Origin of the sequence: Rathayibacter sp. VKM Ac-2929 (assembly GCF_022815495.1) — a bacterium.
In the GTDB taxonomy this organism is placed as follows: domain Bacteria; phylum Actinomycetota; class Actinomycetes; order Actinomycetales; family Microbacteriaceae; genus Rathayibacter; species Rathayibacter festucae.
On sequence record NZ_JALGRV010000002.1, the window covers coordinates 202369 to 259706 of the forward strand.

A 57338-nucleotide genomic window follows, 5' to 3' on the forward strand; every position below is an offset into this window, starting at 1 on the left:
AGCGGCTCAGTGATGAGCACAGCCGGAGCGCGTGAGCGAGAAACGCGTGTCAGCGTTTCGAGGCAGCGCGACGCGACACGCTCTGCGGAACGGACCGCGTCGCGAAGCCGACTGCGCTGAGCAGCGCGGGGAGCGGCTCAGGAGATCGACAGCAGCACGTGGCCCGAGGAGACCGTGGTGCCCGCCTCCGCATTCAGGGAGCGGACGACGCCGTCCTTGTGGGCGGTGAGGGGCTGCTCCATCTTCATGGCCTCGAGGACGACGACGAGGTCGCCGGTGACGACGGTGTCGCCCTCGGCGACGGCGACCTTGACGATGGTGGCCTGCATCGGGGCGGTGACGGAGTCGCCGGTGACGGTGCTGACGGAGGCGGAGCCGCGGCGCTTGGGGGCGGCGGCAGCGGGACCGCGGGACGGGCCGGAGCCGACGAGGTCGCTGGGCAGGGTGACCTCGACGCGGCGGCCGTCGACCTCGACCACGACACTCTGGCGGGCGGCCGGTCCGTCGATCGCGCCGGGCTCGCCGCTCCACGCCTCGATGGTGTTGTCGAATTCGGTCTCGATCCAGCGGGTGTAGATCGAGAACGGCTCGTCGCCGGCGGGGGCGAAGGCCGGGTCCTCGACGATCGCGCGGTGGAACGGCAGCACGGTGGGCAGGCCGGTGACCTCGAACTCGGCGAGGGCGCGGCGCGAGCGCTCGAGCGCCTCGGCGCGGGTCGCGCCGGTGACGATCAGCTTGGCCAGCAGCGAGTCGAACGAGCCGGAGATCACGTCGCCGGCGACGACGCCGGAGTCGACGCGGACGCCAGGTCCGCCGGGCGCCTTGAAGACGTGCACCGGGCCGGGGGCGGGCAGGAAGCCGCGGCCGGCGTCCTCGCCGTTGATGCGGAACTCGAAGGAGTGGCCGCGGGGCTGCGGGTCGTCGTAGTCGAGCAGGCCGCCCTCGGCGAGGCGGAACTGCTCGCGGACGAGGTCGATGCCGGTGACCTCCTCGGAGACGGGGTGCTCGACCTGCAGGCGGGTGTTCACCTCGAGGAAGGAGACGGTGCCGTCCTTGCCGATCAGGAACTCGCAGGTGCCGGCGCCGACGTAGCCGACCTCGCGCAGGATCGCCTTCGAGGCGCGGTAGAGCTCGGTGTTCTGCTCGTCGGTGAGGAACGGCGCGGGCGCCTCCTCGACCAGCTTCTGGTGCCGGCGCTGCAGCGAGCAGTCGCGGGTGGAGACGACGACGACGTTCCCGTCGGCGTCGGCGAGGCACTGGGTCTCGACGTGCCGGGGCTGGTCGAGGTACTTCTCGACGAAGCACTCGCCGCGGCCGAAGGCGGCGATCGCCTCGCGGGTGGCGGAGGCGAACATCTCCTCGACCTCGTCGCGCTCGCGGGCGACCTTCAGGCCGCGGCCGCCGCCGCCGAAGGCCGCCTTGATGGCGACCGGGAGGCCGTGCTGGTCGACGAACTCGAGCACCTCGGCGGCGCCCGAGACGGGGTTCAGGGTGCCGGGGGCGAGCGGAGCGCCGACCTTCTCGGCGACGTGGCGGGCCGAGACCTTATCGCCGAGGCGCTCGATGGCCTCCGGCGACGGGCCGATCCAGATCAGTCCGGCGTCGATGACGGCGCGGGCGAAGTCGGCGTTCTCGGCGAGGAAGCCGTAGCCGGGGTGCACGGCGTCGGCGCCGGAGCGGCGGGCGACCGAGAGCAGCTTCTCGATGACGAGGTACGTCTCGGCGCTGGTCGTGCCGCCGAGCGCGTACGCCTCGTCGGCGAGGCGGCTGTGCACGGCGTCGCGGTCCTGGTCGGCGTAGACGGCGACGGAGGCGATGCCGCTGTCGCGGGCGGCCCGGACGACGCGGACGGCGATCTCGCCTCGGTTGGCGATGAGCACCTTCGTGATACCTGGCATGGTCCCCAACCCTAGAGGGCGGCCCGCGGATGCCCGGCGCGGCTCACCACAAAGAAGGGCGAGCGCTTCGTCGGTTCCCGACAAGGGCGGCCGGGAACGGGCGGTGTCAGCGGATGCCGGGCGTCAGCGGTTCCAGAGCGACGGCCAGGACACCCCGAGCTCGCGCACGAGCGAGCGCAGCGTCGGCACGGACATCCCGATCACCGTCGACGGGTCGCCCTCGATCGCCGTGATGAAGCCGGCGCCGCGCCCGTCGATCGTGAACGCGCCGGCCACCTCGAGCGGCTCCCCGGTCGCGACGTAGGCGTCGATCTCGTCGTCCTCGATGTCCGCGGCGAAGGTGACGGCGGCGGAGGTGACCGCTCCGGTCTCGGCGACGATCCGCCCGCCGCGGTGGTCGATCAGCCAGTGGCCGGAGTGCAGGCGGCCGGTGCGCCCGCGCTGCGCCCGCCAGCGCTCGCGGGCGCGCTCGGGCTCGTGCGGCTTGCCGTGGACGACGCCGTCGAGCACGAAGGCGGAGTCGCCGCCGAGGACCAGGCCGTCGATCTCCGGCCCGAGGACGGCCGTCGCCTTGGCGCGGGCGAGCAGCGCCACGGTCGCGTCGGCGTCCAACGCGGCTCCGCGCTCCCGCTCGGCCCGGGCGACGGCGGCCGGCTCGTCGACCTCCGAGGGGACGACCACGGGCTCGATCCCGGCGGCGCGCAGCAGTGCCAGTCGGGCGGGGGAGGTGGAGGCGAGGTGGAGGCGCACGAGGGCTCCCTGCGATCGGGCCCACGCTGTGGGATGCTCGACGGATGGCACAGACCCCGCCCCGCGCGTCCGACCGAGCCGCGGGGACCGGCGAGGCACTCGGGACCGAGATCGAGCTCGACATTAGCAACGTCGCCCACGGCGGTGTCTTCGTCGCCCGGCACGAGGGCCGGGTCGTCTTCGTCCCCGATGTGCTGCCCGGCGAGCGGGTCCGCGTGCGGGTCAGCGAGATCCGCCACGACAGCTTCTGGCGCGGTGAGGCGCTCGAGGTGCTCGAGGCGTCGCCGCACCGCGTCGAGCACGTCTGGGCGCAGGCGGGCATCGACCGCCGCCCCGAGGAGCGCGTCGGCGGCGCCGAGTTCGGCCACGCCGCGCTCGAGTACCAGCGCGAGCTCAAGCGCGCCGTGCTGGTCGACTCCTTCTCCCGCTTCGCCCGGCGCGAGGTCGACGTCGTCGTCGCACCGGTCGCGGGCGACGACGAGACCGGCGGCCTCGGCTGGCGCACCCGCAACCGCCTGCACGTGGACGACTCCGGCCGTGTCGGGCCGTACGCCGCGCGCAGTCACCACGTCGTCGACGTCGAGGGCCTGCCGCTCGCGACCGCCGCCTCCTCGGCCGCGGCCCCGCTCGACCAGCGTCTGGCTCCGGGTTCCGTCGTCGACCTCGTCGACGCCGCCGGCTCGGACGGCGCGGCCGTGCTCGTGCACGACCCGTCCGACAAGCGCGCCAGGAGGGACCGGACGGTCGTCTCCGAGTTCGTCGCCGACCGCACCTTCCGCGTCGACCGCTCCGGCTTCTGGCAGGTGCACCGCGGCGCCGCGGCGACCCTCTTCGACGCGGTGCAGGCCGCCGTCGACGCCGGCGTCGCCGACGTCCGGGCCGCGAACCACGACCTCTACGGCGGAGTCGGGCTGCTCGCCGCCGCGCTGGCCGACCACCTCGGTGCCGGCGTCCGCGTCACGAGCGTCGAGAGCGACGCGCGGGCCACGGAGCACGCCCTGGAGAACCTCGCGGACCAGGTCGGTGCCCGCGCGGTGACCGCCCGGGTCGACCGCTACCTCCGCGACGCGCTCGCCCAGGCCGACGCCCGCGAGCGCGGGCGCTGGCGGGCCGCGACGGTCGTCCTCGATCCGCCCCGGGCCGGTGCCGGCCGCGCGGTGACCGACGCGCTGATCGAGCTGGCGCCCGCGCAGCTGGTCTACGTCGCCTGCGATCCGGTGGCGCTCGCCCGCGACGTCGGCGCGCTCTCCGCGGGCGGCTACGAGCTCGAGCGGCTCGACGGCTTCGACCTCTTCCCGCACACCTCGCACGTGGAGGCCGTCGCCCGCCTCGTGCGCCGAGACGCCTGAGCGCGGCGTCGCCAGCATGAGCCCGAGGGAGACCACCGATGACCGCTGAGTCCGCTGCCGCGCCGAGGGTGCGGGTCGCCATCGTGGACGACCACGAGTCCGTCCGCCTGGGTGTCGCCGCCGCCGTCGAGGCCGCGGGGATGCAGGTGGTGGCCGCGGCCGAGACGGTGCGCGCGCTCGAGGAGGTCATCGACGGCTCGGAGATCGAGGTGCTCGTCCTCGACCTCTCCCTGAACGACGGATCGAGCATCACGGCGAACGTCAAGTGGGGTCAGGTGCGCGGCTCGGCCGTCCTGGTCCACAGCATCGCGGACCGCGTGGTCGCCGTTCGCGAGGCGCTCGCGGCGGGCGCCGCCGGAGTGATCCCGAAGTCCTCTCCGATGTCGACCGTGGTCGCCGCGATCCGCACCGTCGCGCGCGGCGAGGTCCTGAACAACCTCGAGTGGGCGTCGGCGATCGACGCGGACGACGACTTCGCCCGCGCGGTGCTCGGGCGCCGCGAGCGCGACGTGCTGCACCTCTACGCCTCCGGCCTGCCGCTCAAGCTCGTCGCCGACCGCCTGCAGATCTCGGTGTCGACGGCCAAGGAGTACCTCGACCGGATCCGCGACAAGTACGTCGAGATCGGGCGGCCGGCCCCGACGAAGGTCGATCTGCTGCGCCGCGCCGTCGAGGACGGCATCCTGCCGGGCATCGATCCGGACGACGGCGATGCCGGGCGCTGAGGTCGTCCCCGCGCGCGCTCCGGCGAACCGCGAGCGCATCGACCGGATCATCAGCACGGTCGTCTCGTTCTTCGGCTTCGGCTTCGCGCTGCAGACCGTGCCGCCCATCCTCGGTCAGCTCCCGGTCCTGCGGCCCGAGGTCGCCTGGCCCGTGCTGGTCGTCGTCTTCGGCGCGCTCGGCGCCTCGGTGGTCACCGCGGTCGCGCGGCGCGGGACGCAGGTCAGCGGCGCCGTCGTCGCCGCGTCGCTCCTGCTCGCGCTGCTCACCTGGCCGCTGACGATCCGCCCTGACGCCGTCCCCCAGGAGACGCCGTGGATCTGGTACCTGCTGACGATCGGCACGGCCTTCTGCACGATCGTCGCGCCGCTGCGGCTGGCGATCGTGTACGCCTCCGTCACCACGATCCTGTTCGGCGTCCTGCGCGTCCTCCCCTCGGGCGGCGGAGCGTCGCCCACCCGTGCCGCCCTCGACGCCGTCTACGTGGGCATCGTCGGCTTCGTCATGCTGGTGCTGATCACCGTGCTCCGGCAGTCGGCGGATCGGGTCGACCGTGCGCAGCGCACCGCGATGGAGCAGTACGAGGGGGCGATGCGCCAGCACGCCGGCGAGGTCGAGCGGGTCGAGGTCGACGCCCTCGTGCACGACAACGTGCTCGCGACCCTGCTCGCCGCGGCGACGGCCGAGTCGGGCGCCGAGCGCGCCCTCGTCTCCTCGATGGCGCGGAAGACGCTCTCCGTGCTGCTCCCGGACGAGGAGTCCGACCTCGACGCAGGAGAGGTGCCGCTGGAGCTGCTCGAGCGGCAGCTGTCTCACGCGGCTTCGACCTTCGTCGCGGAGTTCGGGGTCGTCCTCGACGGCGACGTCGACCCGCGGATGACGACGATGCCGCGGCCGGTCGCGGAGGCCGTCCTCGGCGCGGTCTGGCAGGCCCTGACCAACAGCGTCCAGCACGCCGGCCCGAGCGACGCCGTCCGGCGATCGGTGCGCGGGCAGCTCTCGGCGTGCTCCGTCGAGGTCGTCGTCGAGGACGACGGCCGCGGTTTCCTCCTCGCCGACGTCCCGCGCGAGCGGCTCGGCATCCGGCTCTCGATCCTCGACCGGGTGCACCAGGTGCAGGGCTCGGCGCGCGTCGACACCGTTCCCGGCAAGGGCACCCGGGTCGTCGTCCTCTGGCCCGCCGCGAAGGGCCGATCGTGATCGCCTACCCGCGCCCGCTGCTCTACGCGCTGGGCGGGGGCTTCTCGCTCTACCACGTCGTCCTCGCCTTCTTCTCCTACCGGCTGACACCCGCCACTCCCGCCGATCTGACGGCCGTCGCCGTCTACATCGCCGCCACCGTGATCGCCCTCCTGCCGAGCTCGACCACGCGGATGAACGCGGTGACCGCCTGGGCGATGGCGGGAGTGGCGGTGGGGCTGCCGCTGCTCGTCTCGCCGTCGCTGGACCCCGGTGCCTCCAACGGCTACTCCACCTGGTACATCGCGGCGGTCGGCACGCTCATGACGATCGTCTGCGCCCGTCGGCGCCCCCTGGCGGCGTGGACCGGGATGGCGTTCCTGATCGTGCACACGACGGTCTGGGCGGGTCCCGTCGCTCTGGCGACCCTCGGCGTCGTCGGCGGCATCGCCTGGGTCGGCATCGCGCAGCTCCTGATCATCGAGCTCGGCCGCGCCGGCTCCGAGGCGCGCGTGCTCGAGGCCGCCGAGCGGGCCGCCGCGTCGTGGCGCGCGGCGGAGGAGGCGCACCTCTCCGAGCGGGAGGTGCGGCTGGAGCAGACCCGCACCATCGCCTCCGAGATGCTGCTGCGCATCGCCACCAGCCCGGTGGGCCTCACCGATGAGGAGCGCCGCGAGTGCGCCCTGCTGGAGGCGTCCGTCCGGGACGAGATCCGGGGGAGGCGGCTGCTGGACGACGACGTCCGCCGCCTGGTGCTCGACGCGCGACGTCGGGGCGTCACGGTATCGGTGCTGGACGACGGCGGGCTGGACCGGACCACGGAGGAGGAGAGCCGGCGGGTGCTGCGCGAACTCGCCCGGGCGCTCGGCGGCATCGGCGAGGGGGTCGACCGCGTCGTCGTCCGCACGGCGTCGGCGGACTCGCCGTCGGCGGTGACGGTCGTGGGCCTGCGGACCGCGGGCGACGGCAGCGCGGGCGCCCTCGGCTCGGACGACGCGGGCGACGAGGTGGACGCCTGGGTCGAGATCCGGCGCGACGAGCAGGGCGTCCTCGAGGACTGAACCGAGTCGTCCGTGCCGCCCGGTGCGCTGCGGACCTCCGGTGCGCCGGGCGGCCGAGAAGACGTTGAACCGCAGGAGACGTTAAAAGAGTGCGGCGGGCTGTCCACTCCTCCGAAGAGGGGGCCCAGCCCGCCGTCAAACCCCGAGTGAGGGTGACAACCCGAATGTCACCCTCACTCGCCCCCAAAACACCCGCCTGCTTACCCTGGTCGGCGAGTGATTGGCGATGCCCCCTCCGTGGAGTGAGCACCTAACACGCATAACTATGCCGAGGACTGCCAGGGGCGGGTAGTCGGCACTTTAGGGGACTAATCGGGGTACAAAACCCGCGTACCGCGTCGTTCCGGCCCGAGCAGGCCTCCCGCAGCGCTCAGCCGGAGAACGAGCGCCAGGCTCCGGGAGCCGGCTGCAGCGGTGCCCGGACGGCGGCGGCGCGGTCGCTCCAGCCGCCGCTGGGGACGACCGGCACCTCGGCGACCGGGTGCGACTGCGCGGCGAGCGCGGTCACGACCGCGGTCACGGCGGCGATCTCGCGCGCATCGAGGCCGGGAGTGGTGATGACGACGGTGGGGGCGGAGTCGGCTGCGCTCATCCCGCGACGGTACCGCATGCCGTTCACGGTCCCGCGTGCGGGCCGGTGACTATGCTGACGCCGGACGCCGCCGGAGCGACGCCCCTTCCGTCCGAACAGGAGTGTCACCGCATGCCGTCGTGGTCCCTGAAGCGCGGCCGCGCCTCCGCCCGTCGCGTCGCCGCGGTCCTCCGGTCCTCGCCCGCGGCCTTCGCGACGACGGCGGCGGTCCTGCTCGCCAGCGCGGCGGCCGGCACCCTTGTCGCCCCGGCGAGCGACGAGACCGGCGCCTGGTGGGCGGCCGGCGCCGGCACGATCCTCGGCGGCCGGCCCTGGGCCGCGGTGACCGGCCTGCTGATCGCGTCGGGCCCGCCCGCGCTGCTCCTCGTCGTCCTCCTGCTCCTGCCGCTGCTGATCGCGGCCGAGCGCCGTCTCGGAGCGCGCCGGCTGGTCCTCGCCTTCCTGCTCACCGGGGCGCTCGGAACGACGGTCGGAGCGGCCCTGCAGAGCGTCGGCGCCTCCGTCGGCGAGTGGTGGGCCGGGGACACGGTCGGCGACCACACCTTCGACCCGCTGATCGGCGGCGTCGGCGCGCTGCTGGCCGCGACGGCCTTCATGGGCGGCCTCTGGCGCCGGCGCCTGCGCGTCACCGTCTTCGCGGTGGTCCTGATGTTCGTGCTCTACGCCGGCGACTCCGCCGACGTGTACCGACTCCTCGCGGGCATCGCCGGCCTGGCGATCGGGGCCGTGATGGCGCACGGGGTGAGCGGACTGCGCCCGCAGCGCCCCGTGCCGAGCTCGCACCGGGAGTCGCGCGCCCTGCTCGCCGCGGTGGTCGCGGTCACCGCCCTCGGTCCGCTCGTCGCCGTGCTCTCCGACTCGGGCTACGGGCCGTTCTCGTTCCTCGGCCGGCTGCTGCAGAGCGCGTTCACCGGCGCCGCCGATCTCGAGGACCCCTGCGGCGCCACGGTCCGGCACTGCGCGCACCACGTGCGGCTGAACCTGATCTCGCCCGGGCCGATCCTGCTCACCTTCGTCCCGATGATCCTGCTGCTCGTCGCGGCGTACGGGATGCGCTCCGGGCGCCGTCTCGGTCTGCTGCTCGCGATCGGCGTCAACGCCGCCATCGCGATCCTCGACATCGTCCTTCTGCAGCGCGCGGCGCGGCACCCCGACTTCCAGTACTACGCCGAGTACCTGCTCTGGGTGGCCACCACCGTGGTCGTCCCGGTCGCGGTCATCGTCCTCCTGGCGGTCGGCAGCAGGCACTTCCGGATCCGGGCTCCGCGGGAGTCGGCGCGCCGCTGGTCACTGGTGGTCGGCATCGGCTTCGTCGTCTCGCTCGGCGGCTACCTCGCGCTCTCGGCCTCGACCCGGACCAGCTTCGAGCCGGTGCTCGGGATCGGCCGGCTCCTCCTCGACGGGCTGCTGCGCTTCGTGCCGTCGAGCTTCCTCGGTGGGCACGGCCTGCTGGCGGTGCCGCGGGAGCCGCTCGCCCGCCTCGGCTTCGAGTGGGTCGGGCCGGTCTTCTGGCTCCTCGTCGTCGTCGCGGTGATCGCGCTCCTGCGGGCCACCGACGTGCAGGGCGTGCGCGGCGACGAAGCGGTCTACCGCCGTCTGCTCGTGCGCCACGGCGCCGGCAGCCTCGGCCACCAGGGCACCTGGCAGGGCAACGAGCACTGGATCGCCCCCGACGGCGAGGGCGGCGTCGCCTACCGCGTCGTGGGCGCGGTCGCGATCACGCTGTCCGACCCGGCCTGCGCGCCCGAGCGGCGCGCGGAGGTGGTCGCCGGCTTCGTCGCCTTCTGCGACGAGCGGAGCTGGACGCCGGTCTTCTACAGCGTCCACGACGAGCTGCTGCCGGTCTTCGACGGCCTCGGCTGGTCGCGGATCTCGGTGGGCGAGGAGACGATCATCGAGCTCGGCGGCTTCGAGCTGACCGGGAAGCGCTGGCAGAAGGTGCGCTACCCGCTCACCCGCGCGATCAAGCTCGGCATCGAGCCGGTCTGGACGAGCTGGCCGGAGCTGTCGCTGGGGATGGCCAGCCAGATCGTCGACCTGTCCGAGAAGTGGGTGTCCGAGAAGGCACTGCCGGAGATGGGGTTCACGCTCGGCGGGATCGACGAGGCGCGCGACCCGGACGTCGCGCTGCTGCTCGCCGTCGGCCCGGACGGGGTGCTGCAGGGGATCACCAGCTGGCTGCCCGTGCACCGCGACGGCCGGATAGTCGGCTGGACGCTCGACTTCATGCGCCGCTCGGACGAGGCGATGCCCGGGATCATGGAGTTCCTGATCGCGTCCGCCGCCCTCCGTGCGCAGGAGCAGGGCGCGGAGTTCGTCTCGCTGTCCGGCGCACCGCTCGCGACGGCGCCCGTGCCGGAGGGGGAGCAGCCGCCGGAGCCGACCGCGCTCTCGGGTCTGCTCGAGTTCCTGGCGCGGACCCTGGAGCCGGCCTACGGCTTCACCTCGCTGTTCCGCTTCAAGGCCAAGTTCCACCCGCGCTACGAGGGACTGTGGATGGCCTACCCCGACGCGCTGCAGCTGCCGCGGATCGGCGCGGCGATCGGGCGCGCCTACCTGCCGGACGTCTCCCCGCGCGAGGCGCTCGCCTTCGCCCGGGCGCTGGGAGCGCGCCCGGAGGAGAAGGCACCGCCCGCGGAGAAGCCGGGTGCGGAGAAGCCAGGTGCCGAGAAGCCCGCTGCCGAGAAATCCCGCGGCGACACCCCGGCGCAGGGGCAGCCGACGTCGCCGGCGCCCGAGAAGGCGCCGACGGCCGGCTGACCGGGGCTCAGAGCGGGATGTTGCCGTGCTTCTTGGCCGGCAGGTTCGCGCGCTTGGTCCGCAGCGCGCGCAGCGCCTTGATCACCGACACCCGGGTCGCCGACGGCTCGATGACCCCGTCCAGCTCGCCGCGCTCGGCCGCGAGGAACGGGCTCGCCACGTTGTAGGTGTACTCGTTCGCCAGCCGGGTGCGGACGGCCGCGACGTCCTCGCCGGCCTCCTCGGCCTTGCGGATCTCGTTGCGGTAGAGGATGTTGACGGCGCCCTGGCCGCCCATCACCGCGATCTCGGCCGTCGGCCAGGCGAGGTTGATGTCGGCGCCGAGCTGCTTGGAGCCCATCACGATGTACGCGCCGCCGTAGGCCTTGCGCAGAATGACGGTCACCAGCGGCACGGTCGCCTCCGCGTAGGCGTAGAGCAGCTTCGCGCCGCGGCGGATGACGCCGGTCCACTCCTGGTCGGTGCCGGGCAGGTAGCCGGGGACGTCGACCAGCGTGAGGATCGGCAGCGAGAACGCGTCGCAGAACCGGACGAAGCGCGAGGCCTTCTCGCCGGCCTCGATGTTCAGGGTGCCGGCCATCGCGCTGGGCTGGTTGGCGATGATGCCGACCGAGCGGCCCTCGACCCGGCCGAAGCCGATCACGATGTTCGGCGCGAAGAGCGGCTGCACCTCGAGGAAGTCGCCCTCGTCGACGATGTGCTCGATCACGGCGCGCATGTCGTACGGCTGGTTCGGGCTGTCGGGGATGACGGTGTCGAGGAAGCGGTCGGAGTCCGTGGTCTCGAGGTCGACCTCGTTGTCGAACACCGGCGCGGGCGAGAGGTTGTTGTCGGGGAGGAAGGAGAGCAGGGTGCGCGCGTAGTCGAGCGCGTCGTTCTCGTCGCTGGCGAGGTAGTGCGAGACGCCCGAGATCTTGTTGTGGGTGAGCGCGCCGCCGAGCTCCTCCATGCCGACGTCCTCGCCGGTGACGGTCTTGATCACGTCAGGGCCGGTGACGAACATCTGGCTGGTCTTGTCGACCATGATCACGAAGTCGGTGAGGGCGGGGGAGTACACCGCGCCGCCGGCCGCCGGGCCGCAGATGATCGAGATCTGCGGGATGACGCCGCTCGCCGCGGTGTTGCGGCGGAAGATCTCGCCGTACTTGCCCAGGGCGACGACGCCCTCCTGGATCCGCGCTCCGCCGGAGTCGAGGATGCCGATGATCGGGACGCCGGTCTTCAGCGCCAGATCCATCACCTTGATGATCTTCTCGCCGGCCACCTCGCCGAGCGAGCCGCCGAAGATCGTGAAGTCCTGCGAGTAGACGGCGACCTGGCGGCCGTGGATGGTGCCGGTGCCGGTCACGACGGCGTCGCCGTAGGGCCGCTTCTTCTCCATGCCGAACGCGTGGGTGCGGTGGCGGACGAACTCGTCGAGCTCGACGAACGAGCCGGGGTCGAGGAGGGTGTCGATCCGCTCGCGGGCGGTCATCTTGCCCTTGGCGTGCTGCTTCTCGATCGCGGCCTCACCGCTGGCGGTGACCGCCTCGTGGTAGCGGGCCTTCAGGTCCGCGATCTTCCCCGCGGTCGTGAAGAGATCGGGCGCGGGACGTTCGATGTTCGCGGTCACTCGCCCACCTTATCGGCGCGGATGGACCCCTCCGTTGTCGCACCCGCACAGGGAGCGGCGGGTCCGATGGGAGGGTCCGCACAAGCCACGGCGCCGGCGACCGGCTCCGGGGCTTCTCGCGGGGCCCGCCGGTAGCGTGGCCGCATGCAGCTCCCGCTCTCCCTCTCCGTGTCGCCGCAGGTCCTCTGGCTCGAGAGCGCGGGCTCGACCAACGACGAGCTCCGCGAGCGCGCGACGGCCGAGCCCGCGGCCTGGCCGCACCTCTCCGTCGTGGCGACCGACGACCAGCGCGCGGGCCGCGGACGCCTGGGCCGGGTCTGGCAGGCGCCCGCCGGGCGGACCCTCGCGGCTTCCACGCTGGTGGACGCGGCGGCCCTCCCCGCCGCGGCGGTCGGCTGGCTGCCGCTGCTGGCCGGCGCGGCCCTCGCGCGGGCGCTCGCCCCGCTGGTCGGCGGCGCGGTCGAGGTCAAGTGGCCCAACGACGTGCTGATCGACGGGCGGAAGACGGCGGGCGTCCTCGCCGAGCGCCTCGCCGACGGCCGCGTGATCGTCGGCACCGGGATCAACCTGCTGCTGAGCGAGGAGGAGCTGCCGGTGCCGACCGCGACCTCGCTCGCCCTGGCCGGTGCCGCGACCACCGGCGCCGACGCCGTGCTCGCCGCCTTCCTCACCGAGTTCTCGGCGCTGCTCGCGCCGCTCCTCGCGCTCGGCGACGCCGACGCCGCGGGCACGGCCGCCGTCGTGCGCGCGCACCTCGGCACCCTCGGCCGCTCCGTGAGGGTCGAGCTGCCGGACGGCTCCGTCGAGGAGGGCACCGCGGTCGCGCTCGACGCCGACGGCTCGCTCGTGCTCGAGCAGGACGGCGCCCGGCGCTCGTTCTCCGCGGGCGACGTCACCCACCTGCGCCAGTGAGCGCCGGCGGCCGGGACCGGCTCGCGGAGGGGGACCGGGAGCTCGCCCGGCTCACGCCGCGCGCCCGTCGCGCCGTCGCTCCCGTCGCCGGCTTCCTCCTGCTCACGTGGACCGGCTTCTACTTCGCCGCGCAGTTCGAGCTGGAGCTGCAGCGCTGGATCATCGCCCTCGGCACGGCCGTGCTCGTGCTGCTGCTCTGCGTGCCCGGCATCGCCGGCTGGGCGAGCATCCGCTACCGGATCACGCAGCGCGGGCTGCACGCCCGGCGAGGCGTGCTGTCGGTGCGCCGCGCCGACCTCGACTTCGACCCGCGGATGGCGGTCGGCGTCTCGCGGAGCCTGAGCCAGCGCGTCGCCCGCTGCGGTGACGTGCGGATCACCCGGGACGGCGCCGAGGCGTTCGTGCTGCGCGACGTGGAGGACCCCGAGCTCGTCGCCGAGCTGCTGCGGGACGCGATCGCGGCGGTCCCGATGCCGCTGCCCGACTGGCCCGCGCCCGACCCGCTCTGACCGCCGCGTCCGCGACGGAGCCCTCGCCGCGTCCGCGCCCCTCGCTACCATGGAGCCGCCCCGCGCCCGCGGGCGGAACCAGGAGGATCGTCATGCGCGTCGGTGTGATCGGAGGCGGCCAGCTCGCCCGGATGATGATCCCCGCGGCGGTCGAGCTCGGCCTCGAGATCGCGGTGCTCGCCGAGGCCGAGGGCGCTCCCGCGGGCCTCGCCGCGTCCCGCGTCGGCGACTACCGCGACGAGGAGACGGTGCTCGGATTCGCCCGCACCGTCGACGTCGTCACCTTCGACCACGAGCACGTGCCGCAGGCGATCCTGCGCCGGCTCGTCGCCGAGGGCGTGGCCGTGCACCCCGGCCCGGACGCCCTCCTCTACGCCCAGGACAAGCTGATGATGCGGCAGCGCCTCACCGAGCTCGGCGTCCCCGTGCCCGACTGGGCGGCGGTCTCCTCCGCCGACGAGCTGGCCGCGTTCCTCGACGAGCACGGCGGACGCGGGGTGGTGAAGACCGCGCGCGGCGGCTACGACGGCAAGGGCGTCCGCGTCGTCCGCGGCGCGCACGAGGCCGACGACTGGTTCGCGGCGCTCGCCGAGGACGGCCGAGGCGGAGCGCTGCTCGTCGAGGAGCTGGTCGGCTTCCGCCGCGAGCTCGCGCAGCTCGTGGCCCGGCGCCCCTCGGGCGAGAGCGTCCTCTGGCCGGTGGTGGAGTCGATCCAGCGCGACGGCGTCTGCGCCGAGGTCCTCGCTCCCGCGCCCGCCTCGGCGGGCCGCCTCGCGGACGCCGCCGCCGACATCGCCGAGACGATCGCCGAGAGCCTCGGCGTCACCGGCGTGCTGGCGGTCGAGCTGTTCGAGACGACGGACGACCGCCTGCTCGTCAACGAGCTGGCGATGCGCCCGCACAACAGCGGGCACTGGACGATGGACGGCTCGACCACCTCGCAGTTCGAGCAGCACCTGCGCGCGGTGCTCGACCTGCCGCTCGGCGCGACCGGCTGCCGCGATCCGTGGACCGTGATGGTGAACGTCCTCGGCGGTCCGGTGGGCGAGTCGCTGACCGACCGCTACCCGCTCGTGCTCGCCGCGCACCCTGCGGTCAAGGTGCACAACTACGGCAAGGAGCCGCGTCCGGGACGCAAGGTCGGGCACGTGAACGCCACCGGCGACGAGCTCGAGCTCGTCGTCTACGAGGCGCGTGCCGCGGCGGCCGTTCTCACCGACTGAGACGTACCATGGTGGCCGTGACCCGCCCCACGCCCTCCGCCACCCCCGCCGGTACCGCCCCGTGAGCGCCGACGCGCTCGTCAACGGTCCCTCTCCGCTCGTCGGCGTCGTGATGGGCTCGGACTCCGACTGGTCGGTCATGCAGGCCGCGTCGACGACCCTCTCGGAGTTCGGCGTGGCGCACGAGGTCCGCGTGGTCTCGGCCCACCGCACCCCGCAGGCGATGATCGACTACGGCCGCGGGGCGCGTGCACGGGGTCTGCGCGTCGTGATCGCGGGCGCCGGCGGAGCCGCCCACCTGCCCGGGATGCTGGCCGCGGTCACCTCCCTCCCCGTCGTCGGCGTCCCCGTGCCGCTCGCGCGCCTCGACGGACTCGACTCGCTGCTCTCGATCGTGCAGATGCCGGCCGGCGTCCCCGTCGCCACCGTGTCGATCGGCGGCGCCCGCAACGCGGGGCTGCTCGCGGTGAAGATGCTCGCGATCGGCGACGACGCGCTGTCCGAGCGCCTCGACGCCTTCGCGGCGGACCTGGAGGCGCAGGTCGCCGCCAAGAACGACGCTCTGGTGGCCGGCCTGTGACGGCGATGACGCTGCCGCTGCGGCATCCGGACGTCCGCTCGAGCTCGTTCATGACCCGGCGCGCCTGGTGGCTGCTGATCGGCAACCTGCTCGTTCCCGGCTCCGCGCAGGTGCTCGCGGGCAACCGGCGCCTCGGGCGGCTCGGCCTCGGCTTCACCCTGGCGCTCTGGACGGCGCTGCTGGTCGCCGTCCTCCTCTACTTCGTCTTCCCGACGGGCCTCTACACGCTCGCGACCTTCGATCTGTCGATGCTCGCTCTGCAGGCGGCCCTGGTCGTCTACGGCGTGGTCTGGCTCGTGCTCACCCTGGACACCCTCCGGCTGATCCGGCTGGTGCGGGCGCGGCCGCGGATGCGGGCCGTGCTCGCCTTCGCGACGATCGCGCTGATGGCCGTCTCGGTCGGCTCGACCGCCTACGGCACCTACCTGATCGGGATCACCCGCGGCACGCTGTCCTCGATCTTCGGCGGCGGGGCGATGGAGGCGCCGATCGACGGCCGCTACAACATCATGCTGCTGGGCGGCGACGCCGGCGAGGACCGCGACGGCCTGCGCCCGGACAGCATCTCGGTCGTCAGCATCGACGCGTCGACCGGCGCCGCGACCACGATCGGCGTCTCGCGCGAGTTCGTGAACATCCCGTTCCCCGAGGACAGCCCGATGCACGAGCTGTATCCGGACGGCTACACGACCGACAACTGCGCCGTCGACGTCTGCAAGCTCAACTCGATCTACACCGAGGTCGAGCTGAAGCACCCCGAGCTCTACCCGGATGCGGTCGCGGAGGGCAGCGAGCCCGGCATCGAGGCGACCCGCGACGCGGTCGAGGGCATGCTCGGCATCCCGATCCAGTACTACGCGCTGATCGACATGGAGGGCTTCGCCCAGCTGATCGACTCGCTCGGCGGCATCGACGTCGACTACCAGGGCACCGAGCCCCTGCCGCTCGGCGGGCTCCCCGACTCCGACGGCGTGATGCAGGGCGTGAACCAGTGGATCGACCCCGGTCCCTGGCACTTCAACGGCGAGCAGGCGCTCGCCTACGCCCGCTCGCGCTACACGACGAGCGACTACGACCGGATGGCACGGCAGCGCCAGGTGCAGACCGCGCTGCTCGAGCAGTTCGAGCCGGCCAATGTGCTCTCGAAGTTCCAGGACGTCGCCGCCGCCGGCTCCCAGGTGATCAAGACCGACGTCCCGCAGGGGATGCTCGGCTACTTCGTGCAGCTGGGCCTGAAGACGAAGTCCCAGCCGGTCGGCGTCGTCGAGCTCGTCCCGCCCGCGGTTGACGTCGACGGCGACCCCGACTACGACGTCGTCCGCTCCCTCGTGCACGAGGGCCTCTTCCCGGACGCCACGGCGCAGTAGCGTCGAAAGCCGCCCTGGTAGCGGGCGCGGTCTCGAGACGCCCCTGCGGGGCTACTCGACCAGCATGAGGGCGGCCCCCGCGGGGCAGCTCGATCGACCGAGGTGGCCGATCGCGTTCATGAGGAGGCTGATCGCATACATGCTGATCGAGTAGGCCGCGGAGCGGCCGTATCGAGATCCATCGGCACCAGGAGTCGGGTCTGCAGACCCCGCGTCTCAGAGGTCGGCGTGCAGGGCCCAGACGCGCTCGGCGGAGTCGCGCCAGCTGAAGGCGCGGGAGCGGTCGCGGCCGGCGACCGAGAGGCGCTCGCGGAGGCCGGTGTCGGAGAGCACGCTGCTCATCGCGAGCGCGAGCCGCTCCGGGTAGTGCTTGGCGTCGGCGCGCTCGACGGCGACACCCGCGTCGGCCGCGACCTCGAGCAGCGCCGGGTCGTCCGAGTGCACGACCGGCACGCCGAAGTGCATGGCCTCGAGCACCGGCAAGCCGAATCCCTCGGCGATGCTCGGGTAGACGAACAGGGTGGCCCGGCTGAGCACGAGCGCGAGGTCGGTGTCGCTGAGGACGCCGAGCGCCCGCACCCTCTCCTCGCCGAGGCCCTGCTCGTCCGCGACGGAGGCGATGTCGAGCTCGCCCCAGCCGGTCGGTCCGACGATCAGGAGCGGGAGCTCCGGGGCCGACGCCTCGCCGAACGCCGCGATCAGCGAGACCAGGCCCTTGCGCGGCTCGAGCGTGCCGACGCTGAGGACGTACTCGGCCGGCAGCCCGAGGGCCTCCGCGCGCTCGTCGGCGTCGTCAGGAAGGACGAGCCCGGAGCCGACGGCCCCGCCGATCACGCGGATCCGGTCGCCGAAGTCGAGGACCTGGGAGAGCTGCTGAGCGACCGCGTGCGTCGGGACGACGACGGCATCGGCGAACTTCTGCGCGCGCTTCGCCATCGCGCGGTGCCACTTGGCGCCGTGCGGGGTGAGCGTCTCGGGGTGCGTCCACGGCACCGTATCGTGGATCGTGACGGCGATCTGCTCGCCCTCGCGGCCCTCGTGGCTGCGCAGCGGGGCGAACAGGCTCGGAGCGTGCATCATGCCGCCGCCCGAGGGGATGCCGATGCCGTACTGCCAGGCGCGGGACAGCTCGCGGCGGCCCAGGTGCAGGCGGTGCAGTCGGGCGAGGCCGGGCAGGCGCAGCCGCAGCTCCTCCTCCTTCTCCGGCGGATGCGCGGAGAAGACCGCCTCGACCTCGCAGTCGCGCGGGGCGGTGCGGATCAGCTCGCGGGTGAGCTCTTCGGTGTAGCGGCCGATGCCGCCGGGGACGCGGGCGAGCATCTGGTCGACGACCACCCGCAGCGTGGTCGTCACGGCGTGACCGCCTCGAGCGGAGCGGCGGCCAGCGCGTCCTGCCAGGAGCGCATCGGCTCGAGGCCGGCGTCGGCCCAGGCGTCGTGGCCGAGGACGGAGTAGGCGGGCCGCGGGGCCGGGCGGACGAAGCTGCCGCTGTCGGTCGGCCGGATCCGCTCCGGGTCGAGCCCGGCCTTCTCGAACACGGCGCGCGCGAAGCCGAACCAGGTCGTCTCGCCGGCGTTGGTGCCGTGGTAGATCCCGGCCGGAGCCGCGGCGTCGACGAGGGCGATCAGGCGGTCGGCGAGATCCCCGGTCCAGGTGGGCTGACCGCGCTGGTCGTCGACGACGGTGAGGGTGGGGTGCGCGCCGGCGAGGCGGACCATCGTCTTGGCGAAGTTGCCGCCGTGCGCGCCGTAGAGCCAGGCCGTCCGGACGACGTAGCCCCGTTCGGGGTTCGCGGCGAGCACGAGCTCCTCACCCTCGGCCTTCGTGCGGCCGTACGCCGAGATCGGGCCGCGGGGGTGGGACTCGGCGTAGGGGCTGGTGGCCGAGCCGTCGAAGACGTAGTCGGTCGAGACCTGGACGATCGCGGCGCCGATCTCGGCGGTGGCGATCGCGAGGTTCTGCGCGCCGAGGGCGTTGACGCGGCGGGCCTCCTCCTCGTCGCTCTCCGCGTCGTCGACCCGCGTGTACGCCGCGCAGTTCAGCACCGCGTCGTGGCCGGCGACCGCGGCGCGGACCGCGTCGAGGTCGGTCACGTCGAGGTCGGCGCGGCCGAGCGCCGTGACGGCGCGATCGCCGAGGGAGGAGCGGAGGTCGGTGCCGAGCATGCCGGAGGCGCCCGTGAGGAGGAAGGTCACCCGCTCATCATGCCGGAGGCCTCCGACGTGCGGACCCCCGGCGCACCGGCGACGACGGCCGACCGGGGCGTCGGCGGGCCGCCGAGCGCTCAGTACACTCGTGACCGTGCAGATCAGAGAGCTCGAGATCCCCGACGCCTACGAGGTCACACCGCGGCAGTTCCCCGACGACCGGGGGGTGTTCTACGAGTTCTACCGCTTCGACCGCCTCGCGGAGAAGGTCGGGCACCCGCTGTCGCTGCAGCAGGGCAACACCTCGGTCTCCAAGCGCGGCACCGTCCGCGGCATCCACTTCGCGCAGATCCCGCCGTCGCAGGCCAAGTACGTCTCCTGCTTCTCCGGGGCGGTGCTCGACTACATCATCGACGTGCGCGTCGGCTCGCCGACCTTCGGGCAGTGGGACTCGGTCCTGCTCGACGACGTCGACCGCCGCTCGGTCTATCTCGGCGAGGGCCTCGCCCACGCGTTCGTCGCGCTGACGGAGGGTGCGGTCGTCTCCTACCTCGTCTCCTCGACCTACGACCCGGTCCGCGAGAAGGGCATCGACCCGCTCGACGAGCGGATCGCCCTGCGCTTCCCCGAGGAGGCGGGCGAGCCGCTGCTCTCGCCGAAGGACACCGACGCGCCGACTCTGGCCGAGGCGGAGGCGCAGGGCATCCTGCCGACCTGGGCCGAGGCGAAGGCGCTCTACGCCCAGCTGGACGGAGCGCAGTCGTGAAGGGCATCATCCTCGCCGGCGGCTCCGGCTCGCGGCTCTGGCCGATCACCAAGGGCATCTCGAAGCAGCTGATGCCGATCTACGACAAGCCGATGGTCTACTACCCGCTGTCGACGCTGATGATGGCCGGGATCGACGAGGTCCTGATCATCACCACCCCGGAGTACAACGACCAGTTCCGCGCGCTGCTCGGCGACGGCTCGAGCCTGGGCATGACCCTCTCCTACGCGGTGCAGGAGTCGCCCGACGGGCTCGCGCAGGCGTTCCTGATCGGCGAGGACTTCATCGGCGACGACTCCGTCGCGCTGGTGCTCGGCGACAACATCTTCCACGGCACGGCGCTCGGCACGGCCCTCGCGGCGAACACCGACATCGAGGGCGCGGTGATCTTCGCCTATCAGGTGGCGGATCCGCGGGCCTACGGCGTCGTCGAGTTCGACGACGCGTTCCACGCGCTCTCCATCGAGGAGAAGCCGGCGAAGCCCAAGAGCAACTACGCCGTGCCGGGTCTGTACTTCTACGACAACTCCGTCGTCGGCATCGCCAAGACGATCGAGCCCTCCGCCCGCGGCGAGCTCGAGATCTCGACGGTCAACGAGCGCTACCTCGAGGCCGGCACCCTGAACGTGCAGGTGCTGGACCGCGGCACCGCCTGGCTCGACACCGGGACATTCGACTCGATGATCGAGGCCACGGAGTTCGTCCGGGTGATCGAGCAGCGCCAGGGCTTCAAGATCGGCTGCATCGAGGAGATCGCCTGGCGTCACGGCTGGATCGACGACGCGGCGCTGGCCGACCTCGCCGCCCCGCTGGTGAAGAGCGGCTACGGCGCGTACCTGCAGCGCCTGCTCGAGCTCGGTCGCTGACGCGGCGGGTCTCGATGCGCCGCTGCGCGGCTGCTCGACCAGCATGTGCTTCTTGCTGATCGAGTAGCCCGCGGAGCGGGCGTATCGAGATCCCGGCGTCAGTGGCTGGGCCGCAGGCGCATCAGCGCGACGCGCACGCCGAGGCCGAGGCGGACCGCCAGGCGGACGGGCGCCTGGTACCAGGCGTCGTACTTCTGCGCGAGGTAGAGGTAGGCGCTGCGGTGGTGCACCGCGAGCATCCGCGCCGAGGCCAGTCGCGTCGAGTGCCCGCCCAGATGCGACACGACCGCGTCGGCGAGGTAGACGTTCGACCAGCCGCGCTGCCCGAGCGAGTCGCCGAGCTGCACGTCCTCGAAGTACATGAAGTAGCGCTCGTCGAAGCCGCCGATCTGCTCGAACGCGGTGCGCCGCACCATCACGCAGGCGCCCGACAGCCAGCCGGCCGTCATGCTGCCGTGCTGCATCGTCTCGACCGCGCGCGAGCGGCGGTACCGGCGCGACCAGGGGTTGCCCGGCCAGACGTGCGCGAGCAGCGCGTGGCCGACGCCCGTGCCGAGCGAGGGCAGTGCGCGGGCCGAGGGGTAGATCGTGCCGTCAGAGTCCAGGATGCGCGGGCCGATCGAGCCGATCCCGGGGTCGGCGGTCGCCGCCGCGTAGAGGGCGTCGATCGAGCCGGGGAGGAAGACCGTGTCCGGGTTCGTGACCAGGATCCACTCGATCTCCGGGCCGAGCCGGTCCACCGCGTAGTTGATCGCCCGGCCGTAGCCGAGGTTCTCGCCTGTCTCGTGGAAGAGCACCTCGGGGCGGCGCTCGACGACGCGGCGGACGGAGTCGTCGGTGGTCGCGTTGTCGACGACGACGACGCGCACGTCGTGTGCGGTCGCCTCCGGGATCGACTCCAGGCAGGCGCGGAGGACCTCACCCGAGAAGTGGGTGACGACGACGACCGCGATGGGCAACGTCGAGCGGGCGATGAGAGCCTCCGGGGGAGCGGCGTCGACGGGCGGGGGCACCGTCGGAAGAACTCGACGAGGCTAGCACGGGCCCCGAGCGGGCCTCCGGCGCTCAGCGCGCGGCGGACTCCACCTCGTCGACGACCTCGCCCAGCTCGGGGGCGACGGCCGCGGACGGCGCGCGGAACACGACGAACTTGTAGAGGCAGAAGTTCCAGACCAGGCCGACCATCACGGCGACGGCCTTCGCGACGTTGATCGCGAGGAAGGCCTTCTCGCCCGCGCTGGGAAGGAAGAGGAGCGAGGTGCCGAACCGGGTGTCGAAGAAGACCTCGAAGCCGTAGATGATCAGCGACTGGAGCACGAGCGAGCTGAAGCCGGTGACCAGGAAGAACTGGGCGAAGGTGCGCACGGTCGGCCGGTCGGGGTGCCGGAAGACGAAGAAGTGGTTGAGGAAGTACGAGATCGAGATGCCGACGGTCACCGAGGCGACGTTCGCGACCAGGGTCGGCAGGCCGACCAGCAGCGCGAGCGCGTTGAGGATGAGGAAGTCGAGGGCGGTGTTGAGCGAGCCGGCGACGAGGAATCGCACCTTCTGCGATTCCAGCAGGCGCGCCGCTCTCCCCGCAGACGGACTCGACTGACGCGACACGGTGCTCCTCGGGGTCCTCGCGACCCGGGCGGGAGCGATGAGGGCGAGAGTACGCGGCCGATCTGTACTGGAACCCTCCGTAGGGGGAACTGAACCTGAGAACCGCGACGCGACGTCCTGCTTCCTCTCACACAGGACGGCATGGTGCACGCTGATACTGTTCCACCGCCTCCGCCCCGGCGGACCGTCCACGTCCCCGCCCGAATCGGAACCAGATGCTCTCGCTCACCATCGTCACCCCCACGTACAACGAAGCGGACAACATCGCCGAGCTGCTGCGCCGGGTCGCCGCCGCTGTGGCCCGCGAGACCGACGTCGTCGTCCGCTCGGTCGTCGTCGACGACTCCTCGCCGGACGGGACGGCGGAGAAGGCGCGTGCCCTGGCGGCCGAGCTCGAGACCCCGTCGTACTCGGTGCAGGTGCTCGAGCGCGCGACCAAGGAGGGGCTCGGCGCGGCCTACCTCTGGGCGTTCGAGCGGATCCTCGAGGCCGACGACGCCCCGGACTGCATCCTGCAGATGGACGCCGACCTCTCGCACGACCCGAAGTACCTCGCCGACTTCCTCCGCGAGGTGCGCGCGGGCGCCGACCTCGTCGTCGCGTCCCGCTACATCCCCGGCGGCGGCACCCCGGACTGGACGCTCGACCGCAAGATCCTCAGCCGCGGCGGCAACATCTACGCCCGCGCGATCCTGGGCTCCCGCCTCACCGACTGGACCGGCGGCTTCAACCTCTTCAGCCGCGAGCTGCTCGAGCGGATCCACTTCGAGACCGTCGACGCCACCGGCTACGGCTTCCAGATCGCGCTCAAGCACCGCGCGCTCACCGCCGCGCGGCGGGTGCGCGAGATCCCCATCGTCTTCCTCGATCGCACGGAGGGGACCTCGAAGATCCCCGGCAACACCCTGCTCCGCAGCCTCCTGCTCGTCCTGCGCATCCGCCTCGGACGCGACGGGTCGCGATGACGGCGGTCGCCACCGCTCCCTCCCGTCGCTGGGCCGTCGTCCTCGAGGCGGCCGGCCTGCTCCTCGTCCTCGCGGCGACGCTGCTCGTGCTCGGCCGCCTGTCGTCGACTCCGTGGTGGGAGTACCTGCTGTCGGACGGCGACTCGCTGGCGCTCCCGCTCCTGGTGCGCTCGGTCGCCGAGGGCGAGCCGTTCCAGTGGGTGATGACGAGTCAGCTCCTGCTGTTCCCGGAGCTCCCGCTCTACCTGGTGAGCCTCGCGCTCTCCGGCGGATCGGTCGTCGGCGCGCTCGTGGTGAACGCCTTCGTCAACGCCGCCGCGCTCTACGGCTGCGTGCGCTGGCTGGCCGCGCGGGTGCTGGCCGGGCGCACCCGGCCGTGGCGGGTGAGCGCCGCCGCGCTGGCGACCGGGACCGTCGTCGTGCTCGCCGCCACCGAGGGCCGGGGGCTGATCAACTCGGGCGCCTTCGCGAGCGGGATCCTGCTGACCACCTACTACTCCGGGGTGGCGCTGGCCGCCGTGCTCGCCCTCGCCCTGATGGCCGAGGCGAGCGGCGGCTTCGATCCCGCGCGGCCGCCGTCGCGGGTCCGCACGGCGTGGGCGCTCGTCGGGGCGGTCCTGGTGTCCGCGGCGACGACGCTCTCCAATCCGCTCTTCGCCCTCCAGTTCACCGCGCCGGCCGTCGTCTCGCTGCTGGCGGTGCTCGTGCTCCGGCGGATGTCGTGGCGGCGCGCGCTGCTGATCTCCGCCGCGCTGGTCGCGGGCGCGGGGATCGGCTACGCGGCCCGGGACGCGGTCGCCCGGTTCGTCGCCGTCGACGCCGGGACCTACGTGCACCTCGAGCGCGCGGGTGCCGCGGTCGACGGGTTCCTCCTGCAGCTGCGCGACGTGGGGTCGGCTCCCACCGGGAAGCTCGAGATCCTGATCGTCGGCGTGCTGCTGCTGGCCGCGCTGGTCACCCTGGTCCTCGCCGTCGCGACCCAGGTGCGGCCCGAGACGCCGTGGGCGGTCGCGGACTCGAGCGTGGTCCTGGCGACCTTCGTGCTCGTCGCCTCCGCCTCCCTCGTCCTCGGGCAGATCGTCACCGGCAGCCTGGTCAGCCGCTATCTGCTGCCGCTCGCGGTCTTCCCCGCGCTGATGCTGCTGCCCGCCTCCCAGGACTGGATCCCGCGCCGTCTCGCCGCGCGCGTCCCGCTGCTCCGGCCGCGCAGCTTCTCCACCGGCGTGCGCGCGGCGCTCGCCGGTGCCGTGGCGCTCGTGGTCGTCGCAGCGGGCGTCGTCGCCGGGCCCGCGGTCCGGGCGGCGGCGGAGCAGGCCGGCAGCACGCCGGAGCGCGCCTGCCTCGAGCAGTGGCTCGACGGCCGCGAGCTCTCGGGCGTCGGCTCGTTCTGGAGCACGCGTCCGCTGGAGCTCTACGGGGACGCGTCGGTCGACGTGCAGCAGGTGAACTTCGACTTCACGGCGCAGCTCTGGATGAACAACGCCGCGTCCTACCGCGGCAAGGACTTCAGCTACGTCCTCGCCGACCGGGAGCCGGACTGGGCGGAGCTCGCGCTCGGCCACCTGGGCGAGCCCTCTGCCATCACCGCCTGCCCGACGTTCGACGTCTACGACTACGCGGGCACCCCCGGGGAGACCGCGCTGAACGCGATCGTCGGCGCCAGCATCGAGAAGGCGAGCGCCGAGCGTGGCTTCTGAGACGTGGGCCGCCCCCCGCCCCCGCCTGCGGCGGATCGGGCGCGAGCTCGGCTGGGCCGCCGCCGCCGCGCTGGTGAGCGTGCTGGCGGCGATGATCGCCCTCGGCGCGACCCCGGGCTCGCTCGCCGAGCGCTGGCGGGCGGGCGGCGACGACCAGATCCTGCACTACCTGCTGTTCCGCAGCGCCACCCAGGCCTTCCCATTCGCCGAGAACGGCGCGCTCGCCTTCCCCTCGGGCTACAACTCGTTCTACACGGCGCAGTTCGACGTCGCGTCCGCGCTGACCGCCTCGGCCCTCGCGCTGGTGATCCACGACGGCTTCCTGCTGCTGAACGTCTTCTACCTGCTCACCTTCGCCTTCGTCGCGCTGACCGGCTACGCCTTCTTCCGCTGCCTCCGTGTGCCGGCCTGGTCGAGCGCGCTCGTCGCCGTCGTCTTCAGCCTCGCGCCGTACCACTTCCAGCGGATCGGGGCGGGGCACGCCTTCCTCGCCAACTACTGGGCGATCCCGCTGCTGGGCGTCCTGATCCTGGTGGTGGCGGGGGAGCGCACCGATCCGTTCCGGGCCTGGCGGCTGCGCGGGGCGACGCGCCGAGCGCGGCTGCTGCGCGGCGCCGTCCCGGTGGTGGTGCTGCCGCTGCTCATCGCGACGACGGGCGGCTACTACTACGTCTTCAGCGTGCTGGTGCTCGGCGGCGTCTGGCTGCTCGGCGCACTGGCCGGGCTCGCGACCCGGGTGCCGCTGCGCGCGGTGCTGGCGCGCGTCCTGCCGCTGGGCGTGCTCGGCGTCCTGGTGGCGGTCGAGCTGGTGCTGCTGGGCGGCGACTGGGGGGAGCGCTACGCGCCGTACTTCGAGAGCCGCGGGGTGGGGGAGTCGGAGGACTTCGCCGGCAAGATCCTCTCGCTCTTCCTGCCGTGGCAGGGCACCGAGGTGCCCAAGATCGGCGCGCTGACGAACATCTACCAGGTGACCACGGCGGTCGCGGTCAACACCGAGCCGCCCGGGCTGCCGCTGATCGCGATCGCGGGGCTGTGCCTGATGCTGGTCAGCCTGCCGCTGCTCGGGCTGGTCGGCGGGCGAGCGCTCCGGGTCACCGCCTTCGGCCGCTTCGTCTCGGACGAGCACGTGCGGGTGCTCGCCGTGGCGGCGCTCTGGACGCTGCTGTTCTACGTGGTGACCGGCTTCGGGATGGCGGTCGCGCTGATCGCGGGGTCGACCATCCGGGCCTGGTCGCGGCTCTCGATCGTGCTGGCGCTGCTGGCGCTCGGCGTCGTGGCGATCGGACTCGCGCGGATCGGCCGGCGCTGGATCCGGATCGCGGTGGTCGCGCTCGTCGTGGTCGTCGGCGTGCTCGACCAGCTCGCCGGGGTCGCCCGGATGGTGCCGATCGCGCCGACCGAGGACGCCGAGATGACCGACTTCGTCGCGAAGGCCGATGCGGCGCTGCCGGACGGCTGCGGCGTCGTGCAGCTGCCGATCAAGAGCTTCCCCGACAGCGGGTCGGTCGGCCGGATGGCCGACTACGACGAGGCGCTGCCCTACCTCTACACGGAGGGCGCGAACCTGGAGTGGAGCTACGGCGCGGTCCGCGGCACCACCGGGTTCGACGTCTTCGGCGGGGCGAGCACGCCCGAGGACTTCGCCGCCGCGGTCGAGGCGAGCGGCGCGTGCGCCGTGTACGTCGACACGGCGGCCTACGTCGGCCGCGAGGGCGCCTGGTACGGCGACGTGCTCGCGGCGAGCGGCTCGCTCACCCCGATCGCGCAGTCCTCGTCCGGACGCTGGCTGGTCTTCCCCGTCGAGGGCTGACGGGGCGGGTCTCGATACGCCGCTGCGCGGCTGCTCGACCAGCATGAAGGGGGCCCTGCGGGGCTGCTCGCCCGGTATGAAGGGGGCCCTGCGGGGCTTCGCTGCTTTCGGGGAGCGGGCTGCACTCCATGCTGATCGAGCAGCCCGCGGAGCGGGCGCATCGCGATCGACCGTCGCCGGTCGAGTCAGTACAGGCTCCAGGGCTGGGAGGTGACGGCGAACGGCTCGTCGTAGAAGTAGACGGTGTAGCCGCCGCGGACGATGCGCTCGTGCGGGGGCAGCAGGGTGGAGGTCCGCAGCTCCTGGTCGTTGTAGTCGCCGGTCGTGACGACGATCACGGGCGGGCCGTCGGCCTGCGCCAGGGCGTCGTAGCCGGGGTAGCGGCGGGTGACGAGGGCGGCGACCGTGACCTCCTCGTTCGTGGACGCGGTCATCGCGTAGCTGAGCCAGTAGTCGCCCCAGACGTGCTCGGCGCCGCGGCGCTCGAGCAGCTCGACCACCGCGCGGTAGCCGCCGTCGAAGCGGTTCGAGGTGTCGCTCCGGAACCCCTCCGAGCGGTCCCACACTCCCGAGACGGTCAGCGCCGCCGCGACGAGCACCGCGACCAGGGCGACCGGTCGCCAGCGCGCGAGAAGCCACGCGCCCGCCAGGGCGAACGCGGGCATCAGGAAGACGCTGTAGCGCACCGAGTCGTAGTCGAGGTCGAGCCCGGCGCCGAGGATCAGCACGGCGCAGAGCAGCAGCGTGCCGGTGCCGACCAGCACCGGGGCGAGACGCCGCCGGACCGCGCCGACGAGGACCAGCCCGGCCAGCAGGACGACCGCGGTCCAGCCGACGATCGAGTCGGCCGGCTCGCCCGGGGCGACGGTGAACGCGACGGGGAGCATGTCGTGGAAGAGCGCGGTGACGCTGTCGATCGTCGGCTCCCAGTCGCTGGTGCCGGCGCCGAGCGGCGCGGTCGCGCTCGAGCTGCGCAGCGCCTCCAGGAGCCACGGCGAGCCGGCGACGACCGCCGTGCCGATGCCCAGCAGCCAGTGCAGCGGGCGCCGGATGTCGCGGATCACCAGCGCGAGGACGGCCGGGGCCGCCAGCGCGACGCTCATCGGCGAGGTCCAGAGCGCGAGACCGCTGAGCGCGCCCGCGGCGATCCAGGAGAGCAGCGGTCGCCGCAGCGACGCGGTGGCGACCGCGATCACGCCGAGCGCGACCACGATGCTCGGCCCGTAGAAGCCCGGGTCCCTGGTCGACACCTGGAGCAGGACGACGCCGGGGAACCAGAACAGCAGGCCGGCCGTGGCGCCCGCCACCGGACCGGCGAGACGCCGGGCGATCACGCGCAGGAGGACGGCCGCCCCGAGGAACCACAGCGAGGAGACGATCGCGAGCACCTCGATGTGCGCGCCGAAGGCGAGCATCGCCAGCCCGGCCGTGGTCTGCAGCAGCGTGCCGCCGTAGGACTGGCCCCAGAAGAAGGCGGGGAGCTCGCCGTCCGCGACGTGCTTGGCCATCAGGTAGACGACCGCGTGATCGGCGTCGAAGGTGTGCGCGGGACTGACGATGAAGAGGACCCGCAGAGCCAGGCCGACGGCCGCGAGGATCCAGAACACGAGACCCGCGGAGTGGGCGCCGAGCCGGCGCAGCGTGCGGGTGCCGCGACCGGGAGCCGGCGCGTCCTCGGTCGTCATCGTCAGCTCCCTGGGCACCCGGGCCGACGGATCGCAGCCGCAGAGAATCTAGTGCATGCGGGTGACAGGCACCGTCGACGGGCGCCCGCCTCCGGGCACTGGAGGTGCCCCGTGCTAACCTCTCCGATTGCCCGTCCGACGGGCGACCCCTCCTCCCCTCCAACGAAAGGCAGCCGTGACCGCATCGCGTCGCTTCCTCCTGGCCGGCGGGGCGGGCTTCCTCGGCTCGAACCTCGCCGCTGAGATCCTCCGCCGGGGGGACGAGGTCGTGGTGATCGACGACCTGATCACCGGCTCCACCCGCAACATCGGTCCGCTGCTGGCCCACCCGTGCTTCAGCTTCGTCCAGGACGACGCGGCGAACGCGCTCGCGGTGCCCGGTCCGTTCGACGTCGTGCTGCACTTCGCCTCGCCGGCGTCGCCGCCGCGATATCTGGCGCACCCGATCGAGACGCTGCACGCCGGCTCGACGGTGACCGAGGCGCTGCTCGAGGTCGCCAAGCGCGACGGCGCCCGCTTCGTCGTCTCCTCCACCTCCGAGGTCTACGGCGACCCGCACGTGCACCCGCAGCACGAGGAGTACTGGGGCAACGTCAACCCGAACGGGCCCCGCAGCGTCTACGACGAGGCCAAGCGCTACGCCGAGGCGATCACCTTCGCCTACCGCCGCTACTTCGACGTCGACACCGGCGTGGTGCGCATCTTCAACACCTACGGCCCGAACATGGACATCGACGACGGCCGCGCCGTCCCGGCGTTCGTGAAGGCGGCGCTGGCCGGCACCTCGATCCCGATGCACGGCGACGGCACCCAGACCCGCTCGCTGCTCTTCGTCGACGATCTCGTCGACGGGATCCTGCGGATGGCCGACTCGAAGGACGCGGGTCCGATCAACCTGGGCAGCGTCGACGAGCTGGAGCTGGGCGAGGTCGCCCGCCGCATCGTCGCGCTCGTCGGCAGCGACTCGGAGATCCACTACGAGCCCCGCCCGATCGACGACCCGGAGCGCCGGAAGCCCGACATCACCAAGGCGCGCGAGATCCTCGGCTGGCAGCCGACGATCCCGCTCGAGGACGGACTGGCGCGGACCATCGCCTGGTTCCGGGCCACCGTCGTCGCCGCGCCGTAGGCCGCCGCGCCCCGCCCTCCACCGCGCCCCGAACCCCTCGCGCCCCGAACCCCTCGCGCCCTGACCCCACCGCGCGCCGCAGCCCGCCCGGCGCCGTACGAGAGAGAATCCCGACGTGAAGCTTTCCATCCTCATGCCCGTCTACAACGAGCAGGCGACCCTCCAGAAGGCCGTCGACCGCGTCCTCGCGATCCAGTTCCAGGACGGCGTCGAGATCGAGTTCGTCATCGTGAACGACGGCAGCCGCGACCGCACGAAGCAGATCCTCGACGCGCTCGACGATCCCCGCATCCGCGTCTTCCACCAGCCGATGAACCAGGGCAAGGGCGCGGCGATCAGCCGGGCCGTGCAGGAGGCGACCGGCGACTACGTCATCATCTGCGACGCCGACGAGGAGTACCGGCCCAGCGAGATCCCCTCGCTCCTGCAGCCCGTCCTCGACGGCGAGGCGCAGCTGGTCTACGGCAGCCGCACCTTCGGCAGCCACACCTCGTTCTCCTACTGGTACGTCATCGGCAACAAGGGCGTGAACCTGATCACGAACGTGCTCTTCAACGCCTACGTCTCCGACGTCGAGACCTGCTTCAAGCTGATGCCGCTGAGCCTGTACCGCTCGCTGGAGATCAAGGAGAAGGGCTTCGGCATGGAGGCGGAGGTCACCGCGAAGCTGCTCGCCCGCGGCTACCGCCCCTACGAGGTCGGCATCAGCTACAAGGCCCGCACCCGCGAGGAGGGCAAGAAGATCACCGTCAAGGACGGCTTCGAGGCGCTCTGGATCCTCCTCAAGATCCGCGTCCGCGAGGGCTCGCGCACCCGTCCGCCGCAGACCGCGGGGATCTGAGCCGATGGCCAGGAGGGGTCCCGTCGCGCTCGCGAAGGCGCTGTACAGCGGCCTGATCTCGTACGTGCTGAAGTTCGGCGTCGTCGGGATCCTCGGCCTCGTCGTCGACGTCACCGTCTTCAATCTGCTGCGCGTCGGCGGGATCGGCGGCGAGCACCTCCTCTCCGGGCCCATCGGTGCGAAGGTCGTCGCGGTGGCCGCCGCGACGGTCGTGACCTGGTTCGGCAACCGCTACTGGACCTTCCGCGAGCACCGCCGCGCCAACTACCTGCTCGAGCTCGCCGAGTTCAGTGTCGTCGCGGTCGCCGGCATGCTGGTGAACCTGCTGCCGCTCTACATCTCGCACTACGTGCTCGGCTTCGACAACCTCGTCGCCGACAACATCTCCGCGAACGTGATCGGCCTCCTGCTCGCGACCGCCTTCCGGTTCGTGCTCTACCGCTTCTGGGTCTTCGGCCACCACCGCTCCGGCGGCGTCGTCGAGAAGCGCGAGGCGCAGATGGCGGCGGCGGCGCTGTTCGAGGACGACGCCGCGGCGGCGAACGACACCGCGTCGATCAAGCTCCGCTGACGTGCCCGCCTACAATGGCGGGGTGCCTGAAGAGACGACTGCCCTCACGCCCGCCGGAGACGGCCCGGACGCCACGGCTCCGGACGCCTCGGTTCCGATGACCGCGGCCCCGACCGCCACGACTCCGGACGCTCCTGCGTCCGAGTCGCGGACGCCGGAGACCGTCGAGGAGCTCCGCGCCCGCCTCGACGAGCTGCTGAACGACCCGCTCGACGAGTGGGCCGCGAACATGCACTTCGGCGGTGGCGCCCACTACGTCGCCGACTTCGAGAGCACGCTCTCGTGGCGGGTCACCCGCCCGCTCCGCGCGGCGCGCACCTTCCAGATCCGGGTCGGCCAGCTCGGCCTGCCGGGTGCGGTGCAGCACTCGATCCGCTACGCGCAGCGCCGCTTCGGCGGTCGCAGCCGGTGAACGCCGCCGACCTCGCGGGCCGTGACGCCCGCCGCGCCTTCGTGGTGCAGCGACTCGAGCAGATCGCCCCCTTCGTCCTCGACGACCCCGAGCAGGCCGCCGACCTCGCGCTCCGCGGTCCCGGCCCGTTCCTCGACGAGATCGCGCGCACCGTCCAGCGGCGCGACGCCGACGACCTGACCTGGCTGTCGCTCACCGCGTTCCTCGGCGTCTACCCGGTGCCGCACCTCTTCAGCTGGTTCAAGCGCTCGCTGCAGCTCGCGAAGCCGCACGAGGCGATGCGGGTCTTCCTCGTCGCCGGCACGCGCGCCTCGACCGGCTACCACGACCTCTCGACCACGCTCTCCGTCGTCACCGGCGCCGTCGTCGTGGACGTCGACTTCTGCGCGCGGAACTCGCACGCCACCGGCATCCAGCGCGTCGTCCGCCAGACGATGAAGCGCTGGCACCGCGACCACGACCCGATCCTCGCCGCCTGGGAGCACGGCTCGATGGCCCTGCGCCGCCTCGGCGAGGGCGAGCTCGAGCGCGTCATCGACTTCGAGACGAGCAGTGCCCGGGAGTGGGATCCGGGTCGCCCGGAGAGCGTCGACTTCATCGTGCCGTTCCGCTCCACCCTCGTCCTGCCCGAGGTCCCGGTCATCGGGATCTGCGCCCCGCTCGCCGCGCTCGCGGAGTTCTCCGGCAACACGGTGAGCCTGATCGGCTACGACGCGATCCCGGTCGTGAGCGCCGACACCGTTCCGCCGCAGGAGAGCCTGCGCTTCGTCAACTACCTCACCGTCGTCAAGCACTCCAGCCGGGTGGCCGGCATCAGCGAGGCCGCGACCCAGGAGTTCGCGGGCTTCAACGCCGCGCTCCCCGCGCAGGGCCTCGAGGGCCCCGAGCTCTCCACGGTCTCCCTCCCGGTCGAGGCGCCGCCGCTGGACGGCGAGCACCTCGAGGAGGAGGACGACCTCCCGCTCGTGCTCTCGGTCGGCAGCCACGAGCCGCGGAAGAACCACCTCGCGATCCTGTTCGCCGCAGAGGTGCTCTGGCGCGAGGGCAAGCGGTTCCGCCTGCGCTTCATCGGCGGCGGCAACCCGTGGGCCACGCAGGTCTTCGACGTCCGGATCCGCGAGGCCCAGCGCCGCGGTCGCACCGTGGAGGTCGTCCGCGGGGCCGGCGACGACGTGCTGCTCTCGTCCTATCGCAACGCGCGCTTCTTCGTCTTCCCCTCCACCCACGAGGGCTACGGACTCCCGGTCGCCGAGGCGCTCGCGCTCGGCATCCCCGCGATCACCTCGGACCGCGGCTCGCTCGCCGAGATCGCGGCCGACGGCGGCTGCATCACGGTCGACCCGTACGACGACGACCAGCTCACCGCCGCGATGCGCGAGCTGCTCGACTCCGACGAGCGGGTCGCCGAGCTCACCGCCGAGGCGCACGCGCGCCCGAAGCGGACCTGGAACGACTACTCCGCCGAGCTGTGGGCGGCCCTCGTGCCCTCCGCCTCGAGCGAGCAGGAGGAGAACGATGCGTGAGTCCACCGCCCTCGAGCGCCTGACGCTGCTGCTCGAGACCCTCGAGCCCACCACCGCGCCCTCGCGCGAGGTGCCGGCGCTCGTCCAGCAGGTCGCCGACGCGGTCGGCGAGCCGAGCTTCGAGCAGACCTGGCTCATGCTCGCGGTGGTGAACGCCGAGCTGCCCGTGCGCGAGCAGGTCGTCGAGTCGCGCCGCAGCGCCCGTCTCGACGGCGTCGCCGCGCTGCTGACCGGGCTGCTCCGGCCGACCCCGGCCTCCCGCGTGCTCGACGCCGTCCGCGCGCCGAGCACCGTCGTGATCGCCCGGCACGCCGTCCTGGTCGACGTGCACCACACCGCGCGCACGGGCCTCGCGACCGGGATCCAGCGGGTCGTCCGCACCACGATCGTCGAGTGGAACAGCCGGCACGACATCGGTCTCATCGTCTGGGACGACGCGATGACGGGCTTCCGCGAGGTCGGCAACGAGCTGCGGACGAACGCGCTCTACGGCTCCGCGCCGGACGCCAAGCTCGACGCGCACGCGCCCGTGGTCGTCCCGTGGGAGTCGCTCTACGTGCTCCCCGAGCTCGCGATCGAGGACGAGCGCAGCGGACGCCTCGCCGCCTTCACCGAGTTCAGCGGCAACGCGACGACGATGATCGGCCACGACTGCGTGCCGCTGACGACCGCGGAGACCGCGCACGGCGGGATCAGCGGCCAGTTCCCGCGGACGCTCGTCGCCGTCTCGCACATGGACCGGGTGACCACGGTCTCCCGTGCCTCCGAGACCGAGTACCGCGGCTGGCGCGGCATGCTCGAGGGCGAGAAGGGGCCGGAGATCGACGCGATCCCGCTGCCCGCCTCGGCCGGCGGCGACGACGACTTCGACGAGGCCGCGACCCGGCTGACCCTCGGGGCCGTGGGCGACGAGCCGCTGGTGGTCTGCATCGGCAGCCACGAGCCGCGCAAGAACCACCTCGCGGTACTGCACGCGGCCGAGCTGGCCTGGCGCTCCGGCGTCGAGTTCACGCTGGCCTTCATCGGCGGCAACGCCTGGAGCAGCGAGGAGTTCCAGGGGCGGATGCACGCGCTCCAGGACGAGGGCCGTCACGTCGACTCCTTCTCGGCGATCACCGACGAGCTGCTCTGGAGTGCCTACCGCAGCGCGACCTGCACGATCTTCCCCTCGCTGAACGAGGGCTTCGGGCTGCCCGTGGCCGAGTCGCTCGCGGTCGGCACGCCGGTGATCACCTCGGCCTTCGGCAGCATGAGGGACATCGCGGAGCAGGGCGGCGCGCTGCTCGTCGATCCGCGCGACGACCACTCGATCCGCGACGCGCTCGTGACGCTGCTGACCGACGACGAGGTGCACGCCCGGCTCACCGCCGAGGCGCGCGCCCGAGTCAACCGCACCTGGACCGAGTACGCCGACGAGGTCTGGACCTACGTCACGGCCGTCGCACCGGCGGGCGTCTCGACGCTCTGAGCGCGGGCTCGCGGGCGCTCGCCGTCCGCGGGCTCAGCGGCCCGCGAGCTCCCGCGCGGCCCGCACGAGCGCCTCGGCGGCCTCGCTCCACGGGGCGATCCGGCCGGGCTCGACCCGCCGGGGGCGTGCGAGAGCGGTCTCGATCGCGCTCCGCAGCGCGTCCTCGTCGCCGACCGGGACGAACGTCGCCGCCGCCTCGTGCCCGCGGAGCGCGTCGTGGATCCCCGGGATGTCGGAGACGATGACGGGCGTGCCGGTGGCGACCGCCTCCAGGGCGGGCAGGCCGAAGCCCTCGTGCAGCGAGACGAGCGCGAGCGCGTCGGCACCGGTCATCAGGGCGGGCATCTCCGCGTCCTCGACGAAGACCGGCGAGAGCCGGACGTCGGCGCCCGCCGCGGCGGCCCGGGCGACGGCCTCGCGGACGTCCTCGTCGTCCCAGGCCGTCGCGCCGACGATCAGCAGGGTGCAGCCGGCCGGGCGGTCGGCGGCCGCGAAGGCGCGGACGAGCGCCGCGACGTTCTTCCGCGGCTCGACGGCGCCCACGTAGAGCAGGTAGCGCTCGACGCCGACGCGCGCGGTGACGGCGGCGACCTCGTCGGCCTGTCGGGGACGGAAGTCGGCCGCGTCGACCGTCGTCGGCAGGATCCGCAGCCGCTCGCCCGCGACGCCGAGGTGCCGCTCGATCTCGCCGGCCGCGGACGCGGTGCCGGTGGCGACCAGGTCGGAGCGGGCCAGCCAGCCGGGCATCCGGGCCTGCAGGAGGGCGCGGCGGGCCGCCGGGACGAGCTCGGGCGCGACGGCGAAGCAGGCGTCGTGCACGAAGGTGATCGCCCGCGAGCGGCGGCTGAGCGCCCAGTTGCGGTAGTTGGGGAAGAAGTAGACCCCGCGGCCGACCAGCGGGTCGATCGGCACCGGCGTCCGGGTCAGCAGGCCGACCAGGCGCCGGGGGAGCGGGATGCCGCGCACGCGGAAGCCGAGCCCGTGCCGGGTGATCGCGGCGGTCTCGGACGCGGGGGCGAAGAGGACCACCTCGACCTCGCGGCGGAAGCGCTCCTCGCCGAGGGCGCGCAGCGTCTCCAGCAGCACGTGCCCGACCCCGGTGAGCCGCTCGGCCGCGAGGGGGCTCGCGTCGACGAGCAGCCGCGCCGGGCGTGCGGTCACGCCCGGGTGACGCCGTCGACGGTGGCCGAGGCGGCCACGCTCACGAGGCCGACGCGCTTGTCGCTGCGCTCGACGGTGAAGCGCGCGCCGACCGGCACGCGGACGAACTCGCCGTTGCCGAGCGTGGAGGCCGACGCGTGCACGGCGTAGGTGCCGCCGCCGAAGCGGATGTCCGGGAGGGAGAACGTGATGGTCGTCTGCTCCGTGAGCGGCGGGTGCTCGAAGCCGAGGCGCATGGTGTTGGTGCCGAAGACCACCTGGCCGAGCGGGGTGTCCACGCCCATGCCGACGAACCAGTTCTCGACCGGGGCGCCGCTGAGCGGGCGCAGGGTCACCGACACCGTCAGGTCGTCGCCGGGGCGCAGGGTGCGGTTGCCCTCCTCGACCGTGCCGCCCTCGAGCTCGACGCTGACGATCTCGGCGGCGGGCAGCGGCTCGGGCTCCTCGCCGGCCTCCTCCGCCTCGACGATCGCCTCGGCGGTCTCGCGCTCGACGCGCTCCTGGCGGGAGTTCTCGAAGCCGTTGCGCAGGACCTCGAGGCCGCGGGCGGTCTCACCGTCGTAGATGACGTTGCCGTGCTGCAGGACGACGGTGCGGTCGCAGAGCTCGCCGACCTGCTCGAGCGAGTGGGTGACCAGCACGATGGTCTTGCCCGCGCGCTGGAACGCGCGGATGCGGTCCATGCACTTGCGCTGGAACGGCTCGTCGCCGACCGCGAGGACCTCGTCGACCAGCAGGAGGTCGGGGTCGGTGTGGATGGCGATCGCGAAGGCGAGCCGCACGTACATGCCGGAGGAGTAGAACTTCACCTGCGTGTCGATGAAGTCGACGATCTCGGAGAACTCGACGATCGAGTCGAACTTCTCCTCGAGCTCGCGGCGGGAGAGCCCGAGGATCGCGCCGTTGAGGAAGACGTTCTCGCGGCCGGTGAGGTCGGGGTGGAAGCCCGCGCCGAGCTCGAGCAGCGCCGCGAGGCGCCCGCGGCGCTCGACGGTCCCGGTGGTGGGCTGGATGATGCCGCCGATGAGCTTGAGCAGCGTGCTCTTGCCGGAGCCGTTCGCGCCGATCAGGCCGACCGTGGAGCCGAGCGGGATCTCGAGGTCGATGTCGCGCAGCGCCCAGAAGTCGTCGCGGTGCTGCTTGCCGCGGCCGAAGTTGACGATGCGCTCCTTGACGCTCTTGTCCTTGCGGATCACGAAGCGCTTGGAGGCGTTCTGGACGCGGATGATGGTCGGCATCTCGGTCGACTCGGGAAGGGCGACCTCGGACTCGAGCGTCATGGGATCAGATCTCCTGTGCGAAGTTGCCCTCGAGGCGGCGGAAGACGCGGTGGGCGAGCCACACGAGCACGACCCCGACCAGGAAGACGATGAAGAGGTGGAGGGCCATGTCGGCCGGCCACGGCTGACCGGCGACGGTGTTGAAGCTGCCGTCGGCCTGCTCGACCTGGGTCTCCCGCGAGCCGGGGCCCCAGATCGCCCGCTGGAAGGCGAGCATCGCGTTGGTCATCGGGTTGAGCAGGTAGATCTGCTCGAGCCAGCCCGGCACGGTCTGGACGACGAAGGACCACGCGTAGGTGATCGGCGAGAGCCAGAAGAAGATCAGCAGGCCGACCTCGACGAGGAACTGGATGTCGCGGAGGTAGACGTTGAGCGCCGAGAGCGCGAGCGCGAGGGCCAGGCCGTAGACCAGGGTGACCGCGAGCGCCGGGATGATGAAGAGCAGCTGCCAGCTGACGTTGAGCGCCCCGAGCGCGATCGCGCCCACGATCAGCACCAGGAACTGCACGGCGAAGTTGAACAGCGCGGCGCCGATGGTGGCGACCGGGAAGATCTCGCGCGGCAGGTAGACCTTCTTGATCAGTCCCGCGTTCGCGAGGATCGAGGTCGTGCCGGTGGCGACGATCTCGCTGAACAGGTTCCACAGCGTCAGGCCGCAGAAGACGAAGATCGCGAAGACGGGGATGCCGCGGGCGGCGCCGAGGAACTGGCCGATCGCCACGTAGTAGATCATCAGCATCACGAGCGGGCGGATGAGGGTCCAGACGAAGCCGAGGCTCGAGTCCTTGTAGCGCGCCTTCAGCTCGCGGTTGACGAGCAGCTTGAGCAGCTCGCGGTGCCGGAAGATGTCGATCAGCGACGAGACGAAGCCGCCCGAGCGCTGACCCGGCTGGGTCCCGCTCTGATGGAACGGCTCCTGTGCGATCGCGTCGACGCGGTCGGCCGCGCGCGTGATCGTCGTTTTCCTGCTGCTCATCGGACTCCCAGCCCTAGCACTGCCGGGGCGGCAGCCAGATCATTGTACGTAACGCCTGCGCCGCCGCACGGCGACGGGCGCTGGACGGCGGCGGGTGCTCAGCCCGCGGCGCGGGCGAGCTCGAGGTCGTGCTCGACCATCCGGGCGACGATCTCCTCGAAGGCGACCGTCGGGGCCCAGCCGAGCTCGGCCCGGGCCTTCGACGCGTCGCCGCGCATCTCCGGGGCGTCGACCGGGCGGGCGAAGCGCGGATCGATCCGGATCCGGTCCTCCCAGGCGTCGATGCCGGCGGCGGCGAAGGCCGCGCCGACGAACTCGCGGACGGAGTGCGCGACACCGGTCGCGACGACGTAGTCGCCGGCCGACCCGGCGCGCGAGGCGCGGACGAGAGCGTCCACGTAGTCGGGCGCCCACCCCCAGTCGCGGCGGGCGTCGAGGTTGCCGAGCGAGAGCTCGGACTCGGTGCCCGCGGCGATCGCGGCGACGCCGGCCGTGATCTTCCGGGTGACGAAGCTCTCGGGGCGGCGGGGCGACTCGTGGTTGTAGAGGATCGCGGAGGACGCGTGCAGGCCGCGGCCGCGGTAGACCCCGACGAGGTGGTGCGCGAAGGCCTTCGCCGCGCCGTAGGGCGAGACGGGGCGGATCGGCGTCGACTCGGTCTGCGGGTTCTCGGTCGCCGCGCCGAAGATCTCCGAGGAGGAGGCCTGCACGAAGCGCACCTCGCGGCCCGTCGACTCCTGCATGGCCAGCGCGGCCTCGAGCAGCGCGGCGACGGCCGTGCCGGTCACCTCGGCGGTCAGCACCGGCTCCTGCCACGACTGCGCCACCGAGGAGATCCCGGCGAGATGGAAGACCGTGTCGGGCCGCGCCTCGGCGATCACGCGGCCGAGGCCGGCGGCATCGCGGAGGTCGCCCTGGAAGGGGCGGACGGACGCGGGCAGGGAGGCGTCCTCGTCGCGCACGAGCGCGGAGACCTCCCAGCCGTCGGCGAGCAGACGCTCGACGAGGTAGCCCCCGTCCTGTCCGCTCGCCCCGGTGACGAACGCTGCGGGCACGGCGGCTACTTGATCAGCGCGGACTGCTCGGCGAGGTCGTTCTCGACCATCATCGAGACGAGCTCCGGGAAGGAGACCTTGGGCTGCCAGTCGAGCACGTCGCGCGCCTTCGCCGGGTCGCCGATGAGCAGGTCGACCTCGGCCGGGCGCATGAACGCGGGGTTCTGCGTGACGTAGGGGGTCCAGTCCTCGATGCCGACGTGGTTGAAGGCGATGTCGAGGTACTCGCGGATCTCGTGGGTCTCGCCGGTGGCGACCACGTAGTCGTCGCCCTCGGGCTGCTGCAGCATCCGCCACATCGCGTCGACGTAGTCGCCGGCGAAGCCCCAGTCGCGCTTGGCGTCGAGGTTGCCGAGCTCCAGCGTCTCCTGGAGGCCGAGCTTGATGCGGGCCACCGCGAGGCTGATCTTGCGCGTGACGAACTCCGGGCCGCGGCGGGGCGACTCGTGGTTGAAGAGGATGCCCGACGAGGCGTGCATGCCGTAGGACTCGCGGTAGTTGATGGTCATGTAGTGACCGAAGACCTTGGCGACGCCGTAGGGCGAGCGCGGCCAGAGGAGGGTCTCCTCGCTCTGGGGGACCTGCTGGACCTTGCCGAACATCTCGGACGAGGACGCCTGGTAGAACTTCACGCGCGACATGTCGTCGCCGGCGTAGAGGCGCACGGCCTCGAGGATGTTGAGCACGCCCTTGCCGGTCACGTCGGTCGTGAGCGACGCGTTCTCCCACGAGTAGGCGACGAACGAGATCGCGCCGAGGTTGTAGACCTCGTCGGGCTGCGAGGCGGCGAGCACGCGCACGAGGCTCGACACGTCGGTCAGGTCACCGGTGAGCAGCGTCACCTCGGGGACGGTGCGGCGGACGAGCTCGTACTTGGGGTTGTTCTGCCCACGGACGAGCCCGAAGACCTCGTAGCCCTTCTCGAGCAGCAGCTCGGCGAGGTAGAGGCCGTCCTGGCCGGTGATTCCGGTGATCAAAGCGCGGGGCACGTGGTGGTCCGTTTCGTCGGGGTCGGTGACAGCGGGCTACATACTACCCACCGGCCTCCGCCGCGCCGGGGAGCACCCGCCGGAGGCGCTCCGCGGCGCGGGGGTCGGGCGCGGGTAGTCTGACCCGGCCCTCACCGCGAGGGAGCCTCGATCCGATCGGACGCCATGCCGGAACGCCTCGCCGTCACGCTCGCCGTGCTCACCGTCGACCCCGGCGGAATGGGCGGCGGCGAGACCTACGCCCGTGCGCTGACCCGGTTGCTCGTGACGCGGCCGGGGGAGGAGGGACTGCGCGTGCAGGCGCTCGTCCCCGAGAACGCCCGCGGCTTCAGCGAGGGCGTGCCCGAGATCGTGGCCGAGGGCGTCGTCAGCGGGGCCGGCCACCGCCGCCGGGCGACGGGGATGCTCCAGGCGCTCGTGCGCACGCTCCGGCTCCGGCGCCTGCTCGAGCCGGACGAGATCCTCTACTTCCCCTTCACCGTCCCGCTGCCCTGGCCCTCGCGGCGCCAGGGGCACGTGCAGATGGTCTTCGACCTCCAGCACCGCGATCTGCCGCAGCTCTTCCCGCGCGTCGAGCGCGTCTTCCGGCGGATCGCCTACGAGGCCACCGCGCGCCGCGCCGACGCGATCATCACCATCAGCGCCTTCACCAAGGGGAGGATCGTCGAGCTGCTCGGCATCCCGGAGGAGCGGATCCACGTGTCGCATCTCGGCGTGGACACCGAGCGCTTCCGCCCGCACCTGGGCGCGCGCGAGGACTTCGTCTTCTACCCGGCGCGCGCCTGGCCGCACAAGAACCACGCGCGGCTGTTCGAGGCGATGCGCCTGCTCCGTGCCGAGGGCCACGACCTGCGGCTGGTGCTCACCGGAGGCGACCTGGAGAAGCTCGGCCCGCTGCCCGACTTCGTCGAGTGGCGCGGGCACGTGGGCGCCGAGGAGCTGGCGGAGATCTACCGGCGCGCCGCCGTCCTCGCCTTCCCGAGCCTCTACGAGGGCTTCGGCTTCCCGCCGATCGAGGCCATGGCCTCCGGCTGCCCCGTGGCGGCCGCGGACTCCGGATCGCTGCCCGAGATCTGCGGCGACGCCGCGGTGCTCGTCGATCCGCTCGAGCCGCGCTCGATCGCCGACGGGATCCTCGAGGCGATCGAGCGCTCCGCCGAGCTCGGCGCGAAGGGCGTCGAGCGCGCGGCCCGGTTCAGCTGGGAGCGCTGCCGGGAGGAGCACCTGGCGGTGCTGCGGGCTGTCGCGGCAGCCCGCCGGGCCGGTCGCCGGGGTGCAGGAGCCGCCGCCAGCTGAGCCCCTGCGCGGCGCGCATCGCGCAGATCACCAGCAGCAGCCAGCCGGCGTCGACCAGGAGCGAGCTCTCCGCGAGCGAGGTGACGACGAGGACGCTGAGCACCAGCACCGGCCAGACGTGCACGACCGCCTTCCGCTCGGAGGCGATGAGCCACGAGCGCCAGAGGGCGAGGCCGACCAGCACGAGGAAGAGCGCGACCCCGACGACGCCCACCTGCAGCGCCAGGTCGAACACCGCGTTCAGGCTGGAGGAGTGCGGCCGGCCGGAGAGGAAGTCGATCGCGTTGAACGGGTAGAGGTCGGTGCGCCAGTAGCCCACCCAGCCCCAGCCGATGATCGGCGCCAGGTCGGTGAAGCGCCAGACCTGCTGCCAGAGGGTGACCCGGAACTCGAACTCGCTGCCCGCGTTGAGCAGGTCGACGATCCGGAAGCGGAAGAGCCCTGCGGTGAGCGCGGACGCCACGAGCACCGCGAGCGTCGTGTACTGCCGCCGCCGACGCTGCTCGCCGGTGGCGCGGCGCACCCAGCGCAGGATCAGCGCGACGACCGCGGCGACGACGAGCACGCCGGCGCTGACCGCCGAGCGGGTGAGCACCAGGGTGACCACGGCGAGCGCGAGCGAGGCGAGGGCCGGGCCGCGCGCCACGGACCGGGTCATCAGCTCGACCGAGAAGGTGACGACCGCCAGCAGGCAGACCAGCCCCAGCTGGTTGCGGGTGCCGACCAGCCCCTGGATCGGGCCGCCGACGGCCAGGAGGCCCTCGACGCCGAGGAAGCGCAGCGGCCGGTCGATCAGGGCGCCGGAGAGCACCTCGACGGCCAGCGAGCCGATCAGCACGAACCGCATCACGTCGCCGACCGCGCGGATCACCTGGATGATGTCGCGGGTGAGGCCGATCGCGATCGCGAGGAAGGCGAGGGCGAGCTGGTAGAGCACGCTCGAGGCGGTGGCCCACTGGTAGCCGCTCCAGAGCGTGCTGAGGGCGATCCAGCCGAGGAAGACCAGGATGCTGGTCGGCAGCAGCCCCTCCCAGTCGAGCAGCTCGCGCCGCAGCACGAGCATGACGGCCGCGAGGGCGGTGAGCGTCGCGATCGCCGCGATGTAGCCGGGCCAGCCGATCATCCCGCGCACCGCCGGCGCGCAGAGCACGACGACGAGGGAGGTCTGCGCGAGGGCCGCCGCGAACTGCGGGGACGCCAGGGCGTCCGCGAGGGCGGCCGGCAGAGCCGACGGCCGACCGCCCCTCATCGGACGGCGCGCTGGCCGGCGAGGGGGATCGGCTCGGCGGTGAGCGCGTCCTCCTCCTCGTTCGCGGGCTGCTTGGTCAGGACCGCCAGGGCGGCCAGCAGGAGCCAGCCGCTCTCGATCAGGAGCCGGCTCTCGAACAGCGCCTGCGCGAGGAGGGCGGCGAGCAGCAGCAGCGGCGCGAGCGACACGGCCGAGTAGGGCAGCGCCGTCGTCGCACTGCGGCGCGGGCGGTCGACGGCGCGGAACCAGGCGCGCCAGAGGGTCGAGACCACGAGGGCGGTGAAGAGCACCAGCCCGATGATGCCGAGCTGGAACCAGACATCGAGCCAGGCGTCGTGCGCCTGCAGGTAGAGGACGCCCTTGCGCTCGGCGAGGGTGTCGAACGGGGCGGCCCAGGGCGCCCAGTAGCTGACCCAGCCCCAGCCGAGGACGGGCCGCTCGGCGGCGAGTGCCCAGACCGAGCGCCAGATGTCGAGCCGGCCGGTCGCGTCCTCGCTCTTGCCGAGGAGGCCGAGCAGGGTGCCCCAGCCCGCGATCGCGCTGCCCGCGAGCACGACGGCGGTCGCGGCGGCCGTGACGTAGACGGGCCGCCGCTCCGACTCGCCACGGCGTCGCGCCCAGAGCGCGAAGGCCGCGGCCGCCGCGACGGCGACGACGCAGAGCAGCACGGTGGCGGAGCGGGTGAGCAGGAGCGTCGCGGCGAACAGGACGATCCAGACGGCGCCCCAGCGGGGACGGAGGCTGCGCGCGGCCAGCTCGATCAGCACGACGATCAGGCCGAGCAGGGCGAGGAAGCCGAGCAGGTTGCGGTTGCCGACGAGCCCCTGGATCGGCTCGCCGGTGAACAGCGCGGCCTGCGACCAGTAGAAGGCGTCCGGGATGCGGCCGGCCGGCAGGTCGATGACGAACGGCAGCACGGGCGCGCGGACGACGACCGCCACGACGAGCTCGAACACGAGCGAGGCGCCGACGGTGATCCGGAGCGCGCGGCCGAGGGCGGTGACGAACTGCGCCGTGCTGAGCGTCAGGGCGAGGGCGACCGCCCCGAGCGAGGTGGCGAGCTGCGCGACGACGCCGATCGCGCTCGCCCCGGGGTACGCCGACCAGAGCAGCGAGAGCACGGCGAGGGCGAGGAAGGCGACGAGCGCCTTGGGCGTCCGGCTCCAGCGCAGCCGAGGCCGCACCCGGACCAGCAGCACGACGACGCCGACCAGCAGCGCCGCGACGACGACCCCCCAGCCCCACCAGCCCGCGAGGTTCCGCAGCGCCTGGCCACCCAGCATCACCGTGAGCACGGCCACCGCGAGCGCTCGGGGAGCGGCGGGCGCGGCGCGTCGGATCATGGCGAACAGTCTAGGGAGCGGGCGGCCGGCGAGCGGGCGGGCTGCGCCTCAGACGAACGCGGCGCTGCCCGTGATCGCGCGTCCGACGATGAGCGTGTTCATCTCCCGGGTGCCCTCGTAGGAGTAGAGGGCCTCGGCATCGGCGAAGAACCGGGCGACCCCGTAGTCGAGGACGATGCCGTTGCCGCCCATCACCTCGCGGCACCAGGCGACCGTCTCGCGCATCCGCGCCGTCGTGTAGGCCTTCGCGAGTGCGGAGTGCTCGTCGCGCTGCTCGCCCGCGTCGAGCATCTCGGAGACCCGGGTGGCCAGGGCGATGCTCGCGGTGATGTTGCCGATGCTCTTCACCAGCAGGTCCTGCACCAGCTGGTGCCCGACCAGAGGCTTGCCGAACTGGACGCGCTCGCGGGCATAGCGCAGGGCGGCGTCGTAGGCGCCGATCGCGACGCCGATCGCCTGCCAGGCGACCTCGGCGCGGGTCAGCCGGAGGACCTTCGCCGTGCCGCGGAACGAGTTCGCGCCCTGCAGTCGCAGCGACTCCGGCACGCGGACGCCCTCGAGCACGATGTCGGCGTTCTGCACGGTGCGCAGGCTCTGCTTGCGGGCGATGGCCGTGGCGCGGTAGCCCGGGGTCGCGGTCGGGACGAGGAAGCCCTTCACCTGGCCGTCGGCGACGTCCTTCGCCCAGATCACGGTGACGTCGCTGAAGGTCGCGTTGCCGATCCAGCGCTTCTCGCCGTCGAGGATCCAGGTGTCGCCCTCGCGGCGGGCGGTGGTGCGCAGGCCCTGCGCGGAGTCGGAGCCGGAGTGCGGCTCCGTCAGGCCGAAGGCGCCGATCACCTCGCCCGAGGCGAGCTTCGGCAGCCACTCGGCCCGCTGCTCCTCGGAGCCGGCGACGCCGACCGTCCCCATCACCAGGCCGTTCTGCACGCCGACGTAGGTGGCGATGCTCGCGTCGACCCGGCCGAACTCGAGGGCGACCCAGCCGCGGAACACCGACGAGTTCTCGATCGTGCGCGTCTCGGGCCAGGAGAGGCCGATCACACCGGTGGCGTGGATCCCGGGGATGAGCTGGCGCGGGAACTCGGCGCGCTCCCAGTACTCGTCGGCGATCGGGCGGACCTGCTCCTCGAGGAACGCGCGGACGCCCACGAGGAGCTCCTTCTCGGCGGGGGTGAGCCGCGACTCGAAGCCGTAGAAGTCGGCGTTGAGCAGTTCGAAGGTCGTGCTGTCCATGGTTCATCGCTCCATCGCTCGGGCGCGCAGCGACTCGGCCCGCAGGAGCGGCGGCGGTGCGGCTCCCACCAGCGTACGAAGGGGGTGCCCGGGCGGCGCGGACGCTGGCGATCGGCGCCAAGCGGCGGCCGCTCCTCCGGGGCCGCTCTTGTAGATCCTGCTAGCGTCGGGCCCGGCCCGCCCCGGCAGGATCCGGACGGTGCCGTCTCGCACACCGCTCCCGGAACGGAAGGCCCTCGCCGTGTTCATCCCGATCGGCAACACCCCCCGCGACTACGCCTGGGGCTCGCTCACCGGCATCTCGGACGCCCTCGGCACCGCGCCGTCCGGCCGACCCGAGGCGGAGCTGTGGCTGGGGGCGCACCCGGGCTCGCCGGCCCGCATCCTCGACCCCGCCTCCGTCGGCGCGTCGACCCTCGCCGAGTGGATCGCCCGCGAGCCCGAGACGGCGCTCGCCGGAGTCGCCGGCTCGGTCGACCCCGTGTCCGGTGCGCCGCGGCTGCCGTTCCTGCTGAAGATCCTCGCGGCGGGCGCACCGCTCTCGCTCCAGGCCCACCCGTCGTCAGCGACGGCGCAGCGCCGGTTCGTCGAGGAGGACGAGGCCGGCGTCCCGCGCGACGCGGCGGAGCGCAACTACAAGGACCCGTTCCACAAGCCGGAGCTGATCTACGCGCTCACCGGGAGCTTCGACGCGCTCTGCGGCTTCCGCGAGCTCGACGGCACCCGGGCGCTGCTGGCCGAGCTGGCCGGTCGCGCCGCGGGGGAGGAAGCGGCGGCGATCACGCGCTTCGCCGCGGAGCTCGAGGGCGAGCCGACGGTCGTGCTCCGCCGGGCGGTCTCCTGGCTGCTCGCGGACGGCGACCGCGCGGAGGTCGCGGCGCTGATCGCCGCGGTGGTGGGAGCGTCGGAGGGCGAGGACCGCCTCGAGACGGCGACGGTGCGCTCGCTCGCCGAGGCCTACCCGGGCGACCCGGGCGTCGTGCTCTCGCTGCTGCTCAACCGCGTGCGGCTCGCCCGCGGCGAGGTGCTCTACCTGCCCGCCGGCAACATCCACGCGTATCTCGCGGGCACCGGGGTCGAGCTGATGGCCGCCTCCGACAACGTGCTGCGCGGCGGGCTCACGCCCAAGCACATCGACGTGCCCGAGCTGGTCAGCGTGCTCGAGTTCTCGCCGCTGCCGGTGCCGTACCTGCCGGCCGAGGAGCCCGCGCCCGGGCTGCGGGTCTACCGGCCGGACGTGCCGGACTTCCTGCTCGCCGTCGTCGAGCCGACCTCGGACGAGCCGGTGCGCGTCGAGCTCGACGGACCGGCCATCGCGATCGCCACCGACGGCGCGTTCACCGTGCACGGCGCCCAGGGCTCGGTCGAGGTCGAGCGCGGCGGCAGCATGTACGTGACGCCGTCGGAGCGCGCCCTCTCTGTCACCGGCCGCGGCACCCTCTTCGTCGCCACCGTCTGACCGAGGGCCCTTCGCTCCGTCGTTCTTGCGGGGGGTGGATCTCGATACGCCCGCTGCGCGGGCTACTCGATCAGCATGGACGGCCGTCCTGCCCATGCTGGTCGAGCAGCCCGCAGGGCGCACCATGCCGGTCGAGCAGCGCGCAGCGCGTCTCGGGACCCACCGCCATCGGGTCGGCGGGTCCCGGCGCGGCTCAGGAGGCGGCCGCGGCCGCCGACGCGAAGGTGCGGCGGTAGGCCGCCGGCGTCGTCTGCAGCACGCGGGCGAAGTGGTGGCGGAGGACGGCAGCGGTGCCGAAGCCGACGCGGGTGGCGATCGCCTCGAGGGTCAGGTCGGACTCCTCCAGCAGCTGCTGGGCGCGCAGGAGCCGCTGACGGTTGAGCCAGGCCAGCGGCGTGGTGCCCAGGTCGGCGCGGAAGCGGCGGGCGAAGGTGCGCGGCGACATCAGCGCTCGCCGGGCGAGCAGGTCGACGCTGAGCTCCTCGTCGAGGTGGCGCAGCATCCACTCGGTGACGTCGGCGAGCGAGTCCGCGCGTGCCTCCGGGATCGGCGTCGGGATGAACTGCGCCTGGCCGCCGTGGCGCTGCGGCGGCACCACCATGCGGCGCGCGACGACGTTCGCGGCCGCGGCGCCGAGCTCCTCGCGGACGACGTGCAGGCACGCGTCGATCCCGGCCGCGGTCCCGGCGCCCGTGACGATCCGGCCCTCCTGCACGAACAGGACGTCCGGGTCGACCTCGACCGCCGGGTGGCGCCGGGCGAGCTCGTCGGCGTGCATCCAGTGCGTCGTCGCCCGTCGCCCGTCGAGCAGTCCCGCCTCGGCCAGCACGAAGGCGCCGCTGCAGACGCTCACGATCCACGCCCCGCGCTCGTGGGCGCGGCGCAGCAGGGCGAGCACGCGATCGTCGGCGGGGCCGATCGGGTGCGCCGGCACGGCGATCAGGTCGGCGTCCTCGGCCGCCTCGAGGCCGTCGGCGACCATCAGCTCGAAGCCGAGCGAGGTGCGCACCGGCCCCGGATCCGCGGTCGCGATGCGGAAGTCGAACACCGGCCCGCCGTGGTCGCGCCGGTCGATCCCGAACACCTCGCAGACCACGCCGAACTCGAACGGGGCGACCCCGGGCAGGGCGAGGACGGCGACGGAGTGGAGCACGGCGGCAGGATATCGCGACACCACGAGATCCCGCCACCGGGCCCGCGCCACCCCGCCGCTAGGGTTGCGTCGGTGCGCGCGCGGCGCCCGTCATCGAGGAGGATCCACATGGCATGGCTGGTCACCGGGGGAGCCGGGTACATCGGAGCGCACGTGGTGCGCGCGTTCGCCGAGCAGGGCATCGACCCCGTCGTCCTCGACGATCTGTCGTCCGGCCACGAGGGCTTCGTCCCCGAGGGCGTGCCGTTCCACCGCGGCTCGATCCTCGACGAGGCGCTGCTGGACGAGGTCTTCGCGCAGCACGACATCGAGGGCGTCGTGCACGTCGCCGGCTTCAAGTACGCGGGAGTCTCGGTGCAGCGCCCGCTGCACACCTACGAGCAGAACGTCACCGGCACGATGCGCGTGCTCGCCGCGATGGAGCGCGCCGGCGTCCGCTCGATCGTCTTCTCCTCCAGCGCCGCGGTGTACGGCGCGGTCGACGTCGAGCTCGTCACCGAGAGCACCCCCAAGAGCCCCGAGTCGCCCTACGGCGAGTCGAAGCTGATCGGCGAGTGGCTGCTGGCCGACGCCGGCCGCGCGCACGGGGTGCGCCACGCCTCGCTCCGCTACTTCAACGTGGTCGGCTCCGGCTACCCGGACGTCTACGACACCAGCCCGCACAACCTCTTCCCGCTGGTGTTCGAGGCGCTGCTGGCCGGCCGGACGCCGCGCATCAACGGCGACGACTACCCCACTCCGGACGGCACCTGCGTCCGCGACTACATCCACGTCGCCGATCTCGCGCTCGCGCACGTCGCGGCGGCGCAGCGCCTGGCCGCCGGCGAGCCGATCGAGCCCGTCTACAACCTCGGCAGCGGGTCCGGCGCCTCGGTCGGCGAGATCATGACCGCGATCGCCGACAGCACCGGCATCGACTTCACCCCGGAGGTCGCCCCGCGCCGCCCGGGCGACCCGCCCCGCATCGTCGCGTCGGGCGAGACGGCGGCCCGCGACCTCGGCTGGGAGATGCGCCACACCGTCGCCGAGATGGTGGAGAGCGCCTGGCGCGCCCGGAGCACCGCGGGGTCCTGACGCCGGCCGGGAGCTTCGACACGGTCGCGACACGCCGGTGTGTCGTGAACCCTCCACGGCGGGTTGAGGGTTTATGGTCCGCGACTTGACCTCAGCGAATGACACCGGTGTAATTACTGAGGCGGCCCACCCTCCGGGAGGAGCCGGTCGCCGATCATGTTCGCGGGCGGGGTAGGAGACGGTATGGCGATTCCCGACAGCGTCTCTGGCAGCGACAGAGGCTTCGGAAACGACAGAGGCTTCGGAAACGACGCGGGCCCCGGCAGCGACCGGGCCTCCGGCATGAGCGCGGTCCCCGAGGACTGGTTCGTCGATCCCGTCCGCCTCGGCGTCCCCGGCGTCCGCCAGGGCATCGACTCGGGCAGCGAGGCGCCCGGCGGCGCCCTCTCCTGGCAGGTCGACTCGCTCTGCGCGCAGACCGACCCGGAGGCGTTCTTCCCCGAGAAGGGCGGATCCACGCGCGACGCGAAGAAGATCTGCACCTCCTGCGAGGTCCGGGCGCAGTGCCTCGAGTACGCGCTCGAGAACGACGAGCGCTTCGGCATCTGGGGCGGCCTCTCCGAGCGCGAGCGCCGCAAGCTGCGCCGCCGGGCGTGACGACCGCCGCTCACCGGAGGCGGCGAGCCGCCGCGGGGCGCCCCGCGCCCATCGCTTAGGGTGGTCCGCGATGTATCCCCGAGTAACCGCCGTCCTGGTCGCCCACAACGGCGCGGCCTACCTGGAACGCACCCTCGCGGCGCTGCGGGCCCAGACCCGACAGCCCGATGCGACCGTGTTCGTCGACGGCGGATCGAAGGACGCGACCGGGCAGCTCCTCTCCGGCTGGGGTCCGACCCAGTTCGTCCAGGTCGCCGAGAACCTCCCGTTCGGCCAGGCCGTCGCCCGCGCCGTGCGCGTCATGCAGGCGCCGACGGGGGAGGACGAGTGGCTGTGGCTGCTCGCCGCCGACTCCGCTCCTGAGCCGGGTGCGCTCGCCGCGCTCCTCGGCGCGGTCGAGGTCGCGCCCTCCGTCGCGGTCGCCGGACCGAAGGTCATGGACTGGACCCGCTCCGGCTACATCCGCAGCTACGGCGAGTCGATCACCAACTACGGCACCACCGTCCACCTCGTCGAGGACGAGCTCGACCAGGGCCAGCACGACGCCACGCCCGACGTGCTGGCCGTCGCCGCCGGCGGCATGCTCGTGCGGCACGCGCTCTGGGAGGAGCTGGGCGGCTTCGACCCCGGGCTGCCCGTGGTCGACGACGCCCTCGACTTCTCGATCCGCACCCGCCTCGCCGGACACCGGGTCAGCCGCGTCCCCGACGCGCGGGTCACCACCGCGCGCATCGGCCTCCAGCGCCCCGACGGCCGCCGGATCGACAGCGGGGAGCGCCGCCGCGCCCGCCAGCACCGCACCGCGCAGCTGCACCGCCGCCTCGCCTACGCCCCGGTGGCGCTGCTCGTCCTGCACTGGCTCTCGCTCGTGCCGCTCGCCGTCGGCCGTGCGGCCGTCCGGCTCCTGCGCAAGCAGCCCGGCCTCGTCGGCGGCGAGCTGCTCGCGGCCTTCGTCGTCGCGTTCGGCGGCACCAAGGTCTTCCACGCCAGGCGCGTCCTCCGCTCGTCGAAGAACGTCGGCTGGAAGGCCATCGCGCCGCTGCGCATCCCGCTCGACGTGGTCCGCCAGCTCCGCTCGGTCCGGCACGACGCCGTCCGGGTGCAGGCCAGCCGCGAGCGGCACCCGCTGCACTTCTTCCAGGCCGGCGGAGTCTGGATCGTCCTGGTCGCCGCGATCGCCGGGCTGATCGTCTACGCGCGCCTGCTCGCCGCCACCGCCATGGGCGGCGGCGGTCTGCTCACCCTCTCGCCGTCGGTCGGCGAGCTGTGGCGGAACGCCGCGTACGGCTGGCGCGACCTCGGCTCCGGCTTCATCGGCGCGGCGGACCCGTTCGCCGCGGTGCTCGCCGTCCTCGGCTCGCTCACCTTCTGGGCGCCGAGCTTCTCGATCGTCCTCCTCTACCTCACGGCTCTGCCGCTCGCGACGATGGGCGCGTGGATGATGATTGCCCGCCTCACCGCGCGGCCGATCGCCCGCGGCGCCGGAGCCTTCGTCTACCTGCTCGCGCCGGCCTTCTTCGCCGCCCAGTCCGAGGGCCGCCCGGCCGCGATCCTGGTGCACGTCCTGCTGCCCTGGCTCTTCTTCGCCGGCTTCGGCGCCTACCGCTCCTGGTCGTCCTCGGCGACCGCGTCGATCCTCGCGGCGGCGGTCGTCGCCTGCGCGCCGGTGCTCGCCGTGCCGCTCGCGCTGATCTGGATCGTCGTGCTGGCCACCTCGGGGCGCCGGATCGGGCGCTTCGCCGGACTGCCGATCCCGGCCCTCGCCCTGCTCTTCCCGATCATCGTCGCGCACGCCCAGCGCGGCGACTGGTTCGCGATCCTCGCCGACCCCGGTGTGCCGCTGCCCTCCGCCAGGGCGGACTTCTTCTCGCTCCTCGCAGGGTTCCCGTCCGGCGTCACGACCGGGTGGCTCGAGTTCCTCGGCGGTCTCGGCATCCCCGCGTCGGCGGCGGGTCTCGCGACCGCGGTGCTCGTGCTGCCCCTGGTGATCTCCGCACTCGCGGCGCTGCTGCTCCCGAACAACCTGTCCGCCCTGGGCGGGGTGGGCGTGGCCGCCGCCGGCCTGCTGACCGCGGCACTCGCACAGGGCATCCAGGTCGTGACCACCGGGTCCGAGGCGGTCGCCGTCTGGAGCGGCACGGGCCTCAGCCTGTACTGGCTCGGCCTGGTCGTCGGCTTCTCGCTCTCGGTCGCCGCGCTGCCGTCCTACCGGGTCGTCCCCGCGCTGGTCGTGACCGCCGCCGCCGTCGTGGCGGTCGCTCCGCTGGCGGTGCTGTTCCCGACGGGCGGCGGGACCGTGACGACCGCCGGCTCCGACCGCTCGCTGCCGGCCTACGTCGCCGCCGAGGCGCAGAACGAGCCGCGGGTGGGCACGATCGTGCTCGTCCCGCAGTCGGACGGCGGGATCCTCGCGCGCCTCGAGCGCGGCGCGGGAGCGACCCTCGACCAGCAGTCGACCCTCGCCGCGACCGGCACCGAGCAGACCGACGCCATCGACGAGCTGGCCGGCAACCTCGTCTCGCGCACCGGCTACGACATCGGCGCGGCCCTGCAGGACCTCGGCGTCCGCTTCGTCGTGCTCGCCCCGCCGACCAGCACCGACGCCGGTGACGCGGCCTCGGCCGTCAGCGCCCGCGCCGCGGTCTCGCTCGACGGCAACGCCGCGTTCTCCGCCGTCGGCGACACCCAGTACGGCCTGCTCTGGACCGCGGTCGACACCGAGGGCACCCGGATCGACGCGGCGCCGCAGGGCGTCGTCGGCCCCTTCGGCGTGGCTTACACGATCGCGCTGCTGATCGTGTTCCTGGTCGCCTTCCTGCTGGCCGTCCCGACCGGCCTCTCGCTCGAGCGCTCCCGCTCGGGAGCCGCCGTCGCGGGGATCGACGACGAGCCCGGCGAGGCCACCGGCCAGTTCGACGACGGGACCGACGATGCCTGACCGGTCGAACCCCGGATCCGCGACACCTGACCCCGCCGACCAGGAGAAGCGCATGTCGCAGTCCCCGTCCCGCCCCTCCCGCGCCGACCGGCGTGCCGAGCGCGGCGCCTCGAAGTCCGCTCCGGCGAAGCCGACGGGCGCCCGCGACCGGACCGTCTCGGCCGCCCGCCACCGCCGGACCGTGCTCCGCAGTGCCGCCGGCGCCGCGGGACTGGCCCTGGCCGTCGCCGCGGTCGTGCTGCCGCAGATCCTGCCGACACCGCTGGCGACCGTCGCCGCCGACGGCGTGGTCGTCACGCCGGTGGCGGCGGACGGCACCCTCGTCTGCGCGGGCAGCCTGATCGACGCGAGCGACCCCGAGGAACTCCGCGCCCTCGACGACTCGGGCACCTCGCTCTGGCCGCGGGACGCGACCGGCGACCAGTCGGTCCTGGACGAGGCCGACGTGGCCGCCCCGGGCACCGGCATCACCCGGCTCGCCGTCCCCGCCGAGTCCGACCCGACGCCCGGCGGCGTGACGACGCAGTCGATCGCCACCGAGCAGCTCTCCGGCCTCTCGGCGCTCGGCTGCGCGGAGCCCTCGGCCGACAGCTGGCTCGTCGCCGGATCGACCGACGTCGGCCGGACCTCGGTGCTCGTCCTCGCCAACGCCAGCGAGGTCGCGGCCACCGTGGACCTCTCGCTCTACGGCGAGAACGGCGTCGTCCCGGCGACCGGCGCCACCGGCATCGTCGTCCCGGCCGGCACCGTCCGCGCACTCCCGCTCGCCGGGCTCGCTCCCGACGTGGTCCAGCCGGTCGTGCGGATGACCGCACGCGGCGGCGAGATCGCGGCGAGCATCCAGAGCAGCGCCATCTCCGGCCTGACGCCGCAGGGCGTCGAGACGACCGGCCCCGCGGCGACGCCGGCCACACTCACCGTGATCTCCGGCTTCACCGTCGCGACGCCCCCGGCGGACACGGCGGGCGACGACGGCACGGGCGGCGAGGGCACTCCCGTCCTGCGGATCCTCGCGCCCGGCGAGGCGGACAGCACCGTCTCGATCGAGGTCGCCAACGAGGACCCGAGCGGCATCGGCACCTCGACGCAGGTGGTGGTCCCGGCCGGCCGCGTCGGCGAGGTCCCCCTCTCCGGCCTGGCGGACGGCTCCTACCGCGTCACGCTCACCTCGGACCAGCCCGTCGTGGCGGCCGGGCGCACGACGTCGACCGGCGCCGCCGGGACGGACTTCGCCTGGTTCGTCTCCGGGACCGCGACCGACGTTCCCTTCGGCGTCGGCAACACCGGTGAGGCGGGGGCCGTGCTGCACCTCGCGAACGGCAGCGACACCTCGGCGTCGGTGCAGCTCGAGTCGGAGGCCGGCAGCCGCACGCTCGACATCGGTCCGTTCGCCTCGGTGTCGGCCGAGCTCGGCGTCGACGCCGTCGTCGTCACCAGCGATCAGCCGGTGCAGGCGTCGGTCTCGATCGCGAGCGAGGGGCGGATCGCGGGCTACGCGATCGTGCCGCCCGGGCCGCTGTCCTCGCCGGTCACCGTCTACTCGCACTGAGCGGTCGGCGTCTCGGAGGCGCCGCTCGGCTCAGTGGTGCCGGAAGCTCAGTGGTGCCGGACGCTCAGTGGTGCCGGAACCGGTCCGGGGAGATGTCCCACGGGTCGCGGCCGAGGAGCTCGGCGACCGCGCGGAAGACGTAGCTCTCGATCATCATCCGCTGGTGCCACTCGTCGCGGCGGTGCAGCTTCGCCAGCCGCTCGATCGGCACGCGGTACAGCGTGATGCGCCGCGCGGCGTGGTCGACCCGCCAGCGCGCGATGCCCGTGCCCTCGAGCCGGGCCGGGTCGACGTCGGGCGTGGAGGCGAGCTCCACCCGGATCCCCGCCAGCTCGTCCGGCCAGGCGTCGCGGAGATAGTCGAAGGCCGACCCGATGGTCGTCTCGAAGAAGTCCGCCCGGGTCTGCAGCGGCGGCAGGTGCGGGCCGGTGACGGCACCGCGGATGCCCCGGCCGTGCCGGTCGCGCGAGCCGCCGCGCACCGAGCTCGACTGACGAGCGGTGGAACGGCGTGCGCGGGGCATTGGACCAGCTTATGGCCCCGCGGCCTCTTGCTACTGTGGCGCGATGGACCGACGGCAGTGCTCGCGCACCGGGTGCAGCCTCCCCGCGGTCGTGACCCTCACCTACGACTACCGGGACTCGCTCGTCGCGGTCGGGCCGCTCAGCCCGCAGCCCGATCCGCACGGCTACGACCTGTGCGCCGAGCACGACCGGCGGCTGCTGGTGCCCCGGGGCTGGGAGACCGTGCGCTACCTCGAGCCGCCGTCGGCCTGAGCGTCCGGGGGAGCCGGAGCGCTCGGTGCAGCCCGAGTTCCCCGCCGAGCCCGTGGGGCCTCGCGCACCGGGAAGCCGCGCGGCGCGTCCGCGAGCACCGGTGCGAGCCGGCTCATCCGCCGGTCGACGAGCTCCAGCGCCCGCTCCTCGCGGCGTCGGCGCAGCGCGGCGACGGCGAGCAGGAAGTCCTCGGCGGGTGCGGCCGGGAGCGGTGAGACGAACGCGGCGGCCTCCTGCGCCAGCGACCGGGCGAGCTGCGAGCGCGAGGGCTCGGTCATCCCGGAGCGCTGGCGGAGGAACTGCGCGAGCCGGCGCGCCAGGGCGTCGGGCAGCCGGGCCACGTCGGCGGTCGCCGCCCAGCCGGTGAGCGGCGCCGGGATCTCGACGACGAGCGGGGGCGCGGCCGGTACCCGCTCGAGCTGGCTGTGCGTGCCGGCGAGCACGTCGCCGAGCCGGCGCGAGCGGCGCGAGAGCAGGCCCACCACCGCGGCCAGCCCACCTGCTGTCATCACGATCTCGAGCACGCCGGTGAGACCCCGGACGAGGGCGTGGCGGAAGCCGATCGCGCCTCCGTCGTCGCGGACGACCCGGGCGCCGACGGCGAGCTTGCCGAGCGAGCGCCCCCGCGTCGCGGTCTCGACGGCGACGGGCACCAGCACGATCGAGACCACCAGGGCGGCGATCGCGACGGCGGCCGAGGCGGCGGCGTCGAGCCCGCCGTCGCTCGCGAGGACGGCGACGAGGTAGAACAGACCGAAGGCGAGCAGGAACTCCGCGACGAGGTCGATGATCGCGCCGGCGGCCCGCAGGACGAACGAGGTGACGGGGATCTCGAGGGCGATCGCCTCGCCGGTGACCAGGCCCGCCGTGTCGAAGCCGGCGCTGTCGAGGCGGGCGTCGTCGCGGTCGTCGGACATGCAGCAGCTCCCTCGATCGTCGGCCCCGGCTATCATCTCAGCAGATGGACATCGATGCTCTCTCGGCCGCGCGCGGCGGCCAGTGGACCCGCCTGGACGAGCTCGCGCGCAAGCGCCGGCTGACCGGCGGCGAGGCCGACGAGCTCGTGGAGCGCTACCAGTCCGCCTCCGCCGATCTCGCCGCGATCTCCTCGACCGCGGGGTCGACCGCTGTCGGCACGCGCCTCGCCGTCTCGCTCTCGCGGGCGCGGGGCCGCCTGACCGGGACGCGCGAGGATCCGCTCGCCGCGGTCGCCCGCTTCGCCGTCGTCTCGTTCCCCGCCGCGCTGTACCGGATCCGCTGGCTGACCCTGGCCGTCGCGCTGGCGACCGTGCTGGTCGCCGGCCTCTTCGCGGTCTGGATCCTCGGCGACCCGCGCCTGCTCGCCGCGCTCGGCGACGACGAGCAGCTGCGCCGCTTCGCGCAGGAGGACTTCGTCGACTACTACTCGGAGAACCCGGCCGCGTCCTTCGCCGGTCAGGTGTGGACCAACAACGCCTGGATCGCGGCGCAGTGCGTCGCCTTCGGCATCGTCGGCGTCTACGTGCCGTACATCCTGCTGCAGAACGCGCAGAACCTCGGCACCTCGGTCGCCGTGATGTTCCACGTCGGCGAGGGCGACACCTTCTTCCTCTACATCCTCCCGCACGGCCTGCTCGAGCTGACGGCGGTCTTCGTCGCCGCGGCGGCCGGGCTGCGGATCTTCTGGGCCTGGATCGCGCCCGGGCCGCGCACCCGGGGGCAGGCGCTCGCGGAGGACGCGCGGAGCCTGTTCACGGTCGCGATCGGGCTGGTCTTCGTGCTGCTCGTCTCGGGCGTGATCGAGGGCTTCGTGACGCCGGCGCCGTGGCCGTGGTGGCTGAAGATCGGCATCGGCGCGCTCGCGCTCGGCGGCTTCATCGCCTACTTCCTGGTGCTCGGCGGCCGGGCCGTGCGCGCGGGGGAGACGGGCGACCTCGGCCGCTTCGACGCCGGTTCGCGGAGCATCAGCGAGGGCTGAGCGCGAGGTCCGGGCTCAGAGCCGGCCGGTGGCCTTCAGCGCGAGGTAGCGGTCGGCGAGGGCGGGCGGCAGCTTCTCCGGCGAGGCGAGCACCACGTCGCCGCCGAGCCGCCGCACGGCGGCCGCCAGCCGGTCCGCGTCGGCGAGCGAGCGCTCCGCCGCCGCGGCCGCGTAGACCGCACCGCGGTCGCCGCGGTCCGCGGCCATCCGGGCCAGCTCGGGGTCGATCGCGCAGGCGACGACCACGGTGTGCTGCCTCGTGAGCTGGGGGAGCACCGCGAGCAGCCCCTCCGATGCGCCGACGGAGTCGAGCGCCGTGAGCAGCACGACGAGCGAGCGCTGCGAGACCAGGGTGCGAACCTGGCCCGGCACGGCCGACCAGTCGGTCTCGATCAGCTGCGGCTGCACTGGGGCGAGCGCGTCGACGACGCGGCTCAGCACCTCCGTGCCGGTCGCGCCGTGCACGCGGGCGCGCCGGGCGCGGTCGAAGGCGAGGACGTCGATGCGGTCGCCGGCCGAGGCGGCCAGCGCCGACAGCAGCAGCGACGCCTCGATCGCCGTGTCCAGGCGCGGCTCGTCGTCGATGCGGGCGGCGGAGGTGCGGCCGGTGTCGAGCACGAGCACCACCCGCCGGTCGCGCTCGGGTCGCCAGGTGCGGACGACGGGCTCGCGGCGCCGGGCGGTGGCCCGCCAGTCGAGCGAGCGGACGTCGTCGCCGCGGACGTACTCGCGCAGGCTGTCGAACTCGGTGCCCTGACCGCGGATCATCACGCTGGTGCGCCCCTCCAGCTCGCGCAGGCGGGCGAGGCGCGAGGGCAGGTGGCGGCGGGAGCGGAACGGCGGCAGCACCCGGACGACAGCGGGCGCCGCGAGGGTCGCCTGCCGGCCGGCCAGCCCGAGGACGCCGTTCGAGCGGATCGTCGCGTGCAGCGCCCGGCGCTCTCCGCGGCGGCGCGGCTCGAGGACCGTGCGGACCGCGCGGCGCTCGCCCGGCGGCAGCCGCAGCGGCGAGCGGGTCGCGAGAGCCCCGGCGGAGGGCTCCCAGGCGTCGCGGACCACGCCGGTGATCCGGCGCCGTCCCGTGTTCGTGATCAGCAGCGTCGCCTCCGCGCGCTCGCCGAGGCGCACCCGGTCGGGGGTCCGCCGCTCGAGCACGACCGCGCGCGCGGAGCCGGCCACCGCGAGGTCGACGCCCACCAGGATCAGCCAGACCAGCAGCCAGAGCCCGAGCACGGCGAAGGCGACCTCGG

Annotated in this window: 50 protein-coding genes (1 of these 50 running past the window's edge); 29 read left to right on the top strand and 21 right to left on the bottom strand. The window is 73.3% G+C overall.

Going from position 1 to position 57338, the window contains the following annotated elements; translation table 11 throughout:
• Positions 1-137 precede the first annotated feature (137 nt).
• Both MT355_RS05595 and MT355_RS05600 read right to left on the bottom strand, forming a co-directional pair.
• A complete protein-coding gene (locus MT355_RS05595; protein WP_243598833.1) occupies positions 138-1898 on the bottom strand; it encodes a biotin carboxylase N-terminal domain-containing protein in 1761 nt (586 codons plus the stop codon).
• A 123-nt stretch (positions 1899-2021) separates the two neighbouring features.
• On the bottom strand, positions 2022-2648 hold the full coding sequence (locus tag MT355_RS05600; RefSeq protein ID WP_123445306.1) for a nucleoside triphosphate pyrophosphatase: 627 nt from the start codon (positions 2646-2648) through the stop codon (positions 2022-2024).
• Positions 2649-2692: 44 nt separating this feature from the next.
• Between MT355_RS05600 and MT355_RS05605 the strand changes: the two genes are divergently transcribed.
• The 4 genes from MT355_RS05605 to MT355_RS05620 are packed head-to-tail and all read left to right on the top strand — an operon-like array spanning position 2693 to position 6960.
• Positions 2693-3997: a class I SAM-dependent RNA methyltransferase gene (locus MT355_RS05605; RefSeq protein ID WP_243598834.1), complete on the top strand. Its 1305-nt coding sequence runs from the start codon at positions 2693-2695 to the stop codon at positions 3995-3997.
• Between the two features lie 38 nt (positions 3998-4035).
• Positions 4036-4722 carry a response regulator gene (locus MT355_RS05610; protein ID WP_243598835.1) on the top strand — a complete coding sequence of 229 codons (687 nt, stop codon included), beginning with the start codon at positions 4036-4038 and terminating at the stop codon, positions 4720-4722.
• Complete coding sequence (locus MT355_RS05615; RefSeq protein WP_243598836.1) at positions 4709-5920, top strand: sensor histidine kinase; 1212 nt, start codon at positions 4709-4711, stop codon at positions 5918-5920. Before MT355_RS05610 ends, MT355_RS05615 begins: the two co-directional genes overlap by 14 nt.
• Positions 5917-6960 (top strand): hypothetical protein, encoded by a 1044-nt coding sequence (locus MT355_RS05620; RefSeq protein WP_123735215.1) that lies wholly within the window; start codon positions 5917-5919, stop codon positions 6958-6960. The genes MT355_RS05615 and MT355_RS05620 overlap by 4 nt, the downstream gene beginning before the upstream one ends.
• 370 nt (positions 6961-7330) lie before the next feature.
• Here MT355_RS05620 and MT355_RS05625 read toward each other — a convergent pair whose 3' ends face one another.
• Positions 7331-7552 carry an acyl-CoA carboxylase subunit epsilon gene (locus MT355_RS05625; RefSeq protein WP_123445310.1) on the bottom strand — a complete coding sequence of 74 codons (222 nt, stop codon included), beginning with the start codon at positions 7550-7552 and terminating at the stop codon, positions 7331-7333.
• 111 nt (positions 7553-7663) lie between these two features.
• On the opposite strand from MT355_RS05625, the gene MT355_RS05630 reads away from it, so the two are divergent.
• Entirely contained in the window at positions 7664-10312 is a 2649-nt protein-coding gene (locus MT355_RS05630) for a DUF2156 domain-containing protein (protein ID WP_243598837.1), read from the top strand.
• Positions 10313-10319: 7 nt separating this feature from the next.
• Here the strand turns inward: MT355_RS05630 and MT355_RS05635 are convergent, their stop codons facing one another.
• A complete protein-coding gene (locus tag MT355_RS05635; RefSeq protein ID WP_243582397.1) occupies positions 10320-11924 on the bottom strand; it encodes an acyl-CoA carboxylase subunit beta in 1605 nt (534 codons plus the stop codon).
• 144 nt (positions 11925-12068) lie between these two features.
• Here MT355_RS05635 and MT355_RS05640 point away from each other — a divergent pair, with 144 nt between their 5' ends.
• The 5 genes from MT355_RS05640 (at position 12069) to MT355_RS05660 (ending at position 16515) form a co-directional block, all read left to right on the top strand.
• A complete protein-coding gene (locus MT355_RS05640) occupies positions 12069-12836 on the top strand; it encodes a biotin--[acetyl-CoA-carboxylase] ligase (RefSeq protein WP_243598838.1) in 768 nt (255 codons plus the stop codon).
• Positions 12833-13345 (top strand): PH domain-containing protein, encoded by a 513-nt coding sequence (locus MT355_RS21535; RefSeq protein WP_243598839.1) that lies wholly within the window; start codon positions 12833-12835, stop codon positions 13343-13345. The genes MT355_RS05640 and MT355_RS21535 overlap by 4 nt, the downstream gene beginning before the upstream one ends.
• Positions 13346-13437: 92 nt before the next feature.
• Positions 13438-14568, top strand: a complete 1131-nt coding sequence (locus MT355_RS05650; protein WP_279392134.1) for a 5-(carboxyamino)imidazole ribonucleotide synthase — start codon at positions 13438-13440, stop codon at positions 14566-14568.
• 112 nt (positions 14569-14680) lie between these two features.
• Positions 14681-15148, top strand: a complete 468-nt coding sequence (gene purE / locus MT355_RS05655; protein WP_123445392.1) for a 5-(carboxyamino)imidazole ribonucleotide mutase — start codon at positions 14681-14683, stop codon at positions 15146-15148.
• 5 nt (positions 15149-15153) lie between these two features.
• Positions 15154-16515 carry an LCP family protein gene (locus MT355_RS05660; RefSeq protein ID WP_123735595.1) on the top strand — a complete coding sequence of 454 codons (1362 nt, stop codon included), beginning with the start codon at positions 15154-15156 and terminating at the stop codon, positions 16513-16515.
• 216 nt (positions 16516-16731) lie between these two features.
• Here the strand turns inward: MT355_RS05660 and MT355_RS05665 are convergent, their stop codons facing one another.
• Positions 16732-17868: a glycosyltransferase family 1 protein gene (locus MT355_RS05665; RefSeq protein ID WP_243598840.1), complete on the bottom strand. Its 1137-nt coding sequence runs from the start codon at positions 17866-17868 to the stop codon at positions 16732-16734.
• Complete coding sequence (rfbD, locus tag MT355_RS05670) at positions 17865-18710, bottom strand: dTDP-4-dehydrorhamnose reductase (protein WP_308197305.1); 846 nt, start codon at positions 18708-18710, stop codon at positions 17865-17867. Before rfbD ends, MT355_RS05665 begins: the two co-directional genes overlap by 4 nt.
• 106 nt (positions 18711-18816) lie before the next feature.
• Between rfbD and MT355_RS05675 the strand changes: the two genes are divergently transcribed.
• Positions 18817-19428: a dTDP-4-dehydrorhamnose 3,5-epimerase family protein gene (locus MT355_RS05675; protein ID WP_243598841.1), complete on the top strand. Its 612-nt coding sequence runs from the start codon at positions 18817-18819 to the stop codon at positions 19426-19428.
• Positions 19425-20294: a glucose-1-phosphate thymidylyltransferase RfbA gene (rfbA, locus tag MT355_RS05680; RefSeq protein WP_132435862.1), complete on the top strand. Its 870-nt coding sequence runs from the start codon at positions 19425-19427 to the stop codon at positions 20292-20294. The genes MT355_RS05675 and rfbA overlap by 4 nt, the downstream gene beginning before the upstream one ends.
• A 98-nt stretch (positions 20295-20392) precedes the next feature.
• Here the strand turns inward: rfbA and MT355_RS05685 are convergent, their stop codons facing one another.
• Both MT355_RS05685 and MT355_RS05690 read right to left on the bottom strand, forming a co-directional pair.
• Positions 20393-21307 carry a glycosyltransferase family 2 protein gene (locus MT355_RS05685; protein WP_243598842.1) on the bottom strand — a complete coding sequence of 305 codons (915 nt, stop codon included), beginning with the start codon at positions 21305-21307 and terminating at the stop codon, positions 20393-20395.
• Positions 21308-21359: 52 nt separating this feature from the next.
• Positions 21360-21839: a GtrA family protein gene (locus tag MT355_RS05690; protein WP_243582402.1), complete on the bottom strand. Its 480-nt coding sequence runs from the start codon at positions 21837-21839 to the stop codon at positions 21360-21362.
• Positions 21840-22114: 275 nt separating this feature from the next.
• Between MT355_RS05690 and MT355_RS05695 the strand changes: the two genes are divergently transcribed.
• The 3 genes from MT355_RS05695 to MT355_RS05705 are packed head-to-tail and all read left to right on the top strand — an operon-like array spanning position 22115 to position 26371.
• The gene (locus MT355_RS05695; RefSeq protein WP_123735223.1) at positions 22115-22864 is read left to right on the top strand and encodes a polyprenol monophosphomannose synthase; all 750 of its coding nucleotides are present in this window, start codon (positions 22115-22117) and stop codon (positions 22862-22864) included.
• Complete coding sequence (locus MT355_RS05700; protein WP_243598843.1) at positions 22861-24561, top strand: hypothetical protein; 1701 nt, start codon at positions 22861-22863, stop codon at positions 24559-24561. Before MT355_RS05695 ends, MT355_RS05700 begins: the two co-directional genes overlap by 4 nt.
• Entirely contained in the window at positions 24551-26371 is a 1821-nt protein-coding gene (locus MT355_RS05705; protein ID WP_243598844.1) for a hypothetical protein, read from the top strand. The genes MT355_RS05700 and MT355_RS05705 overlap by 11 nt, the downstream gene beginning before the upstream one ends.
• 185 nt (positions 26372-26556) lie before the next feature.
• Here MT355_RS05705 and MT355_RS05710 read toward each other — a convergent pair whose 3' ends face one another.
• Positions 26557-28056, bottom strand: coding sequence for a glycosyltransferase family 39 protein (locus MT355_RS05710; RefSeq protein WP_243598845.1), 1500 nt, complete (start codon positions 28054-28056; stop codon positions 26557-26559).
• A 175-nt stretch (positions 28057-28231) separates the two neighbouring features.
• On the opposite strand from MT355_RS05710, the gene MT355_RS05715 reads away from it, so the two are divergent.
• The 6 genes from MT355_RS05715 to MT355_RS05740 all read left to right on the top strand — a co-directional run bounded on the left by MT355_RS05715 (position 28232) and on the right by MT355_RS05740 (position 34000).
• Positions 28232-29185 (top strand): NAD-dependent epimerase/dehydratase family protein, encoded by a 954-nt coding sequence (locus MT355_RS05715; RefSeq protein WP_243598846.1) that lies wholly within the window; start codon positions 28232-28234, stop codon positions 29183-29185.
• 115 nt (positions 29186-29300) lie between these two features.
• Positions 29301-30026, top strand: a complete 726-nt coding sequence (locus MT355_RS05720; RefSeq protein WP_243598847.1) for a glycosyltransferase family 2 protein — start codon at positions 29301-29303, stop codon at positions 30024-30026.
• Between the two features lie 4 nt (positions 30027-30030).
• Entirely contained in the window at positions 30031-30597 is a 567-nt protein-coding gene (locus MT355_RS05725; protein WP_123735229.1) for a GtrA family protein, read from the top strand.
• 22 nt (positions 30598-30619) lie between these two features.
• Entirely contained in the window at positions 30620-31009 is a 390-nt protein-coding gene (locus MT355_RS05730) for a hypothetical protein (protein WP_243598848.1), read from the top strand.
• Positions 31006-32532 (top strand): glycosyltransferase family 1 protein, encoded by a 1527-nt coding sequence (locus MT355_RS05735; RefSeq protein WP_243598849.1) that lies wholly within the window; start codon positions 31006-31008, stop codon positions 32530-32532. Before MT355_RS05730 ends, MT355_RS05735 begins: the two co-directional genes overlap by 4 nt.
• Positions 32525-34000 (top strand): glycosyltransferase family 1 protein, encoded by a 1476-nt coding sequence (locus tag MT355_RS05740; protein ID WP_243598850.1) that lies wholly within the window; start codon positions 32525-32527, stop codon positions 33998-34000. Before MT355_RS05735 ends, MT355_RS05740 begins: the two co-directional genes overlap by 8 nt.
• A gap of 33 nt (positions 34001-34033) precedes the next feature.
• On the opposite strand, the gene MT355_RS21540 is transcribed toward MT355_RS05740, so the two are convergent.
• The 5 genes from MT355_RS21540 to MT355_RS05765 form a co-directional block, all read right to left on the bottom strand.
• Positions 34034-35161 carry a glycosyltransferase family 1 protein gene (locus MT355_RS21540; RefSeq protein WP_243598851.1) on the bottom strand — a complete coding sequence of 376 codons (1128 nt, stop codon included), beginning with the start codon at positions 35159-35161 and terminating at the stop codon, positions 34034-34036.
• Complete coding sequence (locus MT355_RS05750) at positions 35158-36441, bottom strand: ABC transporter ATP-binding protein (protein WP_243598852.1); 1284 nt, start codon at positions 36439-36441, stop codon at positions 35158-35160. The genes MT355_RS21540 and MT355_RS05750 overlap by 4 nt, the downstream gene beginning before the upstream one ends.
• A 4-nt stretch (positions 36442-36445) precedes the next feature.
• The gene (locus tag MT355_RS05755; RefSeq protein WP_123735234.1) at positions 36446-37417 is read right to left on the bottom strand and encodes an ABC transporter permease; all 972 of its coding nucleotides are present in this window, start codon (positions 37415-37417) and stop codon (positions 36446-36448) included.
• A gap of 98 nt (positions 37418-37515) precedes the next feature.
• A complete protein-coding gene (locus MT355_RS05760; RefSeq protein ID WP_243598853.1) occupies positions 37516-38472 on the bottom strand; it encodes a GDP-mannose 4,6-dehydratase in 957 nt (318 codons plus the stop codon).
• Positions 38473-38477: 5 nt separating this feature from the next.
• A complete protein-coding gene (locus MT355_RS05765; RefSeq protein WP_123444375.1) occupies positions 38478-39461 on the bottom strand; it encodes a GDP-mannose 4,6-dehydratase in 984 nt (327 codons plus the stop codon).
• Positions 39462-39626: 165 nt separating this feature from the next.
• On the opposite strand from MT355_RS05765, the gene MT355_RS05770 reads away from it, so the two are divergent.
• Positions 39627-40757 (top strand): glycosyltransferase family 1 protein, encoded by a 1131-nt coding sequence (locus tag MT355_RS05770; RefSeq protein ID WP_243598854.1) that lies wholly within the window; start codon positions 39627-39629, stop codon positions 40755-40757.
• On the opposite strand, the gene MT355_RS05775 is transcribed toward MT355_RS05770, so the two are convergent.
• From MT355_RS05775 to MT355_RS05785, 3 genes are read right to left on the bottom strand one after another with little or no spacing between them, the layout of a single operon-like run.
• Positions 40657-42006 carry an O-antigen ligase gene (locus MT355_RS05775; protein WP_123735237.1) on the bottom strand — a complete coding sequence of 450 codons (1350 nt, stop codon included), beginning with the start codon at positions 42004-42006 and terminating at the stop codon, positions 40657-40659. The two genes, MT355_RS05770 and MT355_RS05775, sit on opposite strands and share 101 nt — an antisense overlap.
• Entirely contained in the window at positions 42003-43349 is a 1347-nt protein-coding gene (locus tag MT355_RS05780; RefSeq protein ID WP_243598855.1) for an O-antigen ligase, read from the bottom strand. Before MT355_RS05780 ends, MT355_RS05775 begins: the two co-directional genes overlap by 4 nt.
• A gap of 48 nt (positions 43350-43397) precedes the next feature.
• The gene (locus tag MT355_RS05785) at positions 43398-44585 is read right to left on the bottom strand and encodes an acyl-CoA dehydrogenase family protein (RefSeq protein ID WP_243598856.1); all 1188 of its coding nucleotides are present in this window, start codon (positions 44583-44585) and stop codon (positions 43398-43400) included.
• Between the two features lie 199 nt (positions 44586-44784).
• Between MT355_RS05785 and manA the strand changes: the two genes are divergently transcribed.
• Positions 44785-46044 carry a mannose-6-phosphate isomerase, class I gene (gene manA, locus MT355_RS05790; protein WP_243598857.1) on the top strand — a complete coding sequence of 420 codons (1260 nt, stop codon included), beginning with the start codon at positions 44785-44787 and terminating at the stop codon, positions 46042-46044.
• 193 nt (positions 46045-46237) lie between these two features.
• On the opposite strand, the gene MT355_RS05795 is transcribed toward manA, so the two are convergent.
• Positions 46238-47197 (bottom strand): GlxA family transcriptional regulator, encoded by a 960-nt coding sequence (locus tag MT355_RS05795; protein WP_243598858.1) that lies wholly within the window; start codon positions 47195-47197, stop codon positions 46238-46240.
• Between the two features lie 108 nt (positions 47198-47305).
• Here MT355_RS05795 and galE point away from each other — a divergent pair, with 108 nt between their 5' ends.
• The 4 genes from galE (at position 47306) to MT355_RS05815 (ending at position 53355) form a co-directional block, all read left to right on the top strand.
• Positions 47306-48271, top strand: coding sequence for a UDP-glucose 4-epimerase GalE (gene galE, locus MT355_RS05800; protein WP_243598859.1), 966 nt, complete (start codon positions 47306-47308; stop codon positions 48269-48271).
• A 282-nt stretch (positions 48272-48553) separates the two neighbouring features.
• Positions 48554-48868, top strand: coding sequence for a WhiB family transcriptional regulator (locus MT355_RS05805; RefSeq protein WP_123444423.1), 315 nt, complete (start codon positions 48554-48556; stop codon positions 48866-48868).
• A 70-nt stretch (positions 48869-48938) separates the two neighbouring features.
• Positions 48939-51806 carry a glycosyltransferase family 2 protein gene (locus tag MT355_RS05810; protein WP_243598860.1) on the top strand — a complete coding sequence of 956 codons (2868 nt, stop codon included), beginning with the start codon at positions 48939-48941 and terminating at the stop codon, positions 51804-51806.
• Positions 51807-51858: 52 nt separating this feature from the next.
• A complete protein-coding gene (locus tag MT355_RS05815; RefSeq protein ID WP_243598861.1) occupies positions 51859-53355 on the top strand; it encodes a DUF5719 family protein in 1497 nt (498 codons plus the stop codon).
• Positions 53356-53419: 64 nt separating this feature from the next.
• Here MT355_RS05815 and MT355_RS05820 read toward each other — a convergent pair whose 3' ends face one another.
• On the bottom strand, positions 53420-53878 hold the full coding sequence (locus MT355_RS05820; RefSeq protein WP_123734335.1) for a metallopeptidase family protein: 459 nt from the start codon (positions 53876-53878) through the stop codon (positions 53420-53422).
• A gap of 43 nt (positions 53879-53921) precedes the next feature.
• Here MT355_RS05820 and MT355_RS05825 point away from each other — a divergent pair, with 43 nt between their 5' ends.
• Positions 53922-54131, top strand: a complete 210-nt coding sequence (locus MT355_RS05825; protein WP_123444386.1) for a DUF3499 family protein — start codon at positions 53922-53924, stop codon at positions 54129-54131.
• On the opposite strand, the gene MT355_RS05830 is transcribed toward MT355_RS05825, so the two are convergent.
• The gene (locus tag MT355_RS05830; RefSeq protein WP_243598862.1) at positions 54107-55048 is read right to left on the bottom strand and encodes an RDD family protein; all 942 of its coding nucleotides are present in this window, start codon (positions 55046-55048) and stop codon (positions 54107-54109) included. The genes MT355_RS05825 and MT355_RS05830 overlap by 25 nt on opposite strands.
• Positions 55049-55092: 44 nt before the next feature.
• Here MT355_RS05830 and MT355_RS05835 point away from each other — a divergent pair, with 44 nt between their 5' ends.
• Positions 55093-56088: a stage II sporulation protein M gene (locus MT355_RS05835; protein ID WP_133963414.1), complete on the top strand. Its 996-nt coding sequence runs from the start codon at positions 55093-55095 to the stop codon at positions 56086-56088.
• Between the two features lie 15 nt (positions 56089-56103).
• Here MT355_RS05835 and MT355_RS05840 read toward each other — a convergent pair whose 3' ends face one another.
• Positions 56104-57338, bottom strand: partial view of a DUF58 domain-containing protein gene (locus tag MT355_RS05840; RefSeq protein ID WP_123735247.1) — the 3' portion only. Its footprint extends 73 nt past the window's final position; only the last 1235 of its 1308 coding nucleotides appear in the window; its start codon lies beyond the right edge, outside the window — the gene reads right to left on this strand; its stop codon occupies positions 56104-56106.

What these genes read in the sequence shown, in the direction of transcription:
- MT355_RS05830 (WP_243598862.1), bottom strand. Translation starts at nt 55,048, where the DNA reads ATGTCCGACGACCGCGACGACGCCCGCCTCGACAGCGCCGGCTTCGAC.
- MT355_RS05615 (WP_243598836.1), top strand. Translation starts at nt 4,709, where the DNA reads ATGCCGGGCGCTGAGGTCGTCCCCGCGCGCGCTCCGGCGAACCGCGAG.
- MT355_RS05610 (WP_243598835.1), top strand. Translation starts at nt 4,036, where the DNA reads ATGACCGCTGAGTCCGCTGCCGCGCCGAGGGTGCGGGTCGCCATCGTG.
- MT355_RS05810 (WP_243598860.1), top strand. Translation starts at nt 48,939, where the DNA reads ATGTATCCCCGAGTAACCGCCGTCCTGGTCGCCCACAACGGCGCGGCC.
- MT355_RS05785 (WP_243598856.1), bottom strand. Translation starts at nt 44,585, where the DNA reads ATGGACAGCACGACCTTCGAACTGCTCAACGCCGACTTCTACGGCTTC.
- MT355_RS05820 (WP_123734335.1), bottom strand. Translation starts at nt 53,878, where the DNA reads ATGCCCCGCGCACGCCGTTCCACCGCTCGTCAGTCGAGCTCGGTGCGC.
- galE (WP_243598859.1), top strand. Translation starts at nt 47,306, where the DNA reads ATGGCATGGCTGGTCACCGGGGGAGCCGGGTACATCGGAGCGCACGTG.
- MT355_RS05640 (WP_243598838.1), top strand. Translation starts at nt 12,069, where the DNA reads ATGCAGCTCCCGCTCTCCCTCTCCGTGTCGCCGCAGGTCCTCTGGCTC.
- MT355_RS05815 (WP_243598861.1), top strand. Translation starts at nt 51,859, where the DNA reads ATGTCGCAGTCCCCGTCCCGCCCCTCCCGCGCCGACCGGCGTGCCGAG.
- MT355_RS05710 (WP_243598845.1), bottom strand. Translation starts at nt 28,056, where the DNA reads ATGACGACCGAGGACGCGCCGGCTCCCGGTCGCGGCACCCGCACGCTG.
- MT355_RS05740 (WP_243598850.1), top strand. Translation starts at nt 32,525, where the DNA reads ATGCGTGAGTCCACCGCCCTCGAGCGCCTGACGCTGCTGCTCGAGACC.
- MT355_RS05605 (WP_243598834.1), top strand. Translation starts at nt 2,693, where the DNA reads ATGGCACAGACCCCGCCCCGCGCGTCCGACCGAGCCGCGGGGACCGGC.
- purE (WP_123445392.1), top strand. Translation starts at nt 14,681, where the DNA reads ATGGGCTCGGACTCCGACTGGTCGGTCATGCAGGCCGCGTCGACGACC.
- MT355_RS05770 (WP_243598854.1), top strand. Translation starts at nt 39,627, where the DNA reads ATGCCGGAACGCCTCGCCGTCACGCTCGCCGTGCTCACCGTCGACCCC.
- MT355_RS05595 (WP_243598833.1), bottom strand. Translation starts at nt 1,898, where the DNA reads ATGCCAGGTATCACGAAGGTGCTCATCGCCAACCGAGGCGAGATCGCC.
- MT355_RS05630 (WP_243598837.1), top strand. Translation starts at nt 7,664, where the DNA reads ATGCCGTCGTGGTCCCTGAAGCGCGGCCGCGCCTCCGCCCGTCGCGTC.
- MT355_RS05660 (WP_123735595.1), top strand. Translation starts at nt 15,154, where the DNA reads ATGACGCTGCCGCTGCGGCATCCGGACGTCCGCTCGAGCTCGTTCATG.
- MT355_RS05695 (WP_123735223.1), top strand. Translation starts at nt 22,115, where the DNA reads ATGCTCTCGCTCACCATCGTCACCCCCACGTACAACGAAGCGGACAAC.
- MT355_RS05625 (WP_123445310.1), bottom strand. Translation starts at nt 7,552, where the DNA reads ATGAGCGCAGCCGACTCCGCCCCCACCGTCGTCATCACCACTCCCGGC.
- MT355_RS05755 (WP_123735234.1), bottom strand. Translation starts at nt 37,417, where the DNA reads ATGAGCAGCAGGAAAACGACGATCACGCGCGCGGCCGACCGCGTCGAC.
- MT355_RS05650 (WP_279392134.1), top strand. Translation starts at nt 13,438, where the DNA reads ATGCGCGTCGGTGTGATCGGAGGCGGCCAGCTCGCCCGGATGATGATC.
- MT355_RS05700 (WP_243598843.1), top strand. Translation starts at nt 22,861, where the DNA reads ATGACGGCGGTCGCCACCGCTCCCTCCCGTCGCTGGGCCGTCGTCCTC.
- MT355_RS05780 (WP_243598855.1), bottom strand. Translation starts at nt 43,349, where the DNA reads ATGATCCGACGCGCCGCGCCCGCCGCTCCCCGAGCGCTCGCGGTGGCC.
- MT355_RS05750 (WP_243598852.1), bottom strand. Translation starts at nt 36,441, where the DNA reads ATGACGCTCGAGTCCGAGGTCGCCCTTCCCGAGTCGACCGAGATGCCG.
- MT355_RS05835 (WP_133963414.1), top strand. Translation starts at nt 55,093, where the DNA reads ATGGACATCGATGCTCTCTCGGCCGCGCGCGGCGGCCAGTGGACCCGC.
- MT355_RS05825 (WP_123444386.1), top strand. Translation starts at nt 53,922, where the DNA reads ATGGACCGACGGCAGTGCTCGCGCACCGGGTGCAGCCTCCCCGCGGTC.
- MT355_RS05805 (WP_123444423.1), top strand. Translation starts at nt 48,554, where the DNA reads ATGAGCGCGGTCCCCGAGGACTGGTTCGTCGATCCCGTCCGCCTCGGC.
- MT355_RS05725 (WP_123735229.1), top strand. Translation starts at nt 30,031, where the DNA reads ATGGCCAGGAGGGGTCCCGTCGCGCTCGCGAAGGCGCTGTACAGCGGC.
- MT355_RS05775 (WP_123735237.1), bottom strand. Translation starts at nt 42,006, where the DNA reads ATGAGGGGCGGTCGGCCGTCGGCTCTGCCGGCCGCCCTCGCGGACGCC.